The organism is Micromonospora sp. WMMD714, assembly GCF_029581315.1.
Lineage (GTDB): Bacteria > Actinomycetota > Actinomycetes > Mycobacteriales > Micromonosporaceae > Micromonospora > Micromonospora rifamycinica.
In genome coordinates this window covers 4368212-4424265 of sequence record NZ_CP120744.1, presented here as the reverse complement: position 1 = coordinate 4424265, position 56054 = coordinate 4368212, and the positions used below count along the sequence as shown (strand labels likewise).

The 56054-nt window shown below is 73.4% G+C and carries 53 protein-coding genes and 1 riboswitch (2 of these 54 running past the window's edge); of the genes, 28 read left to right on the top strand and 25 right to left on the bottom strand.

Annotated elements, in window-relative coordinates; translation table 11 throughout:
- The 4 genes from O7625_RS19080 to O7625_RS19065 form a co-directional block, all read left to right on the top strand.
- Positions 1-145 carry the final stretch of a response regulator transcription factor gene (locus O7625_RS19080; RefSeq protein WP_282340316.1) on the top strand. The gene continues 545 nt to the left of window position 1, outside the view, so only the last 145 of its 690 coding nucleotides appear in the window; its start codon lies off the left edge, out of view; its stop codon occupies positions 143-145.
- Entirely contained in the window at positions 142-1929 is a 1788-nt protein-coding gene (locus O7625_RS19075; RefSeq protein ID WP_282340315.1) for a HAMP domain-containing sensor histidine kinase, read from the top strand. The genes O7625_RS19080 and O7625_RS19075 overlap by 4 nt, the downstream gene beginning before the upstream one ends.
- A gap of 88 nt (positions 1930-2017) precedes the next feature.
- On the top strand, positions 2018-4459 hold the full coding sequence (locus O7625_RS19070; protein ID WP_282340314.1) for a PEP/pyruvate-binding domain-containing protein: 2442 nt from the start codon (positions 2018-2020) through the stop codon (positions 4457-4459).
- Between the two features lie 7 nt (positions 4460-4466).
- Positions 4467-5060, top strand: a complete 594-nt coding sequence (locus O7625_RS19065) for a TetR/AcrR family transcriptional regulator (protein ID WP_282340313.1) — start codon at positions 4467-4469, stop codon at positions 5058-5060.
- Positions 5061-5105: 45 nt separating this feature from the next.
- Here the strand turns inward: O7625_RS19065 and O7625_RS19060 are convergent, their stop codons facing one another.
- Together O7625_RS19060 and O7625_RS19055 are read right to left on the bottom strand one after the other, a co-directional pair.
- Entirely contained in the window at positions 5106-5825 is a 720-nt protein-coding gene (locus O7625_RS19060; RefSeq protein ID WP_282340312.1) for a hypothetical protein, read from the bottom strand.
- A 55-nt stretch (positions 5826-5880) separates the two neighbouring features.
- Positions 5881-6783, bottom strand: a complete 903-nt coding sequence (locus O7625_RS19055) for an oxidoreductase (protein WP_282340311.1) — start codon at positions 6781-6783, stop codon at positions 5881-5883.
- 127 nt (positions 6784-6910) lie between these two features.
- Between O7625_RS19055 and O7625_RS19050 the strand changes: the two genes are divergently transcribed.
- From O7625_RS19050 to O7625_RS19015, 8 genes are all read left to right on the top strand, one after another.
- Positions 6911-7798, top strand: a complete 888-nt coding sequence (locus O7625_RS19050; protein WP_282340310.1) for a helix-turn-helix transcriptional regulator — start codon at positions 6911-6913, stop codon at positions 7796-7798.
- A gap of 28 nt (positions 7799-7826) precedes the next feature.
- Positions 7827-8044: riboswitch (cobalamin riboswitch) on the top strand.
- A gap of 119 nt (positions 8045-8163) precedes the next feature.
- Positions 8164-10539 (top strand): ribonucleoside-diphosphate reductase subunit alpha, encoded by a 2376-nt coding sequence (locus O7625_RS19045; RefSeq protein WP_282340309.1) that lies wholly within the window; start codon positions 8164-8166, stop codon positions 10537-10539.
- Between the two features lie 53 nt (positions 10540-10592).
- Positions 10593-11570 carry a ribonucleotide-diphosphate reductase subunit beta gene (locus O7625_RS19040; protein WP_282347008.1) on the top strand — a complete coding sequence of 326 codons (978 nt, stop codon included), beginning with the start codon at positions 10593-10595 and terminating at the stop codon, positions 11568-11570.
- A gap of 335 nt (positions 11571-11905) precedes the next feature.
- The gene (locus tag O7625_RS19035; protein ID WP_282340308.1) at positions 11906-13099 is read left to right on the top strand and encodes a hypothetical protein; all 1194 of its coding nucleotides are present in this window, start codon (positions 11906-11908) and stop codon (positions 13097-13099) included.
- The gene (locus O7625_RS19030) at positions 13047-13838 is read left to right on the top strand and encodes an acyltransferase domain-containing protein (RefSeq protein ID WP_282340307.1); all 792 of its coding nucleotides are present in this window, start codon (positions 13047-13049) and stop codon (positions 13836-13838) included. The genes O7625_RS19035 and O7625_RS19030 overlap by 53 nt, the downstream gene beginning before the upstream one ends.
- Positions 13839-13853: 15 nt before the next feature.
- The gene (locus O7625_RS19025; protein ID WP_282340306.1) at positions 13854-17450 is read left to right on the top strand and encodes an SDR family NAD(P)-dependent oxidoreductase; all 3597 of its coding nucleotides are present in this window, start codon (positions 13854-13856) and stop codon (positions 17448-17450) included.
- A gap of 26 nt (positions 17451-17476) precedes the next feature.
- Positions 17477-18835 (top strand): MATE family efflux transporter, encoded by a 1359-nt coding sequence (locus tag O7625_RS19020; RefSeq protein ID WP_282340304.1) that lies wholly within the window; start codon positions 17477-17479, stop codon positions 18833-18835.
- 5 nt (positions 18836-18840) lie between these two features.
- Positions 18841-20235 carry a condensation domain-containing protein gene (locus tag O7625_RS19015; protein ID WP_157746956.1) on the top strand — a complete coding sequence of 465 codons (1395 nt, stop codon included), beginning with the start codon at positions 18841-18843 and terminating at the stop codon, positions 20233-20235.
- 16 nt (positions 20236-20251) lie between these two features.
- On the opposite strand, the gene O7625_RS19010 is transcribed toward O7625_RS19015, so the two are convergent.
- The 3 genes from O7625_RS19010 to O7625_RS19000 form a co-directional block, all read right to left on the bottom strand.
- On the bottom strand, positions 20252-21094 hold the full coding sequence (locus O7625_RS19010) for an AfsR/SARP family transcriptional regulator (protein ID WP_282340301.1): 843 nt from the start codon (positions 21092-21094) through the stop codon (positions 20252-20254).
- Positions 21095-21207: 113 nt separating this feature from the next.
- Positions 21208-22584, bottom strand: a complete 1377-nt coding sequence (locus O7625_RS19005) for an FAD-dependent oxidoreductase (protein WP_282340300.1) — start codon at positions 22582-22584, stop codon at positions 21208-21210.
- Positions 22584-23153, bottom strand: a complete 570-nt coding sequence (locus tag O7625_RS19000; protein WP_282340299.1) for a 4'-phosphopantetheinyl transferase superfamily protein — start codon at positions 23151-23153, stop codon at positions 22584-22586. Before O7625_RS19000 ends, O7625_RS19005 begins: the two co-directional genes overlap by 1 nt.
- 154 nt (positions 23154-23307) lie before the next feature.
- On the opposite strand from O7625_RS19000, the gene O7625_RS18995 reads away from it, so the two are divergent.
- Complete coding sequence (locus O7625_RS18995; RefSeq protein WP_282340298.1) at positions 23308-24408, top strand: methyltransferase; 1101 nt, start codon at positions 23308-23310, stop codon at positions 24406-24408.
- Between the two features lie 9 nt (positions 24409-24417).
- On the opposite strand, the gene O7625_RS18990 is transcribed toward O7625_RS18995, so the two are convergent.
- Positions 24418-25686, bottom strand: coding sequence for a glycosyltransferase (locus O7625_RS18990; protein ID WP_282340297.1), 1269 nt, complete (start codon positions 25684-25686; stop codon positions 24418-24420).
- Between the two features lie 27 nt (positions 25687-25713).
- Positions 25714-26565, bottom strand: coding sequence for an SDR family oxidoreductase (locus O7625_RS18985; RefSeq protein WP_282340296.1), 852 nt, complete (start codon positions 26563-26565; stop codon positions 25714-25716).
- 565 nt (positions 26566-27130) lie between these two features.
- On the opposite strand from O7625_RS18985, the gene O7625_RS18980 reads away from it, so the two are divergent.
- From O7625_RS18980 to O7625_RS18965, 4 genes are all read left to right on the top strand, one after another.
- Positions 27131-27409 carry an acyl carrier protein gene (locus O7625_RS18980; protein ID WP_067303658.1) on the top strand — a complete coding sequence of 93 codons (279 nt, stop codon included), beginning with the start codon at positions 27131-27133 and terminating at the stop codon, positions 27407-27409.
- A gap of 200 nt (positions 27410-27609) precedes the next feature.
- Positions 27610-28488, top strand: coding sequence for an AfsR/SARP family transcriptional regulator (locus O7625_RS18975; RefSeq protein WP_348773957.1), 879 nt, complete (start codon positions 27610-27612; stop codon positions 28486-28488).
- 195 nt (positions 28489-28683) lie between these two features.
- On the top strand, positions 28684-29505 hold the full coding sequence (locus O7625_RS18970; protein WP_282340294.1) for a glycosyltransferase domain-containing protein: 822 nt from the start codon (positions 28684-28686) through the stop codon (positions 29503-29505).
- The gene (locus O7625_RS18965) at positions 29502-30200 is read left to right on the top strand and encodes a class I SAM-dependent methyltransferase (protein WP_282340293.1); all 699 of its coding nucleotides are present in this window, start codon (positions 29502-29504) and stop codon (positions 30198-30200) included. Before O7625_RS18970 ends, O7625_RS18965 begins: the two co-directional genes overlap by 4 nt.
- A 24-nt stretch (positions 30201-30224) precedes the next feature.
- On the opposite strand, the gene O7625_RS18960 is transcribed toward O7625_RS18965, so the two are convergent.
- Positions 30225-30704 (bottom strand): MerR family transcriptional regulator, encoded by a 480-nt coding sequence (locus O7625_RS18960; RefSeq protein WP_282340291.1) that lies wholly within the window; start codon positions 30702-30704, stop codon positions 30225-30227.
- A gap of 72 nt (positions 30705-30776) precedes the next feature.
- On the opposite strand from O7625_RS18960, the gene O7625_RS18955 reads away from it, so the two are divergent.
- Complete coding sequence (locus tag O7625_RS18955) at positions 30777-32240, top strand: DHA2 family efflux MFS transporter permease subunit (RefSeq protein WP_282340290.1); 1464 nt, start codon at positions 30777-30779, stop codon at positions 32238-32240.
- 54 nt (positions 32241-32294) lie between these two features.
- Here the strand turns inward: O7625_RS18955 and O7625_RS18950 are convergent, their stop codons facing one another.
- From O7625_RS18950 to O7625_RS18920, 7 genes are all read right to left on the bottom strand, one after another.
- Positions 32295-32870, bottom strand: coding sequence for a hypothetical protein (locus tag O7625_RS18950; protein WP_282340289.1), 576 nt, complete (start codon positions 32868-32870; stop codon positions 32295-32297).
- Between the two features lie 193 nt (positions 32871-33063).
- Positions 33064-34053, bottom strand: coding sequence for a nitroreductase (locus O7625_RS18945; protein ID WP_282340288.1), 990 nt, complete (start codon positions 34051-34053; stop codon positions 33064-33066).
- Positions 34054-35142 carry a GNAT family N-acetyltransferase gene (locus O7625_RS18940; protein WP_282340287.1) on the bottom strand — a complete coding sequence of 363 codons (1089 nt, stop codon included), beginning with the start codon at positions 35140-35142 and terminating at the stop codon, positions 34054-34056.
- Positions 35139-35579: a DUF4188 domain-containing protein gene (locus O7625_RS18935; RefSeq protein ID WP_282340286.1), complete on the bottom strand. Its 441-nt coding sequence runs from the start codon at positions 35577-35579 to the stop codon at positions 35139-35141. Before O7625_RS18935 ends, O7625_RS18940 begins: the two co-directional genes overlap by 4 nt.
- Positions 35580-35581: 2 nt before the next feature.
- Positions 35582-37162 (bottom strand): phenylacetate--CoA ligase family protein, encoded by a 1581-nt coding sequence (locus O7625_RS18930; protein ID WP_282340284.1) that lies wholly within the window; start codon positions 37160-37162, stop codon positions 35582-35584.
- A 185-nt stretch (positions 37163-37347) separates the two neighbouring features.
- On the bottom strand, positions 37348-38763 hold the full coding sequence (locus tag O7625_RS18925; protein WP_282340283.1) for an FGGY family carbohydrate kinase: 1416 nt from the start codon (positions 38761-38763) through the stop codon (positions 37348-37350).
- A gap of 101 nt (positions 38764-38864) precedes the next feature.
- Positions 38865-39713: a trypsin-like serine protease gene (locus tag O7625_RS18920; protein ID WP_282340282.1), complete on the bottom strand. Its 849-nt coding sequence runs from the start codon at positions 39711-39713 to the stop codon at positions 38865-38867.
- Positions 39714-39900: 187 nt separating this feature from the next.
- Here O7625_RS18920 and O7625_RS18915 point away from each other — a divergent pair, with 187 nt between their 5' ends.
- The gene (locus tag O7625_RS18915; RefSeq protein ID WP_282340281.1) at positions 39901-40560 is read left to right on the top strand and encodes a response regulator transcription factor; all 660 of its coding nucleotides are present in this window, start codon (positions 39901-39903) and stop codon (positions 40558-40560) included.
- Positions 40557-41669 (top strand): ATP-binding protein, encoded by a 1113-nt coding sequence (locus tag O7625_RS18910; protein WP_282340280.1) that lies wholly within the window; start codon positions 40557-40559, stop codon positions 41667-41669. Before O7625_RS18915 ends, O7625_RS18910 begins: the two co-directional genes overlap by 4 nt.
- Before the next feature lie 84 nt (positions 41670-41753).
- On the opposite strand, the gene O7625_RS18905 is transcribed toward O7625_RS18910, so the two are convergent.
- Positions 41754-42230, bottom strand: a complete 477-nt coding sequence (locus O7625_RS18905) for a septum formation initiator (RefSeq protein ID WP_282340279.1) — start codon at positions 42228-42230, stop codon at positions 41754-41756.
- A 133-nt stretch (positions 42231-42363) separates the two neighbouring features.
- On the opposite strand from O7625_RS18905, the gene O7625_RS18900 reads away from it, so the two are divergent.
- Both O7625_RS18900 and O7625_RS18895 read left to right on the top strand, forming a co-directional pair.
- Positions 42364-43653, top strand: coding sequence for a HAMP domain-containing sensor histidine kinase (locus O7625_RS18900; protein WP_282340278.1), 1290 nt, complete (start codon positions 42364-42366; stop codon positions 43651-43653).
- Between the two features lie 86 nt (positions 43654-43739).
- Complete coding sequence (locus tag O7625_RS18895) at positions 43740-44270, top strand: PepSY domain-containing protein (RefSeq protein WP_282340277.1); 531 nt, start codon at positions 43740-43742, stop codon at positions 44268-44270.
- A gap of 173 nt (positions 44271-44443) precedes the next feature.
- On the opposite strand, the gene O7625_RS18890 is transcribed toward O7625_RS18895, so the two are convergent.
- On the bottom strand, positions 44444-45817 hold the full coding sequence (locus tag O7625_RS18890) for a PQQ-binding-like beta-propeller repeat protein (protein ID WP_282340276.1): 1374 nt from the start codon (positions 45815-45817) through the stop codon (positions 44444-44446).
- 113 nt (positions 45818-45930) lie between these two features.
- Between O7625_RS18890 and O7625_RS18885 the strand changes: the two genes are divergently transcribed.
- Complete coding sequence (locus O7625_RS18885) at positions 45931-46440, top strand: O-acetyl-ADP-ribose deacetylase (RefSeq protein ID WP_282340275.1); 510 nt, start codon at positions 45931-45933, stop codon at positions 46438-46440.
- A gap of 94 nt (positions 46441-46534) precedes the next feature.
- Here O7625_RS18885 and O7625_RS18880 read toward each other — a convergent pair whose 3' ends face one another.
- Complete coding sequence (locus tag O7625_RS18880) at positions 46535-46870, bottom strand: DUF952 domain-containing protein (protein WP_282340274.1); 336 nt, start codon at positions 46868-46870, stop codon at positions 46535-46537.
- Positions 46871-46987: 117 nt separating this feature from the next.
- Here O7625_RS18880 and O7625_RS18875 point away from each other — a divergent pair, with 117 nt between their 5' ends.
- The 4 genes from O7625_RS18875 to O7625_RS18860 are packed head-to-tail and all read left to right on the top strand — an operon-like array spanning position 46988 to position 48641.
- On the top strand, positions 46988-47332 hold the full coding sequence (locus O7625_RS18875) for a helix-turn-helix domain-containing protein (RefSeq protein ID WP_282340272.1): 345 nt from the start codon (positions 46988-46990) through the stop codon (positions 47330-47332).
- Positions 47333-47557 carry a hypothetical protein gene (locus O7625_RS18870; RefSeq protein ID WP_282340271.1) on the top strand — a complete coding sequence of 75 codons (225 nt, stop codon included), beginning with the start codon at positions 47333-47335 and terminating at the stop codon, positions 47555-47557.
- Positions 47554-48144 carry a CDP-alcohol phosphatidyltransferase family protein gene (locus O7625_RS18865; protein ID WP_282340270.1) on the top strand — a complete coding sequence of 197 codons (591 nt, stop codon included), beginning with the start codon at positions 47554-47556 and terminating at the stop codon, positions 48142-48144. The genes O7625_RS18870 and O7625_RS18865 overlap by 4 nt, the downstream gene beginning before the upstream one ends.
- Positions 48141-48641, top strand: coding sequence for a hypothetical protein (locus O7625_RS18860; RefSeq protein ID WP_282340269.1), 501 nt, complete (start codon positions 48141-48143; stop codon positions 48639-48641). Before O7625_RS18865 ends, O7625_RS18860 begins: the two co-directional genes overlap by 4 nt.
- A gap of 228 nt (positions 48642-48869) precedes the next feature.
- On the opposite strand, the gene O7625_RS18855 is transcribed toward O7625_RS18860, so the two are convergent.
- Positions 48870-49043: a hypothetical protein gene (locus O7625_RS18855; protein ID WP_282340268.1), complete on the bottom strand. Its 174-nt coding sequence runs from the start codon at positions 49041-49043 to the stop codon at positions 48870-48872.
- Positions 49044-49567: 524 nt separating this feature from the next.
- Positions 49568-50452: a fructosamine kinase family protein gene (locus O7625_RS18850; RefSeq protein ID WP_282340267.1), complete on the bottom strand. Its 885-nt coding sequence runs from the start codon at positions 50450-50452 to the stop codon at positions 49568-49570.
- A gap of 297 nt (positions 50453-50749) precedes the next feature.
- On the opposite strand from O7625_RS18850, the gene O7625_RS18845 reads away from it, so the two are divergent.
- The gene (locus O7625_RS18845; RefSeq protein ID WP_282340266.1) at positions 50750-51640 is read left to right on the top strand and encodes a hypothetical protein; all 891 of its coding nucleotides are present in this window, start codon (positions 50750-50752) and stop codon (positions 51638-51640) included.
- A gap of 85 nt (positions 51641-51725) precedes the next feature.
- Here O7625_RS18845 and O7625_RS18840 read toward each other — a convergent pair whose 3' ends face one another.
- The 5 genes from O7625_RS18840 to O7625_RS18820 form a co-directional block, all read right to left on the bottom strand.
- Positions 51726-52400, bottom strand: coding sequence for a hypothetical protein (locus O7625_RS18840; RefSeq protein WP_282340265.1), 675 nt, complete (start codon positions 52398-52400; stop codon positions 51726-51728).
- A gap of 149 nt (positions 52401-52549) precedes the next feature.
- Positions 52550-53362 (bottom strand): ABC transporter ATP-binding protein, encoded by an 813-nt coding sequence (locus tag O7625_RS18835; RefSeq protein ID WP_282340264.1) that lies wholly within the window; start codon positions 53360-53362, stop codon positions 52550-52552.
- Entirely contained in the window at positions 53359-54393 is a 1035-nt protein-coding gene (locus O7625_RS18830) for an iron chelate uptake ABC transporter family permease subunit (RefSeq protein ID WP_282340263.1), read from the bottom strand. Before O7625_RS18830 ends, O7625_RS18835 begins: the two co-directional genes overlap by 4 nt.
- A complete protein-coding gene (locus O7625_RS18825; protein ID WP_282340262.1) occupies positions 54390-55430 on the bottom strand; it encodes an iron ABC transporter permease in 1041 nt (346 codons plus the stop codon). Before O7625_RS18825 ends, O7625_RS18830 begins: the two co-directional genes overlap by 4 nt.
- Positions 55430-56054: the 3' portion of an iron-siderophore ABC transporter substrate-binding protein gene (locus O7625_RS18820; protein ID WP_282340261.1), read on the bottom strand. The gene runs 410 nt beyond the window's last position; 625 of the gene's 1035 nt are visible here — the last part of the coding sequence; its start codon lies beyond the right edge, outside the window — the gene reads right to left on this strand; the stop codon is at positions 55430-55432. The genes O7625_RS18825 and O7625_RS18820 overlap by 1 nt, the downstream gene beginning before the upstream one ends.

Sequence of the window (56054 nt, the reverse complement as noted above, 5' to 3'; positions counted from 1 at the left end):
GGGCATCGACCGGGAGTCGACCGGGCGCACCATCGACGTGCACGTGATGAACCTGCGCCGCAAGATCGAGGCGAACGCCCGCCGGCCGCAGCAGTTGCTGACCGTCTACGGGGTCGGCTACAAGCTGGTCGCCGGGGCGCCGTGAGACGGCAACGGGTTCCCCTGCACCGCAGCCTGGTGGTGCGGCTGCTGGCCACCTCGCTGCTGGTGGCGGTCTGCGCGATCCTGGCGACGACCTGGCTGGCCGTGCAGTCCACCACCCGGGCGATCCAGCAGGAGCAGGGCCGCTCGCTCGCCGACGACAAGAGCATCTACGACACGCTGCTGGACCACGCGGCGACGCACCGGGACTGGACCGGGGTCGACGCGGTGCTCGCCGAGCGGGCCGACCGGCTCGAACGGCGGATCACCCTGATGACCCCGGACCGGCAGGTGATCGCCGACTCCGCCCCGGACGGCCCGTCGTTGCAGACCGCCCGGCCGTCGGCGACCGTCGACCCGTTGCAGGTCGACCTGGGCCTGACCGGTGGCACCGAGCGGGTCGATCCGCGCGCGGTCGGGCCGTACCGGCTGACCAAGCGGGAGAGCAACAACACCCGGGAGCTGGCCGAGCGGCAGCTCGGCTGCGTACGGGCCGAGTCCAGGGCGGACGCGCGGGTGGTGGTGGATCCCGCCGGCCGGGCCTCGGTGCGGATGAGCGACCCGAAGGACCGGGGCATCGTCGGATTCTGCCTGCCCGACGAGCTGACCCGCCCGCTGCCGAGCGAGGCCGCCGGGATCGCCCAGCTGGAGACCCTGACCAAGAACTGCCTCCGGGAGCTGGGGGAACCGACCCGGGTCGAGATCCGCGCCGACCGGACCGCGGCACCCAGCCGGGACGCCCGCTTCGACCAGCAGGTCGCCGGCTGCCTGGAGAAGGCCCGGACGACCCAGCTCCGGGCGTACGTGGCACCCCCGGCGTTGCTGTTCGTCACCGACGGGACGCAGGGCGGCGAGGAGCCGGTGTTCAACCTGTCCCGGGCGAACGTGGTCCGGATCGCCCAGGTGACCGGGGCGGTGCTGGTGGCCACCGTGCTGATCACCGTGCTGGTCGGCCGGCGGCTGGTCCGCCCGCTGCGGGCGTTGACCGACGCCACCCGGCAGCCGATGGACGAACCGGCCCGGGTGCCGGTGACCACCCGCGACGAGATCGGCCTGCTGGCCACCGCGCTCAACGACCTCGCGGCCCGGCGGGAGCAGACCGAGGCGCTACGCCGCAGCATGGTCAGCGACGTGGCGCACGAGCTGCGGACGCCGCTGACCAACATGCGGAGCTGGCTGGAGGCCGCCCAGGACGGTCTCGCGCAGCTCGACACGCAGCTGCTCACCCTGCTGCTCGACGAGGCGTTGCTGCTGCAGCACATCATCGACGACCTGCGGGACCTGGCCGCGGCCGACGCCGGTGACCTGCGGATCCACCGTGAACCGTACTTCGTGGCCGATCTGTTGGAGCAGGTCGTCGAGGCGCACCGGGGGGCCGCCGAGGCCGCCGGGGTGCGGCTGGGCACCTCGGTGGGCACCGATCTGGAGATGTCGGTCGACGGCGCCCGGCTGCGCCAGATCGTCGGCAACATCGTCGCCAACGCGGTCCGGCACACCCCGGCGGGCGGCTCGGTCGTCGTGCGCCTGGAGGTACGCGACGACCAGCTCACCATCGCCGTGTCCGACACCGGCACCGGCATCGCCCCCGCCGACCAGGCCAGGATTTTCGACCGGTTCTGGCGGGCCGACGACTCCCGGACCCGCAGCACCGGCGGCAGCGGGCTCGGCCTGTCGATCGCCCGCAAGCTCGCCGAGGCGCACGGCGGCACCATCGGCGTCGAGAGCGTTCCCGGCCAGGGCAGCACCTTCACCGTCCGGCTGCCGGTCGTCGTCCCGGCCCGGAGCTGAGCTCCGCCACCCTGCGTCCCACCCGGCGGCGGCCGTCTCCGACTTTTTCACATTGCAGTTGCACTGCGAACCGCGTACCTTCTTTGCAATGCAGTCGTATTGCAAAGAAGAGGCGCAGGTGTCGGTGCTCCCCCTGTCCGAGGCCCATGCCGGCCTGGTCCCGCTGGTCGGCGGCAAGGCGGCCGGTCTCGGCGAGCTGATCCGCGCCGGTGAGCGGGTGCCGGACGGATTCTGCGTGACCACCGAGGCGTACCGGGCCGGGGTGGTGCCGCAGGACGAGGTCCGGGCGGCGTACGCGCGGCTGGGCGGCGGCCCGGTGGCGGTGCGGTCGAGCGCGACCGACGAGGACCTGCCGGACGCCAGCTTCGCGGGTCAGCACGACACCGTGCTGGACGTCGAGGGCGAGGCCGACCTGGTGGCGGCGATCGACACCTGCTGGAAGTCGCTGCACGGCGACCGGGCGGTGGCCTACCGGGAGGCCCACGGGACCGACCCCGCCGACGCGCGGATGGCGGTGGTGGTGCAACGGATGGTCACCCCGGTGCGGGCGGGCGTGCTCTACACGGCGAACCCGGTCACCGGCAATCGCACCGAGATGCTCGTGGACGTCGGGACGGGCCTGGGCACCCGGGTGGTCGACGGCCACACGGACGCCAACCACCTCGTGCTGACCGGTGCCGACCACCCGGAGGACGGTCCGGCCGGAGCAGCCGGTGCGCGGCGGGGAGCGGCACCCGGCCCCGGTTGGCACGACGACCTGTGGACCGCCGGCCGGCGGATCCAGGCGCACTTCGGCGTGCCGCAGGACGTCGAGTGGGCGATCGACCACGACGGGACGCTGTGGCTGCTCCAGTCGCGACCGGTCACGACGCTCTTCCCGCTGCCGCCGCAGACCGACGACCTGCGGGTGTACGTCGAGTTCGGCAACGTGCAGGGGATGCTGCGACCGGTCACCCCGATGGGCATGTCCACGCTCAGCAGGATGATCGCCGCCATGGTCGCCTCGCTCGGGATGAGGGTGGAGATCGTGGACATCGGCGGGCGGCTCTACGGCGACCTGACCGACCTGGTCCGCCGGCCCGCCGCCCGTAAGCGGCTGGTCAGGCTGATGGCCGTCGACTTCGGGCCCCGCGCCCAGGCGGTGATGGAGCACGTCCTGCGGGATCCACGCTTCGCGCCGTCCGGCGACCGGTCCCGCCGCCCGGCGGACGCCTCGCTGGGCACGGCGCTGCGGGCACTGCGGGGCATCCTGCGGGCGCTGGCCCGCCCGGACGCGGCACGGGACCGGCTGCTCGCGGCCGTCGACCGGCTACGCGCGGAGTCGACGGCGCCGCCGCAGGCGCACACGGCCCACGAGCGGCTGCGGTTCGTCCGCGACCACGGCGAGGACACCGACGACGTCGCCGACGACGTCACCTGGCCGATCGTGGCCGGGATGCTCGCCTCGGCGCTGCCCGCCCAGCTGCTCAAGGGGGTCGCCACCGAGGCCGACGTCCACGCCGTGCTGCGCGGCGTCCCGCACAACGTGACCATCGAGATGGACCTCGCGCTCTGGGCGCTGGCCTCGGCCGCCCGGCCGCACCGCGACCTGCTCCTCGACACGCCACCGGCCGAGTTGGCAGCCCGGTACCTGCGGGGCGCGCTGCCCGAGATCGGCCTGGCCGCCTTCCTGTCCCGCTACGGCCACCGGGCCGCCGCCGAGGCCGACGTCGGGGTGCCGCGCTGGGCCGAGGACCCCACCCCGGTCTTCGCGGCGATCGCCAACTACCTGCGGCTCACCGACCCGGCACAGGCCCCCGACCGGCGCTTCGCCGAGGCCGCAGGGGCCGCCGAGGCCGCCCTCAACGAGCTGGCCGCGCGGGCGGTCCGGCAGCGCCCGGTCCGGGGCCGGATCGCGGTCTTCCTGCTGCGCCGGGCCCGGCGGCTGGCGGGGCTGCGGGAGTCCGGGAAGTTCGCCGGGCTGTACCGGCTCCAGGCCGTCCGCGAGCAGTTGCTGCTGATCGGGTCGACGCTGTTCCCGGTGGCGGACGACGTCATGTTCCTCACCCTCGACGAGGTCGAGACGGCCCTCGGCGGCACCGACCTGAGCGGGCTGGTCGCCCGACGCCGGGCGACGCACCGGCGCGAACTGCGCCGCCGGGTGGTGCCGGTGGCGATCCTCTCCGACGGGACCGACGTGGAGAGCACCCTGCCGGCCACCGACGACGGCGAGGGCCTGCTCCGGGGCGTCGGGGCGGCGACGGGTAAGGTGACCGGCCCGGCCCGGGTGGTCACCGACCCGGCCACCGCGTACCTCGAACCCGGGGAGATCCTCGTGACCGCCACCACCGACCCGGGCTGGACGCCGCTGTTCCTGACCGCCGCGGCGCTGGTCACCGAGACCGGCGCGGTCATGGCACACGGCCCCACGGTGGCACGCGAGTACGGGATTCCGGCCGTGATCAGCGTGCCGGGAGCCACCTCGCGGATCGTCACCGGCCAGGTGATCACTGTGGACGGTGCGGCCGGCACCGTGACGACGCGACGGTAGGACCCCGATGCCCAAGAGAGTCGACCCCCGTCAGCGGCGCACCCTGATCGCGGACGCGCTCATGCGGGTCGCCGCCGACCGGGGCCTGGAGGCGGTGAGCCTGCGGCACGTGGCCGCCGAGGCGGGGGTCTCCGCCGGCATGGTGCAGCACTACTTCACCACCAAGGACGAGATGATGGCGTTCGCCCTGTCCGTCGTCCGCGACCGGGGCCGGGGCCGGGTCGAGACGGCGGTCGCGGCGCTCGGCCCGGACCCGGCGCCCCGGCTGCTGCTGCGCACCCTGCTGGCGGCGTTGCTGCCGCTGGACGAGGCGGCCCGCGCGGACGGGCGGGTGGCGCTGGCGTTCCTCTCCTGGACCGCCCTGCACCCGGCGGCGGCCACCGGGCTGCGGCCGGACACCGTACAACTGGTGGACTTCATCGCCGGGCTGCTGCCACGTCCACCGGCGGCGGACGCCGCGGCGGGGCTACTGCCGGCGGACGCCGCGGCGGGGCTGCTGGCGCTGGTGGAGGGGCTGGGGATGTACCTGCTCGGCGGGCAGTACACCCCGGCGCAGGCGACGGCGGTCCTCGACCACCAGTTGGAGCTGCTCTTCGGCTGACCCCCGGCCGGCGCGGGCCGGGGGCGTCGCCGGTCGGTCCGGCCGTCAGGTCAGCAGCGCCGGCCGCAGCTCGCCGCCCACGTTGATCGTGCCGACGACCCGGTCGCCGGTGAGGTCGAAGACGTCGACCGACCGGTTGGTCCGCATCAGCTCCCGGACCGACGGGGGCAGCGGCGGCGGGTCCTTCATCGCCGCCCGGACGTCCCGGGTGGTGGAGATCAGGCGACCGACCAGTGAGGCTCCGTCGTGGTCCACCCGCACCCGGCCGTACTCCCAGCCGCAGGTGGTGAGGTCGAGCACCTCGAACAGGTGGGCGAGCAGCGGATCCGGGTCGGTGGCCCGGACCAGCTGCGCCGCCCGTGCGCCGATGACGGTGGCGGCGGCGGCGACGTGCACGTACGGGTGCAGGCCGCCCGGCAGCGCGAACAGCGGCCAGTGCAGCCGCCCGCCGACCTCCCGCCACAGTGGCCGGTAGTTGCGCCGGTCCACCGGGAACCGGTGACCGGTACGCCGGTACAGCTCCGCGGTCTGTGCCAGCAGGTCCGCGTGGGCCGCGGTGGCGAACTCACCGACGATCGTGGCCGCCACCACCAGGCCGTCGCCGTCGTCGAGCAGGCCGACGATCGCCGCCACCTGGTCGGCCGGTCGGACGGCCAGGTGGGTGCCGAACCGCTGCCGCACCTCGGCCGACAGCGCCGCCTGCCGGACCGGATCCTCCTGGACCTGCCGGTTCCCGCCGCCCAGTACCCGCCCGAGCCATCTCATCTCGCCTCGTCTCCGCCGCCGTCACCGACCGCAGCCATGCTAGTGCGCCCCGGTGTCAGGGGTAGCGGACGCCGGTCAACTCCTCGACCACCGTCCAGAGCCGACGGCCGACGGCGGGGTCGGCGGCCTCCCGGCTGCACCGGACCTCGGTGACCGGACCCCAGGTCTGGAAGAACCGGGCCGGGCCGAAGAACTGGCCACCCCGTACCGCCGGGTCGGTGGCGGCCCGCAGCTGGGGCAGCGCGCCCTGCTCGACGGGCTGGGTGGCCAGCAGGCTGAGCCGGGCCAGCACCCGGCCGCGCCGGCCCTGGTGGGACCAGGCCCGCGGGGTCAGGTTGGTGCGGGTGACGCCGGGGTGGGCCAGCACGCTGAGCACCGGCGACCCGGTGGCGCGCAGCCGGCGGTCCAGCTCGACCCCGAAGACGGTGGTGGCGAGCTTGGACCGGCCGTACGCGGTGGAGCCCGAGTAGCCGCGCTCGATCATCAGGTCGGTGAAGTCCAGGTGTGCCCTGCGGTGGACGATCGAGCTGAGGCTGACCACCCGGGCCGCCCGCGCCGCGGCCAGGTTGCCCAGCAGCAGGCCGGTCAGCGCGAAGTGGCCCAGCAGGTTGGTGGCGAGGTGCAGCTCGTGGCCGTCGGCACTGGTGCGGCGCGGGCCGAGCAGCACCGCGCCGGCGTTGTTCACCAGCAGGTCGATCCTCGGGTGGTCGGCGGCCAGGGCCGCCGCGAACGCCCGCACCGAGGCCAGTGAGGCGAGGTCCAACTCGCGTACCTCGACGTCACCGCCGATCTGCTGGGCGGCCCGCCGGCCGGCAGCGGTGTCACGGACGGCGAGCACCACCCGTGCGCCCCGACGGGCCAGCGCGGTGGCGGTGACCAGGCCGAGGCCGGAGTTCGCGCCGGTCACGACGGCGGTGCGGCCGTGCTGGTCGGGGATGTGGTCGGCGGTCCAGGTCATCTGCTGCTCCCTGACGGTCGGCTGGGGTCACCGACGCTACGGCCGGGCCGGGCGGGACCGGTCGTACCCGGTTGCCTAGGTCCCGCAGACCTACCCGCGCCGGTCCGGGCCGCGTCACACTGGCGACATGACCCATCCGTACGCCCGCGAGCTCGGTGACTTCCTGCGCGCCCGGCGCGGCCGGCTGCACCCCCGCGACGTCGGCCTGGAGCCGGGCGGACGACGCCGGGTCACCGGGCTGCGCCGCGAGGAGCTGGCGCTGCTGGCCGGGTTGAGCACCGACTACTACCAGCGGATGGAGCAGGGCCGCGAGGTTCGCCCCTCCGACGACGTGCTGGACGCGCTCGCCGCCGCGCTCGGCCTCGACGCCGGGGAACGCCGACACCTGTTCACCCTGGCCCGGGCCGCCCGCCGGCCGGTGCCGGCCCGGGTGGACCACGGCCCGGAGCGGGTGCCGGAGAGCACCCGGCGGCTGCTGCGGGTGATGGACACCCCGGCGGTGGTGCTCGGCCGCCACCTGGACCTGCTCGCCTGGAACCCGTGGGCGGTGGCGCTGCTCGGCGACCCGGACGGCTACCCGCCGGACCGGCTCAACATGCTGCTGCTGATGTTCGACGAGGCGGCGACCCGGACCCGGCGGTGCGCGGCCTGGGAGCGGCAGGCGCTGGACTACATCGGCATGTTGCGGGCCGCGGTCGCCACCGACCCCACCCACCCCCGGGCCACCGCGATCGTCGGTGAGCTGAGCATCCGCAGCGCCGAGTTCCGCCGGCTGTGGTCCCGGCACGACGTCCGCGAGTCGGTCAGCGGCACCAAGACCTTCCAGGTCCCCGGGGTCGGCGACATCGTCCTGGACTGGGACACCTATCCGCTGCCCGGCAGCCCCGGCCCGGTCATGCTGGTCTTCACCGCCGAGCCCGGCAGCGCCGACGCGGACGCGCTGCGGTTGCTGGCTTCACTGCGGGCCACCGCGCGGTCGGGTGAGAGTTATCCGACACGCCCCCGCGACATCTAGTGTTGCCTCTCCCCCATCTACGCCATATATGGTGTGCCACGCAGCTGGTTCGGCCGGGCCCGGTGGTCCGGTCGAGGCAACAGGGAACCCGGTGGAAATCCGGGACTGCCCCGCAGCGGTGAGTGGGAACGACCGCCGTCATCGAGCACTGGACCGCGAGGTCTGGGAAGCGACGGCCAGTAGGCGACCGGTGGACCCCGGTCCGGCCCGCGAGTCCGAAGACCTGCCAGCGCGCCGTGCGCTGCCGCGCGCGGCGGCCTGAGGTCGCGCGGGACGACCGACGCCAGGTTCCGGGTCGGCCGTCGCGCCGCGCCCGTTGGCGTTCTCCCGCGTCCGATGGTCATCGGTGACGGCGAGGAGAGGTCATGACGGTCGTACAGGAGAGTCCCCCGCCCGGTGCCGGCGAGGTGGAGCCGCGCCGGCCGGTGATGCGGGTACGCCGGCCCGACGGCGGCACCGAGCCGGTGGACGTCGACCGGATCGTCACGGCCGTCGCCCGGTGGGCCGCCGACCTGGACGAGGTGGATCCGCTGCGGGTGGCCACCGCGACGGTCAACGGTCTCTACGACGGGGCGACCACGGCCGAGGTGGACAGGCTGTCGATCCAGACGGCGGCGGAGCTGATCGGCACGGAGCCGCAGTACTCCCGGCTCGCGGCGCGGCTGCTGGCCGGGTTCGTGGAGAAGGAGGTGCGCGGGCAGTCGGTGACGAGTTTCAGCGAGTCCGTCCGGTACGCCCACGGCCTCGGCCTGATCGCCGACGACACGGCCGCGTTCGTGGCCCGGCACGCACGACAACTCGACGACGCCGTCGACCCGGCCGGTGACCTGCGGTTCGAGTACTTCGGGCTGCGCACGGTGGCCGACCGGTACCTGCTGCGGCACCCCGAGTCGCGGCTGGTGGTGGAGACGCCGCAGTACTGGCTGCTGCGGGTGGCCTGCGGGCTGTCCGGGACGCCGGACGAGGCGGTCGGGTTCTACCGGCTGATGTCGTCGCTGGCCTACCTGCCGAGTTCCCCGACGTTGTTCAACTCGGGCACCCGGCACACCCAGATGTCGTCGTGTTTCCTGGTCGACTCGCCCCGCGACGAGCTGGACTCGATCTACGAGCGGTACCACCAGGTGGCGAAGCTGTCGAAGTTCTCCGGCGGCATCGGCATCTCCTGGTCGCGGGTGCGCGGCCGGGGCGCGTTGATCCGGGGTACCAACGGCCGGTCGAACGGGATCGTGCCGTTCCTGAAGACCCTCGACGCCGGGGTGGCGGCGGTCAACCAGGGCGGCCGGCGCAAGGGCGCCGCCTGCGTCTACCTGGAACCCTGGCACCCGGACGTCGAGGAGTTCCTGGAGCTGCGGGACAACACCGGCGAGGAGGCCCGGCGCACCCACAACCTCAACCTGGCCAACTGGATCCCCGACGAGTTCATGCGCCGGGTCGAGGCCGACGCCGAGTGGTCGCTGATCGACCCGTCGGACGCCCCGGAGCTGCCCGACCTGTACGGCGAGGCGTTCGACGCGGCGTACCGGGTGGCGGAGAAGAAGGCGGTCCGCACGGTGAAGGCCCGGGACCTGTACGGGCGGATGATGCGGACCCTGGCGCAGACCGGCAACGGGTGGATGACGTTCAAGGACCCGGCGAACCGGCTGTCCAACCAGACCGGCGTGCCGGGCAACACGATCCACCTGTCCAACCTGTGCACCGAGATCCTGGAGGTCAACAGCGACACCGAGACGGCGGTCTGCAACCTGGGCTCGGTCAACCTCGGCGCGCACCTGACCGGCGACGGCGTCGACTGGGAGAAGCTGCGCGCCACGGTGCGGACGGCGGTGGTGTTCCTGGACCGGGTGATCGACGTCAACTACTACCCGGCCGAGCAGGCGGCGGCGTCGAATCCGCGCTGGCGGCCGGTCGGGCTGGGGTTGATGGGCCTGCAGGACGCGTTCTTCGCGTTGCGCCTGCCGTTCGACTCGGTGGCCGCCCGGGAGCTGTCCACCCGGGTACAGGAGGAGATCTTCCTGACCGCGCTGGAGACGTCGGCCGACCTCGCCGAACGCCTCGGCGCGCACCCGGCGTACCCGCAGACCCGGGCGGCCCGGGGTGACCTGCACCCGGACCTGTGGGGTGTGGAGCCCACCCAGGCCGGGCGGTGGGCCGCGCTGCGCACCCGGATCGCGGCGCACGGCCTGCGCAACTCGCTGCTGGTCGCGATCGCCCCGACCGCCACCATCGCGTCGATCGCCGGCTGCTACGAGTGCATCGAGCCGCAGGTGTCCAACCTGTTCAAGCGCGAGACGATGTCCGGGGAGTTCCTCCAGATCAACACCTACCTGGTACGCGAGCTGAAGGCCCGCGGCCTGTGGACGCCGGAGATCCGCGACCGGATCAAGCGGGCCGACGGGTCGGTGCAGGGCATCGTCGAGCTGCCCGCCGAGGTGCGGGAGCTGTTCCGCACCGCGTGGGAGCTGCCGCAGCGGGCGCTGATCGACCTGGCCGCCGCGCGGGCGCCGTACATCGACCAGTCGCAGTCGCTGAACCTGTTTCTCAGCGCGCCGACCATCGGCAAGCTGTCCTCGATGTACCTGCACGCCTGGAAGTCCGGGCTGAAGACCACCTACTACCTGCGGTCGCGTCCGGCGACCCGGATCCAGCAGGCCACCGTCACCGTCGCCCCGGCCGTGACGGCCGACGCCGAGGCGCTGGCCTGTTCCCTGGAGAACCCCGAGAGCTGCGAGGCGTGCCAGTGACCACCGTCGACGAACCCCGCACCGCCGGGCGGCAGCTGCTGCTCGACCCCGGCATGGACCTCACCCTGCGACCGATGCGCTACCCGCACTTCTTCGACCGGTTCAAGGACGCCATCCGCAACACCTGGACCGTCGAGGAGGTCGACCTGCACGCCGACCTCGCCGACCTGGAGCGGCTCTCGCCGGCCGAGCGGCACCTGGTGTCCCGGCTGGTGGCGTTCTTCGCCACCGGCGACACGATCGTCGCCAACAACCTGGTACTCAACCTCTACCAGCACGTCAACTCCCCGGAGGGCCGGCTGTACCTGTCCCGGCAGCTGTTCGAGGAGGCCGTGCACGTGCAGTTCTACCTGAACCTGCTCGACACCTACGTCCCCGACGAGCGGGAACGCTTCGCCGCGTTCGCGGCCATCGAGAACATCCCGTCGATCCGGCGCAAGGCCGAGTTCTGCTTCCGCTGGATCGACTCGGTCTTCGCGCTGCGGGAGCTGCGTACCCGGGCCGACCGGCGGGCGTTCCTGCTGAACCTGATCTGCTTCGCCGCCTGCATCGAGGGGCTGTTCTTCTACGGCGCCTTCGCCTACGTCTACTTCCTGCGGTCCCGGGGCCTGCTCAACGGGTTGGCGTCGGGCACCAACTGGGTGTTCCGCGACGAGTCGATGCACATGGCGTTCGCGTTCGACGTGGTGGAGACCGTCCGGCGGGAGGAGCCGGAGCTGTTCGACGCCGAGCTGGAGCGGCAGGTGACCGAGATGCTCGCCGAGGCGGTCGAGTGCGAGGCGCAGTTCGCCGAGGACCTGCTCGACCAGGGCGTCTCCGGGCTGCCGCTGACCGACATGCGGGCGTACCTGGAGCACGTGGCGGACCGTCGGCTCGTCCAGCTCGGCATCGCGCCGCGCTACGGCGCGCAGAACCCGTTCGCCTTCATGGACCTGCAGGACGTGCAGGAGCTGTCGAACTTCTTCGAGCGGCGGGTGTCGGCGTACCAGGTCGGGGTCAGCGGCACGGTCACCTTCGACGACGACTTCTGACCCGGTGGGGCGGCGGCCCGGCCCGGTGGCGTACCCACCGGGCCGGGCCGCCGCGCGGTTCCGCGGTCGTGGGGCGCCCGTCGCCCGGGACCACGCCCGTGCGTCATTCGACCGACATCGGCAGACCGGGGCCGAATTGTCCACGAAAAAGCTCCACAAAAGTTACGCGCCCATAAAAATGACTTAAACGCATTAGACGTCGATCGATGTTGATGAAGCCTGGGCGCGGTGCTAGCATCTTGACTCAGATCTTGAAAGATCGTCGACGTATCCATCATCCGACACTCACACCGTCATCGCCCATTATTCCGAGGCAGAGGCTTCTTGTGCGTACGATGCTGCTATTCGACGGTCTCGGCGGAGCGAACGACGGGCTGTTACCGGCGCTACGCGCGCTCTATACAATTCCAGCGAACGCCACCTACTTCCACGCGACATTCCGCGTGCTCGACGAGGTGGCCGCCCATCTCGCACCGGCCGACCGGGTCCGATTATGCCCGGACGGCACGACGTTACGGCAGTGGCTGACGTCGACCACCGCACCGCCGGGCGGAATACCCCGGGACTCGGTCACCGCCGGCCTGTGCATCCACGTCCACCAGGCCTGCCAGCTCCAGCCGGTCCGGCGCCACCCGGACGACGCCGTCGCGGCGCTCGGCCACAGCATCGGCCTGCTGGCCGCCGTCCTGGCCGGCCTCGGCGTCCGCCGGACGGACGAGTACCTCGAGGTGGCGGCCGTCTGCCTGCGGTTGGCGGCGATCACCCTGGTGCGCGGCCAGCAGTACGCCGGGGGGCCGACGCCCGACCCCGGGGCGGTCGACCAATACCGGACCCGGGTCCGCCGCAGCGCCCCACCGGGGCCGATGGCCGCCCTGACCGGCCTGCGCCGCGAGGAGCTCGACGAACTGCTGACGGGGGCGGACGGCACGATCACGGTGAGCCTGGCGAACGCGGCGCGGGCACACGTACTCAGCGGCCCGACCGTCGAACTCCTCGACTTCTACCTCCGCCACGAGGCGACATTCGCGCGGACCGGCGCGACCTGGGCGTTCCTGAACAACACCATCCCGTTCCACAGCCCGCTGCTGCTGCCGGCGGTGCGCCGGATCGCCGGCGACCGCGACTTCGTCGGTCAGCTGCCGGGCGGCGACCGGCTGCGCCTGCCGGTGTACGCCACCGACGCCCCCCGCGATCTGCGCGACGCACCGGACCTGGTGGACGAGTTCTGCCAGCAGGTGCTGTCGCGCCCGGTCGAATGGGAACAGGTGACCCGGCACGCCGTCACCGACTCCGCCATCGACCGAATAGTCGACCACGGCCCCGGAGCAGGCGCGCGACGTTTCACGAAGGAATGTCTTCGCGACCACCCGCGCCGGGTCGCATTCGAGTCGGCACAACAATTCTCCACACCACCGGTCTCAGGAGGCCAGCGTGCGATGTCTGCTCTTTCCGGGCCAGGGCGTACAACGCCGGGGAATGGGATCGGGGCTGTTCGCCCAGTTCCCGGAGACCACCGCGCTGGCGGATGAGATCCTCGGCTACTCGATCGAGGAACTGTGCACCCGAGATCCGGACCGCAGACTCCGGGACACCCGCTACGCCCAGCCCGCCGTATTCGTGGCCAATGCCCTGCTGGGCCGGCAACGGATCGCCGAGCAACCTGACGGCTACCGGTTCTACGCCGGGCACAGCCTCGGCGAGTACAACGCGCTCTGCGCCGCCGGCATACTCGACTTCGAGACGGCGCTGCGCCTGGTGCGACGGCGCGGTGAGCTGATGGCCGACATCACCGGCGGCGGCATGTCCGCCGTCCAGGGGGTACCGGCGGCCTTCGTCCAGCGGGCGCTGCGCGAGACCGGACTGTCCGGGGTGCACATCGCGAACTTCAACGCCGACACCCAGACGACGATCGCCGGGGACCGGGTGGAGGTGGCCGTCGCCGCCAAGGCCATCGGCGCGCTGCCCGGTGCGCGGGTCGTCCCGATCAACGTGAGCGGCCCGTTCCACACGCCGCTGATGGCGTCGGTCGAGCCGGAGCTGCGGGCGGCGTTGGAGAGCTGCGTGTTCAGCGCCGGCACCGGCACCGTCGTGTCCAGCGTGACCGGTGCGGTCTTCCCCACCGACCGGGGCGCCGAGCTGCTCACCCGCCAGGTGTCCACCCCGGTGGACTGGGTGCGTGCCGTCGCCACGCTGCGCGCCCTGGGCGTCACCCAGTTCGACGAGGTCAACGGAAGCACGCTCGGCGCGCTCGTGAACAGGATTCGGTGAAGGGATGGACGCACGATGAGCATCGCGATCGTTGGCACCTCGGTGGAGCTGCCGGGGGTGGACGGCCTGGACGGGTTCTGGCGCGTCATCAGCACCGGCACCAGCCTCACCAGGCCGTTCCCCCAGCACCGCCGGGAGACCCTCAGCGAGTACATCCACTACGTGCGGGCCACCACCGTCGAGCCGGTGGACGACACCAGCCTGGACTTCCACCACGGCTGCTACCTCGACGCCGTGGACACCTTCGACTACGCCGTCTTCGGGATGACGCCCCGGCAGGCCATGCTGACCGACCCGCACCACCGGATGGCGCTGCGCGCGATGTACCTCGCGTTCGAGGACGCCGGCTACTCCGCGGACCGGCTCCGCGGCAGCCGGACCGGGGTCTTCGTCGGCTTCGCCACCAACCCCGGGTCGACCTACATGGACTACCTCGCCCGGATCGAACCGTCGTCCGGCCAGCAGGCGATCACCGGCAACATCCCGGCCATGCTGGCCAACCGGCTGTCCCACCTGCTCGACCTGCGCGGCCCGAGCCTGGTGGTGGACACCGCCTGCTCGGCCACCCTGGTCGCCCTGCACCAGGCGAAGAACGCCCTGCTGGCGGGGGACTGCGACATGGCGGTGGTCGGCGGCGCGCGGATCGTCTTCGCCCCGGTCAAGCACCCGCACACCAACATCGGCATCGAGTCGTCCGACGGGGTCACCCGCACCTTCGACGAGGCCGCCGACGGCACCGGTTTCGGCGAAGGCGCCGGCGCGGTGGTCCTCAAGCGGACCGAAGAGGCAATCGCCGACGGCGACCAGATCTACGCCGTCATCCGGGGCAGCGCAATCAACCACGACGGCCACACCGACGGCATCACCAGCCCGAGCTCCGAGGCGCAGGCCGAGCTGCTGCTCACCGCCTGGCGCAACGCCGGGATCGACCCGCGGACGCTCGGCTACTTCGAGGCGCACGGCACGGCCACCAGGGTCGGTGACCCGATCGAGCACGAGGGCATCAAGCAGGCCTTCGCCCGGCACACCTCGGACCGGAGCTTCTGCGCCGTGGGGACGGTCAAGGCGAACGTCGGTCACCTCTTCGAGGGCTCCGGCGTGATCGGCCTGTTGAAGGCGGTGGCCGTACTGCGCCACCGGATGCTGCCGCCGCAGGCCAACTTCGTGAACCCCAATCCCAAGCTCGACTTCACCTCCGGCCCGTTGTTCGTGCCGACCGCGCTGCAACCGTGGGAGTCCCCGGACGGGCCGCGCCGCTGCGGGGTGAGCGCTTTCGGCCTCGGCGGCACCAACGCCCACGTGGTGGTGGAGGAGTACGTCGCGCCGCCGGTCGAGCCCGCGCCGCCCGGCGAACACCTGTTCACGCTGAGCGCGGCCACCCCGAGGTCGCTGACCGGCCTGCTGCGCAGCTACCTCCGGTTCATCGACGACGGCGGGCTCGACGGGGTGGACTTCGCCGACGTCTGCCACACCACGCGGGTGTCGCGGTCGTCGCACCGCCACCGCGTCGCACTGGTCGTCACCGGCCCGGACGACCTCCGCCGGGGGCTGGAGGAGCTGCTCGCCGGTGGTGGGCAGCCCGCCCTCGACGGCCCGCTCGGCGAGGTGGCGCAGGACTACCTGCGGGGAGCGGCCGTCGACTGGCAGCGGCTGGCGGCGGGCCGGGCCTACCGCACCGTCCACCTCCCCCGCTACGTCTTCGACGACAGCACCGCCTGGCTGGATTTTCCGCAGAACTGGCGGGAGACGATGTCGTTGGAGCGCGCCACCGAGCAGCACCCGGTGATCCACGACGTGGAGCTGAGGCCGATGCCGGCACCCGCGCGGGTGGCCGACGACGCGCGGATCCTCGCCCTGGTGGATCCGGCCACCGACGCCGAGGCGGTGCTGGCCCCGGTGCTCTCCGACACCGGCCTGGTCGTCCGGCTCGGTGACCGGCTCTCCCCCGGCGACGAGGTCGTCGCCGCCGACAGCCCGGCGTCCTACGACCGTATCGCCCGGCTCGTCGAGGAACACGACATCACCCACCTGGTGTACGCGCTGGCCTTCGAGCAGACCGCGGCGGACGACATCGAGGAGATCGAGCGGCGGACGACGAAGAACCTGTACGGCCTCTTCCACCTGGCCAAGGCGCTGATGGCGGCGGGCACCAAGCTCGACCTGGTGGTGCTGACCCGCAACGCGGTGGCCGCACGCGACGGCGACGCGACGGCGGTCACCGAGAACGCCGCGCTCGTCGGCCTCGGCAAGGTGCTCGTCCGGGAGTACCCGTACATCCGGGTCAAGCACGTCGACGTCGACCCGGCCGTGCCGGCGGCTGCGCTGCGCGCGGAGCTGCTCGCCGACGAGTACGGCCTGTCGGTCCTGCGCGGCGACGAACGGTTGCGTGAGGTCTTCGTCGAGGTCACCGAGATCGAACCGACGGTCGGTGCGCAGGGCACCCGGCCCTACCTCAGGTCCGGGGGCACCTATCTGATCACCGGAGGCACCGGCGCGCTCGGGCTGGCGGTCGCCCGGGACTTCGTCGACGCCCAGCCCGACATCACCGTGGTGCTGCTCAGCCGGTCCGGGCTACCCCCGCGCGACCAGTGGGACGAGCTGTCCACGGCGGGGCCGGACGGCCCGGTGCAGGGCCGGCTGCGGGTAGTGCGGGAGCTGGAGTCGCTGGGCGCGTCGGTGCACGCGGTGGCGGTCGACGCGGGCGACAGCAAGGCCCTCGCCGAGGCGGTCGGCGGGCTCCGGCACCGGTACGGCCGGATCGACGGGATCGTGCACGCCGCCGGGCTGCCCGGCGGCAGCACCGTCATGTTCCGCCAGCTCGACGACTTCGACGCGGTGGTGCGGGCCAAGCTGCACGCGGCGTTCGTGCTCGACACGGTGACCCGGGACGACCCGCCGGACTTCATCGTCCACTTCTCCTCGGTCGCCGCGGTGTTCCCCGCCCCCGGGCAGGCCGACTACGCCGCCGCCAACTACTACCTCGACAACCTGGCCAGGGCGCAGGCGGGCCGGGACTGCCACGTGATCGCGCTGGACTGGGTCGCGTGGAAGGAGATCGGCATGGCGGTGGACTTCGGCACCAACGGCGACACCATGTTCAAGGCCATCCCGACCGGCGTGGGGCTGGCCGTCCTCGACGCCGGCCTGCGGTCGCGCCGGTCCCGGCTGTTCGGCGGGGAGCTGAACTACGGCGGGGAACTCGTCCACCTGCTGCGCTCCTACGACGTGGGGCTGTCCACCGACATCGAGGCCACCGTGGAGCGGCACATGCACGCGCTAGAGGCCCGGTTGGCCAAGGCCACCGAGAAGATCCGGGCCACCGTGTCGGCGGTGACGGTCGAGCTGGAGGGCCGGCCGGACGGCAACTACTCCGACACCGAGCGGTCGGTCGGGCAGTGTCTGGCGCTCGCGTTCGGCTACGACCGGCTCGACGTGGAGGCGGACTTCTTCGACCTGGGCGGTGACTCCCTGATGGCCGCCACCGTGGCCAGCAACATCTCGGTCTGCCACGGCGTGCCGTACGACGTGGCCGACCTGCTCGCCGACCGCACCGCCGCCGAGATCGCCTACCACGTCGAGGAGCTCGGCGAGTTCGGCGCCACCAGCAGCTGACCACGATCGGGGACGTCATGACCGACATGACCACTGGACCACCGGTTCGCCAGATCGTCGGCTTCGCCGTGCCGCTGACCGTCGCCAGCCTGTTCCAGCAGGTGTACCTGCTGGTCGACAGCATCGTCGTCGGGCGCTACGTCGGCATCGACGGGCTCGCCGCGGTCGGCGCGAGCGGACCACTGTTCTACCTGCTGAACGCGATGTTCATCGGGTTGGGGACCGCGTTCACCATCCGGCTGGCGCACCTGCGCGGCGCGCGGCAGGACCGGGAGCGACGCGACGTCGTGGTGGCCCTGGCCACGGTCACGGTCTGCTGGGCGCTGGGCTGCATGCTGCTGGTCACCGTGCTGGCCGGGCCGGTCCTGGCGCTGATGGGCATCACGGGTGACCTGGCGGAGCAGTGCGCCCACTTCATCGGGGTGCTGTCCGTCGGGTTCCCCGGCATCTTCGGATCCGCCGCGGTCAGCGCCTACCTGCGCGGGTTGGGCAACTCGCGGGCGGCGATGTGGGTGCAGGCGTCCGGGAACCTGATCAACATCGCGCTGGCGTTGTTCTTCGTCGGCGGGCTCGGGCTCGGCATCGGCGGCGCCGCGATGGCGACCGCGACGGCGACCACGGTGGCGATGGTGGTGGGTGTCGTCGCGGCGGGACGGCTCTATCCGCTGCCCCGGGGCCGGCCCAGCCGTAGGGCGGTGACCGGTGAGCTGTCCGACGCCACCCGGCTCGGCTTTCCGCTGGCCACCCAGCACATCATCCTCGCCGCCGGGATCATGGTGCTGGTCTGGATCATCGAGGCGTACGGCGAGGTGGTGATGGCGGCGTTCACCATCGTCTCGCGGATCGAGGCGTTCACCGCCCTGCCCTTCCTGTCGCTGTCCGGCGCGATGGTGACGTTCGCGGCGCAGAACCTCGGCGCCGGCCACACCGAGCGGGCGCGGTACGGCCTGCTGCGGGCGCTCGGGCTGACCGTCGGCCTGACGGTGCTGGTCTCCATCGTGGTCGTCGTGGCGCACCGCCCCATCGCCGCGCTGTTCACCGACGACGAGGCGACCCGCCGGGTCACCGGGCAGTACCTCGTGATCATCTTTCCGTTCCTGGCGCTCTACACCGTCATGGTCGTGCTGCACGGCTACCTCAACGGCGCCCGGCGGACGACCGCACCGCTGATCTGCACCATCGTCGCCTTCGTCATGGTGCAGCTCCCCTTCGCCTACCTGCTCAACGGGCCGCTGGGCATCCAGGCCGTGATGTGGGCCGTGGTCGCGAGCTGGACCACCGGGCTGACGTACACGGTCTTCTGCCTGCGTCGCGTCCTGGCGCCGCCGCGTGCCCCGCTCGCCGACACTCCGTCCCGCTCCGTGGAGGTGCCCAGCTCACCATGATCACCATGCGTACGACCGAGGTGGAGTTCCACGGTGGCCGTGTCCGCACCGCCCCGCTGACCTGGGGACAGGAGGTCATCTGGGACCTCATGCGCGACTGGGAGAACGCCCGGACCTTCGCCGTGCTCACCCGCTGGATGCCGGTCCCCCTGGTGCTGGGCCTCGACGCCGTGCGGGAGGGCATCGGCGACCTGATGCGGCGGCACGAGGCGCTCCGGACGCGGTACCACCGCACGCCCACCGGCGACGGCACCCAGGAGGTGCTCGCCGCCGGGTCGCTGCCGGTCGAACTCGTCGACCGGTCGATCGAGGACCCCACGGACTGGACGGACATCGTCACCGAGTGCCTGGCCCGCAACGCCGCGGGCGGCTTCGACCACGAGACCGACCTGCCGGTCCGCTTCTCGGTGATCCTCCAGGACGGCATCCCGATCCTGCTCACCTTCGCCGTCTCCCACCTGTCCGCGGACTTCATCAGCGCCGACCTGCTCGTCGCCGACCTGACCGCGCTGCTGCGCGCCCGGGTGGACGGCAGGCCGGTACCCCCGGCCCGGCCGGCGCTCCAGCCGGCCGACCTGGCGGCCCGCGAGGAGCGGCCGGAGGGGCAGCTGCTGGACATCGAGGCGACGAGGTTCATCCAGCGGCAGCTCAGCCGCACCCACCCGGACATGCTGCCGCCGCGGGCGACGCCCGTCACGCCACGGTTCCACCGGGGGCAACTGGAGTCCGACGCCGTCGCGATGGCGGTGGGACCGGCGGCCCGCCGGTACCGGACGACCCCCTCCACGATCCTGCTGTCCGTCTTCACGGCGCTGATGCGCAGTGTCCTCCCGGGGCCGGTCTGTCCGGTCGACATCATGCTGAGCAACCGCATGGAGCCTGAGCTGGCCACCATGGTGTGCAGTCTCAGCCAGGGCATCATGACGGTGGTCGAGCTGGGCGGCGACTCGTTCGCCGAGCTGGTCGCGCAGTGCACGGCCGTGCTGACCGAGGCGCGCAGCCACGGTCGGCACCGCCAACGCACCACCCTGGGACTGATCAGCAGGGCGGCCGCCCGACGCGGGTGCCAGTTCAACGACATCTGGTCGCAGCTTCCCGGACGCCCCCGCCCACCCGCCACCCTCGCGGAGCTGTCGGCGGTCACCGCCAGCAGCAGCTTCTCCTGGGTCGAGCGGGTAGCGGAAAAGAACAAGGATCTCTTCATGGGCATCCGGGGCACCGCGGAGCGCATCCACCTGTCCCTCTTCGTCGACACGGCCCTGCTGCCCCCCGGCGACATCCGGGCCTTCCTCGACACCTTCGAACGGACCGTCGTGACCCTCGCCTTCGAGGACGTCCCGCTGGACCAGGTCGCGCGCTGGTTCACCGAGAGCTGTGCCCGGTACGCCCGGGACCGGTGACGAACGGTCCGGGCGGCTAACGGGCGCGGGCCCGCGGCAGGACGAGGTGGTCGAGCAGCTGGGTCAACCCGTCCTCGCGCGGCGCCACCTCCAGCGCCCGGTCGTCGGTGAGGATCGCCTGCTGGAGCAGGTGCAGCCGCTTGGACGGCTCCAACCCCAGCTCCTGCACCATCGACGCCCGCAGCCGGTGGAACACCGCCAGCGCCTCGCGGCGCTGGCCGCTGCGGTGCAGCGCCACCATCAGCTGCGCGCACAGGTTCTCGTTCAGCCGGTGCTCGGCGATCAGCAGGGTGAGGTCGGCCAGCACGTCCTGGTGGTGACCGAGTCGCAGGCGCGCCTCGATGCACTGCTCGACGGTGGCGAGCCGGGTCTCCTCCAGCGCCTTGAGCCGGGGCCCGGCCACCACGCCGGTACGCACGTCGGCCAGCGCCGGCCCGCGCCAGAGGGCACAGGCGCGTACCAGCAGGGCCGCCGCGTCGACGTGGTCACCGGCCGCCAGCGCACGCCGGCCGGCCGAGGCCAACTGCTCGAACCGGCGCAGGTCGAACTCGTCCGGGCCGACCCGTAGCAGGTAGCCGCCGGGGACGGTGACCAGCACCCGCCGGGCCACCTCGGCGACCGGCACGTCGAGCAGGGCGGCGAAGCACTTGCGGAGCTGGAGCACGTACGTCTGGAGGGTGGTCGGCGCGCTGACCGGTGGGGACGTCCCCCACAGCTCCCTGGTCAACGCGGTGGCCGGCACGGTCTGGTCAGCGTGGAGCAACAGCAGGCCCAGCACGCTACGAGGCTTCGGGGCGGTCGGCGTGGCGGTGCGACCGGAGCGGGCGAGCACGAGCGGTCCCAGGATCTGGATCTCCATGGCCTCTCCCCCGGAAAGCGATCTGCATTCTGCGCGACGTGCTGCGGGGACACCCGAAAAAATGCGACAGCCCTACCCATCAGCATAGATGGACGTCAGGTTCGACTGCGATGCTAGCGGGTTTTCGGGCCGCCGTCGTCGATTGTTCGAGCCGTCTTCGAGGACGGCCCGGCGCGGCGCAGCGCGGCGACCCCGGTGCGCCACAGGATGTCCGGGCGACGCAGCCGGTCGGGACCGGCCGTCAGGTTGACGACCTCCAGGAAGGCCCGGTGCACCACCTCGTCGGTCACCGTCGCGTTCTGCACCGCCTCGGCCAGGCCACGGCGCAGCCGCCAGCCGAACGGTCGGGCGGTGGTCACGTGCGGGAGGTAGCAGTCCTGTGCGGCGGAGAAGTCCCAGGCGTCGTCCACCACCGCACGCACCCGCCGGAAGTACCCGTGCGCCGGCCCGTCCGGCGCGCCGGGCTCGGCCAGCCACTCGGCCAACGCGAGGGCCTGCATCGCCGCCACCGAGATGCCCTGCCCATAGGTCGGGTTGAACGAGGCGACCGCGTCGCCGATCGCGACCAGGCCGGCCGGGAACCGGTCCAGCCGGTCGAACTCGCGGCGGACGCTGTCCGGGAAACGGTGCACGCGCACCTCGTCGGCCGGCTCGCACGCCGCCGGCAGCGCCTGGAGCGCAGGGGCCGGATCCGCGCGGCAGCGGGCCAGGAACTCGCCCAGGTCACGGCCCGGCCGCCGGTCGCCGTAGCCGCTGACCAGCGTCAGCCAACGGTTCCCCTCGACCGGGGTCATCGAGCTGGGTCCGGTCAGCGCCCTGCTCGGCGTGTAGACCGAGTACACCGCCACGTGCCCGGCCAGCCGCTGGCCGGGCTCCCGGTGGAACAGGCAGGTGGCGTAGCCGAGGTCCAGGGCCATCCGGCGCTTGTCCGGCGCCGGGTAACCGATCCGGCCCAACCAGTCGGCCAGCCGGCTGGACCGCCCGGTCGCGTCCACCACCAGGGTCGCGCCGTGGCGCTGGGCACCGGTGGCGCCCGGCGGGCGGACCAGCGCCCCGTCCACCCGGCCGGCGGTCGCGGTGAGCCCGACGGCGGTGCCCCCGACCAGGGCGACGTTCGGCAGCGCGAGGACCCGCCGACGGATGTGCCACTCCAGGAACGGGCGCGACACGCTGACCACGCTGCCGCCGCGCACCGGGACCTTGGCCCGGCCGTTGAGGAACCACTGCGCCCCGCCGGGACCGCTGGTGACCAGCTGGCCGCCCTCGCGCACCAGTTGCCGGACGATGCCGGGCAGCAGCCGGTCGATGACGGTCCGACCCCGGCCGAGCAGGGTGTGCGCCTGGCTGCCGTGCGGCGTGCCGCGGCGGAGCACCGGCGCGTCCTCCAGCAGGTCGGGTTCGACGATCCACACCTGCTCGGCGTGGTCGGCCAGGACCCGCGCGGCGACCAGGCCGGCGATGCTGCCGCCGAGGACGAGGGCGGTCTCCATCAGCGGCGCACCCGGCGGTGGGCGATCGCCAGCACGTGACCGGGCAGCTCCCGGTGGGTGACCAGGACGTCGGGGTCGTCGACGGTGGAGCGCCAGGCCGGCGGCTGCGGCGGGGCGGTGCGCAACCGCAGCAGCCGGCCCCCGCGCAGCCCGGTGCCGTACAGCTTGGCCACCGCCTCCTTACCGGTCCACAGGGACAGGAAGCCGACGTCGAGACGCTCGACCGGCTGCCCCCGGAGCCAGTCGGTGTCCTCGGCGGCGAACCACCGTCGGCTCAGCGCGAGCGCGGGCAGCTGTCGCACCGCCTCCACGTCGACGCCGACCGGTCCGAGCCGGGACACCGCCACCGCGACCAGTCCACCGGTGTGGCTGACGCTGGCGTGCCACCCGGCGGCGACGCCGCGCAGCAGCGGCGCACCCCGGGCCGCCCGGTCGACCACGACCGCGTCCACCGGGGCACCGGCCATCGCCGCGGCCGTCCCGGCCAGCAGGGCCCGGGCCGTCACCCGTCCGTCGCCCGCGCGGCGGTCCAGCCGCACCACCAGATCCGGTGGCACCGCGGTCAGCACCACACCCACCCGGCCCCCACAGGTCCGTTCCGAGAATTGTCAGCACACCCCGGCCGATGCGAGGATCCGTCGGACCGGTGTCGACGATACCGAGGTGGCACGCCTTTCCGACCCGCGCTTCTCTGGACATTCACTAGAGCCTCAGTGGAGAACGATGACGCCGTCGCAGCACGAGGTCCCGGAACCCCTTTCCGACCGGTCCCGGAATCCGGTTCCGCCACGGCACGGGCCACGGCCGGGGCGGGACGGCGACTATTTCCGCAAGCGGCTGCTCAACGTCCTCTGTGCCACCTGGACGGCGCAGGCCTGCTCGGTGTTCGCCCTGCTCGGCCTGCCCGACCGGATCGCCGGGGGCACCACGGGCGGGGCCGAGCTGGCCGCCGCCGCCGGACTGGACCCGGTCGCGCTCCGCCGGCTGCTCGCCGCGCTCGCCGACGCCGGTGTGCTGCGCCAGACCGGCCCCGACCACGTCGAGCTGACCGGCATGGGCGAGTATCTGCGCTCCGACGTGCCCGGCTCGGTCCGGGACACCGCCGTGCTCTACGGCCAGGAGGTCTTCACCTCGTTCGCCGGGCTGCTGGAGACCGTCCGCACCGGCCGGCCCGCCTTCACCGAGCGCTTCGGCGAGCCCTTCTACCAGTACCTCGATGGTCATCCGGCGGTGGCCGCGACCTTCCTCGGCGCGATGTCCGCCGTCCCCGAACCACCACCGCCCCCGCCCGGCCTGTTCGACGGCGTCCGCACGGTGGTGGACGTCGGTGGCGGTGACGGGGGCCTGCTCGTCAGCGTCCTCGCCGACCGCCCGCACGTGCGCGGGGTTCTCGTGGAGCTGCCGGAGGCCGCCGCCCGGGGGCGCGAGCGGCTCGCCGACGCCGGTGTGCTCGACCGGGTGGACGTCGTCGTCGGCAGCTTCTTCGACCACGTGCCCCCGGGGGGCGACCTCTACGTGCTGCGCCGGGTGCTGCACAACTGGGACGACGGCAACGCCGCCCGGGTGCTGGCCCGGGTCCGCGCGGCGATGCCGGCCGACGCCCGGCTGCTGGTGCTGGAGGAGCTGCTGCCCGCACGACCCGAGCAGTCCGGTGCCGGCGCGGGCGCCTGGGCAGCGCCCCGCAACCGGATCGTGGATCTGCTGATGCTGGTCCTCATGGAGGGCCGGGACCGCACCGCCGAGGAGTACGGGCGGCTACTCGCGGACGCCGGCTTCACGGTCACCGGCGTGACCGGGGGTGCGATCGAGGCGGTCCCCGCCTGAGCCGGCCGGCTACCCGCCGCACGCCGCGAGATAGCCGCCGACCGCGTCGGCGGCGACGAGCGTGCCGTGCGGCTCGGCGCGCATCCGCTCGCCGAGTTCGGCCGCGCGCCGCCGGAGCGGCTCAGCGGTCAGCCGGGTCATCCCCGCCCGCAGCACCTGCTCGGACAGCTCGGTGAACCGCACGTGCACACCGGCACCGAGCCGCTCCAGCTGGCGGCCCCAGAACGGCTGGTCGGCGAAGGACGAGCAGACCATCGTCGGGATGCCGGCGCGCACCCCGGCGGCGGTGATGGTGGCGCTGCCGTGGTGCACCACCATGGCGCAGCGCGGCAGCACCAGGTCGTAGTCCACGTAGGGCAGCACCCGCAGCTCCGGCGTGGCGGCCGGGTCGACGCCGGCCAGGCCCCAGCCGGTGACGACCAGCCCCCGCACGCCCAGACCGCGACAGACCCGTCCGATGCCGGCCAGCATCCCGGCCGGATCCGGCATGTGGGTGCTGCCGAACGTGACCAGTGCCGGCGGCTCGCCCGCGTCCAGCCAGCGCACCAGGTCGGGGTCCAGGGTCGACATGCCGACGCGGTGCAGGTCGGCCGGCGTCAGCCGCAGGTCGCCGACGATCGGCCGGTAGGCGTCCCAGGTCACCCCGGGCACCAGGGTGGGGCTGTAGCCCTGGAGTTCCAACGGCCGGCGCAGCGTGGCCGGGCGCGGCGGCATCGGTGCGAGCCCGAGCCGGCGGCGGAACCGGAACACCTGGTCGCGCCGGTACCGCCAGGCCCGTCGGGCGTAGTGCACGTAGGTCGCCCGGTTCGCGGCGGCGTCCGCCAGCGGGTCGGGGGTCACCAGCGGATGCGGCACCACGTCGTTCGGCCGGGCCGGGGTGAGGTCGTACGCGACGAGCGGCACGTCGCGCGCCTCGGCCAGCGCGGTGGCCCACTGCTCGCTGACCACGGCGCAGACGATCGCCGCACAGCCCTCGCTGAGCGCGACCGCCTCCTCGCCGAACCGGTCGCCGTGCTCCTGGTACGACTCGTGCGAGCGGCGGAGGAACAGGTCGAGGTCGGTCGTGGTGACCCACTCCCGGCCCTGCTCGGACTGCATCATCCGCTGCTGGTCCCAGCCGACCGGCACCACGTCGAGCCCGAGCCGCCGGGGCAGGTCCACCAGGTTGGGCGACGCGCCCATGCGGATCCGGTGGCCACGGCGGGCCAGCTCGGCGGCGAGCGCCGCCAATGGATAGACGTCACCGCGGCTGCCGAGCGCCAGGACGGCGATGTGCATCCTCGTTCCCCTCCGGTCGCGGCGTCGTCAGGCGGACCCGTCGGTCAGGTCGGTGGAGAACGCGACCTCCCGCTGGGCCTCCAGGTCGGCCAGGCGGGCCGTCAGTCCCCGGCGGATCGACCCGTACGCGTCGCTGCCGAGGACGACGCGCAGCGGGGCGGTCGGGCGGAGGGCGACGTCGACGACGGCGCGGGCCATCTTCGCCAGGTCACCCCGGCAGGGCAGCCGGCCGTCCTCGGCCCGGCGGCGCAGGATCGCGGCCGGGGTGTCGGCGTACGCGGGCAGCGCGGCGGTCAGCTCCTTGCCCCGGCCGAAGAAGCCGGTGTGCACCGTGCCCGGTTCGACGATGGTCACCCCGATCCCGAAGGTCTTCACCTCGGCGGCCAGCGACTCGAAGAAGCCCTCCACACCCCACTTGCTGGCGCAGTAGACCGCCGTGCCCGCAGAGCCGCGCTGCCCGGCCATGCTGGAGATCTGGACGATCCGGCCGTGGCCCTGCGCCCGCAGGTACGGCAGCACCGCCCGGGCCAGGAGGATGGGTCCGGTCAGGTTCGTCCGGAGCTGCCGCTCGATCTGGTCGGGACTGGCCTCCTCGGCCGCGCCGACCAGCGCGTACCCGGCGTTGCTGAGCACCACGTCGATGCGGCCGAGCGCGTGGACGGCCTCACCGACGACGCGCCGGATCCGTTCCGGGTCGGTGACGTCGAGTCGCGCCGTCCACAGGGTGCCCGCCACGGCGGGCCGCAGGTCGGACAGCGCCTGCGGATCCCGCGCGGTCGCCGCCACCGTCTCGCCCCGGGCGAGCAGCTCGGTCACCAGTGCCCGGCCGAGTCCCGCCGAGCTTCCGGTGACCAGCCAGGTGCGGGTGGGCACGGTCATGCCCGCGCCCGCGCCGGGACGACGCCGGGCCGGGCGGTCCGAGCGGGGTCGGTCACGGCCGGCGGAAAGACGCCCGACGGGGACCGGCAAACGCCTGTGACATTCAACCGCGTCTCTCCGCTCGATCGGCCGGGGTTTCCGGAGGAACCTTAGTGGAGCCCTCGCGGGAGGCGGTACCCACGGCCTCGACGGCGGGCTGAGAAATGCTTGAATCCGGCCGTCGCCCCGGCTGCAGCACGCGTGGAGACCACATTGTCCCGCATTGACCGGCCCGATGGTCCGCTGATAACGTCGAACGACGCATTTCGGAAATGCGTGCTCGGTAGGCGTGGCAATCCTGGGGGCCGCCGGTGGCAGAAATCGACTCTACCGCCTGAATCCGCCATGTTCGGTGGGATCGCGGTCGATCCCGGACGGGTCGACGCCCGCCCGGCCAGCCGACCGCACCCCCGGTCCGGCGTCGCCGCCGGGCGTCAGGTCGGTGGCCGGCTCCATCCCGGGGACGTCGGCACCGCCCGCCGGCCTGCCGCCCCGCACCATCCCGCGAAAGGAAGGCAGCTGAACCATGTCAGCCGACGACGTCATGGCGTTCACCGTCCAGGCGCTCCAGGAGATGAACTACTACACCGACGACACCGGTCCGGACTCCCTGCTCGGACCGGCCGGCGTGGACCTCGACTCGCTCGCCGTGTCCGAACTCGCGATGCGTATCGAGGACGAGTACGGCGTGACGTTCGACGATGACGACATCGAGACGCTGGCCATCATGACCCTCGGCGAGTTCGCCGCGGAGGTGGCCAAGCGGGCGGCGCTGGTCGCGCAGGCCGACGGGGTGCGGGGCTGACGGCGACCGACGACCCGGGTCCGAGGACCCGCTGACCGTACGCACGATGGCGGTGACCGGAATGACCGGTCACCGCCATCGTGCGTGTCGGCGCGTCACGGGACCGCTCCGGCCCGGACCTCGCGACGATCGACGGAAATGGCTTGAGAAACTGCGGACAGGGATGCCGGGACACGCTAGCCTCTCGATCGGGAACCTCGATGAGGGTCCTATTTTTCCTTCTTTTGAGGGTGGATATGGAAATTTGTATCCTCGGCCCACTTGTCCTTAGCCACACCGATCGCACGATCGCCCTGACCGCACCCAAACCGCGCAGCGTGCTGGCATTGCTGCTGCTCAATGCGGATCAGGCGGTACAGGCATCGACGCTGATCCAGGACCTCTGGGGCCGGAACCCACCGGCCAGCGCACAGACGACGCTCCAGACGTACATCCTCCAGGTCCGCAAGTGCCTCGGCCAGCTCCTGGGTGCTGCGGTGGCCGAGATCGCCAAGCGGATGCTGGTCACCGTGCCCGGCGGATACCAGCTCCGGCTCGACGCCACCGAATTCGACCTACGGACCTTCGAGCAGCTCGCCACCGCCGGGCGGCAGGCCCTCGCGGCCGGCGAGAACGTCGAGGCGGCGGCGCTGCTGACCCGCGCCCGCGACCTGTGGCGAGGGCCGGCGCTGGTCGACATCCGCGCCGGTGCGGTCATCGGGCCACGGCTGCGGGCGCTGGAACAGATCCGACTGCACACCCTGGAACAGTGCATCGAGGCGCGCATGCGGCTCGGTCACCACCAGGACGTACTCGCCGAACTCACCATGCTGACGGCCGAGCACGAGCTGAACGAGAACCTGTGCGCCCAGCTGATGGTGGCCCTGCACCGCAGCGGACGGCGGCAGGAGGCGTTGCAGGCCTTCCACCGGCTGCGGGTTTCGCTCGTCGACGAGCTGGGTCTGGAACCGTCCCACCGGCTGCGCCTGCTGCAGCGGGCGATCCTGGCCGAGGATCCGGTGCTGGAGGTGGCGCCGCGCGACGACGGGCTGACCCAGATCCTCGACCACCTCGTCCTCGCACAGGCCCGGGGACGGTGACGCCGGGATGCCGACCACAACCGGGCTCGAGAACGGCTCGACGACCGGCATGGCCCGGGGCGGTGACGCTCGACAGCGACCACCGTTGATCGATAGCTTGGCGTCCGGTCGGCACTCGCCACGGAACCGGCGGCCGCCCCTGCGCAACCGGCGCGGTCCAGCGGCGCGGGCCACCAGCACGATGGGACGCCGAACATGAAGGTCATCACCATTGCGACCGACCCCGAGCATCCCTTCCTACGACGGCTGCTGGCGCCGTCCTGCGAGGCGGTGGGGCTCGAACTGGTCGTCCTGACGGCCGACCAGAAGGGGTTCCGCCCCCGGGACAAACGGGCGTGCCTGACCGACCACCTCACCCGCCACGTCGCGCCGGACGAACTCGTGGTGTTCACCGACGCGTACGACACGATGTTCCTGCGGGGTGAGGAGTACCTCCGCTCGGCCTACGCGGCCTTCTCCCAGCCGGTCGTGTTCAGCGCCGAGTCGAACAGCTGGCCGCTCGGCAGCGTCGGCCTCGCCCTGCACCGGGATCCGCCCGTACGCCCCTACCCCTACCTCAACAGCGGTGGCTTCATCGGCCCCGCCGGTGACATCCTGGCCCTCTGCGCCAGGTACCCCACGCCGCCCAGCGAGCGGTTCCCGCTCCTCGACCAGCTCCGCACCCACGGTTTCGACGCCGACCGGTTGTACGGCCCCAGCGACCAGTACTACTGGACCCTCGTCCGCCTCCTCGAACCGGACACCGTCGGGCTCGACAACGGCGCGGTCCTGTTCGAGAACTTCGCGCCGGCCGTCACCAACTTCTGCGAGCTGTCCCGCTGGTCGAGCGACTTCCGCGCCCGGGGCAGACAGGCGCCCAGCTACCGGCGGGAGTACGCCCGGCTCCGGACGCGGCTCCAGACACCCAGCGGTGCCGCCCAGGTCCACTTCGCCTCCTTGTTGACGAAGGCCGTCGTGCTGGACCTGCTCGACGAGGGGCAGCTGCCCTCCTGGCTGACGGAGGTGTTACCGCGGTGAGTGAACTGCCGTCCTTCGAGGAGCGTCGTCGCCCGACGCTGCAACGCAACGAACTCCAGCGCAACGACCTGCTGGCCATGCAGGCGCTGGCCCCGCTCTCCCCGACCTACCTGCCATGGAGCGAGAGCGCGATGCGGCCGAGCGGGGTCGTCGCGGTGCTCAACGAGGTCTTCGTCAACCGCCGTCGCTGCGTCGTCGAACTGGGCAGCGGCGTCTCCACCTTCTACCTCGGTCGCCTGCTGCGGCAGCGCGGCGGGCACCTCTGGACCGTCGAGCACGACCGGCGCTGGGCGGAGCTGATCGGTCGTGAGCTGGCCGACGAGGGCCTGGCCGACGTGGTCACCGTGGTGCACGCGCCGCTGACGCCCGTCCAGTCCCCCTGGCCCCACGAGGAGGCGACCTGGTACGACCAGAGCGTCCTCAAGGAGATGACCGCGGGCCGGCCCGTCGACCTGCTCGTCGTGGACGGGCCGCCCGCCTACCGGGTCGAGACCGCGCACGCCCGGTACCCGGCTGGCCCCTTCTTCGCCCCGCTGCTCGCCGAGGAGCACGCCGTCGTGCTCGACGACATCGACCGGCCCGGTGAGCAGGACATCATGGCGCGGTGGGAACAGGAACTCGGCGTCACGTTCGAGCGCCGCCTCACCAGCGGTCGGATCGGCATCGGCCGCCCCGGCCCGGCGTTCACGGTCTGACCGGGGAGGATCTCGCCGCCGCGATCAGCCAGTCGGCGTCCCGGTGGCGGGCGCCCACAGCCGGTCGGCGCTGCCCGCGTCGAGCCGCCCGCGGTAGACGCCGATCTTGTGGTCAATGAGTTCCAGGTTCTCCCGGAGCTCGGTGATCCGGGCGAGGACGTCGGCCCGGTGGGCCTGCATCAGCGCCAGCCGCTCCTCCTCGTTGCCGTGCCCCGCGGCGACGAGTCGGGCGTAGCGGCGGATCGTCCTGATCGGCATCCCGGTCGCCCGCAGCCGGGTGCAGACCCGGATCCAGTCCAGGTCGATCTGGTGGTACCGCCGTCGGCCGCCGCGCGTACGGCCGACGTCGGTGATCACCAGGCCGGCCCGTTCGTAGTAGCGCAGCGTGTGGGTGCTGACGCCGGTCCGCCGAGCCGCCTCGGCGATCGCGATGCCCGGCTCACCCTCCGGGTGGACCGGTCGGAACCGCCGGCCCGGTCCTGAGTCCGGCTTGACTTCGAGCACGCTCTAAATCCTAGCATCACGCTGTCACGAAAAGGCAGTTCACAACTACCGTACGTATCCGATTGGACCTCGATGACCGATCTCAGCCCACGGCACCGGTCGCTCGTGCTGGCAATCTGCTGCGCCAGCCTGGTCGTGGTGGTGATGGACATCTCGATCGTCAACACCGCCCTGCCGCGCATCCACCAGGAGCTGGGCGCCTCGGTGACCGGCCTGCAGTGGACCATCGACGCCTACACGCTGGTGCTGGCCGCCTTTCTCCTACTGGCCGGGTCCACGGCCGACCGGGTGGGCCGCAAACGGGTTTTCCAGATCGGTCTCCTCGCGTTCGGTCTCGGCTCGATGCTGTGCGGAACGGCGTCGGGCACCGGCTGGCTGATCGCGGCCCGCGCGGTGCAGGCCGTCGGCGCGACCATGCTGAACCCGGTGGCCATGGCGATCATCGCCAACACGTACACCGTCCCGGTCGAGCGGGCCAAGGCCATCGGCGTCTTCGGCTCGATGTCCGGCCTGTCCCTCGCGCTGGGGCCCATCCTCGGCGGCGCGCTCGTCGACAGTCTGGGCTGGCGTTCCATCTTCTGGATCAACGTGCCGATCGTGGTGGTCGCGTTCGCCCTCGCCGCGAGGTACGTGCCGGAGTCGCACGCACCCCGGGCCCGGCGGTTCGACCCGGTCGGCCAGCTCCTGGTGATCCTGGTACTCGGCAGCGTCGTCTACGCGGTCATCGAGTCCAACCGGAGGGGCTGGACCTCACCGGTCATCGTGGGGCTGCTCGTCGTCGCGGCGGTGGCCGCGGTACTCCTGGTCGGCTACGAGACCCGCCGCACCGATCCGCTGCTCGAGTTGCGCCTGTTCCGCAGCGTGCCGTTCAGTTCGGCGATCCTGATGGCCCTGTTCGCCCTCTGTGCCTTCGGGGCCTTCCTGTTCGTGACCACGCTCTACCTCCAGCACGTACGCGGCATGTCGGCACTGGCCGCCGGGCTCAGCCTGCTCCCGGTCGGTGCGCTGATCGCCCTGCTCTCGCCGTACACCGGAAAGGTGGTCGGCACCCGCGGTCCGCGCCTACCGCTGCTCGTGTCGGGCACCGCACTCGCGCTCGGCGGCCTGCTGTCCCTGACGATCGGGCCGACCACCGCCCTCGTCGCCGTGCTCGCGATCTATCTGCTCTTCGGTGTCTTCCAGGGCACCATCAACCCGCCGATCACCAACACCGCGGTGTCCGGCATGCCACGCTCGATGGCCGGGGTGGCGACCTCGCTCGCCTCGGCGGGCCGGCAGACCGGCACCACCCTGGGCGTCGCGATCGCCGGCACGATGCTCGGCTCGGTCAGCGACGGCACCTCGTTCACCGACTCCGCCCGCGCGGTCTGGTGGCTGGTGCTCGGTCTCGGCGTGGGCATCACCGCCCTGGGTCTGCTCAGCACCACGCCGTGGGCGAAGGGCACCGCCGAGCGGGCCGCCGCGCTGTTCGCGGAGATCGAGGGTGCGGTGCCGGCCGGCGGCGGGCGCACCGGGACGGTCACCGGCCGGCGCTGAACCCGACAGACCCCGGGCCGGCGGCGCTTCCCGCCGGTCGGGCCGGCGGTAAGGTCATCCGCCGGAGCCCTCCTCGGCCCCGTCGTGGTGGTCCCCCTCCAGGTAGACGTGCTGGTGGCCCTGACCGCCATCCACGTTGACCTGGTCGAGCTGGGTCGCGGCGACGGACCAGGCGGCGGCGGCCTGGTCGGCCTGCCGTTTCGCCAGCTCCGTCAGTGCGGCGCGCTGGCCGGGCGGCCCGGTGACCGCCAGCAGGTACGACTCGACGGCGAGGGACGTCTGCTCCACGGCGCTGCGCAGCCCGCCGCGCGCCACGTTGGTGGCGGTCGCGCCCGACGGCGGGTCGGCGAACACCTCCACCGCCTTCCGCAGCGTCTCGCGCCACTGGCGGGCCTGCTCCGGGCCGGGTCGCCGGTCGGCGGGCGGGTCCGCCCGCAGCGCGCCGAGGACGGGCGAGATCTCCTCCCGCAGCCGGCGGGCGGTCGCGGTCAGCTCGACGATCTGCGCGCTGTCCCGCTGTGCCTCGGCCCGCCGGATGTCGGCGACGGTCGACTCGACCTCGTCCGGGCGACCGGCCGCGTATCCCACGGCACCGCCCAGCACAGCGATGACGAGCCCGACCGCCACCATGACGGCGAGCCGCCGACGCCGACCCGAGTCGGGCGTGGACAGCTGGTAAGACGGCCTACCGGTACGGCGTGACACGCTGTCCCCCTGCCTGGCTGGAGCCTGCCCGCAGCCTAGCCGCTCCCGTCGGGACCGGTCGATACCCGGCGGCCACGGCCACCTGCCCACCGGACCGGGCCCGCGCCGGTGGGCGTCGTCAGGGCACCGGGGCCGGTCCCGCGCGGTCGGTGGTCCGGCGGGCCGACCGGGGCGCGGGGAACAGGGGCCGGCCCACCCGGATGACGTGCAGCAGCCGGTGCGGCGCGACGTCGAGCAACGCGCCGAGTGCGGTCCGGGTGGCGGGGACGTCGATGAGCTGGCTGAGCGGATGGGCGGCCAGCCCCGCCGTGTGCAGGAGCAGCCAGTTGCGCAGCAGCACCCGGCCGAACTCCACCTCGCCGGGCCGGTCGAGGTGTTCCGGGGCGAGCAGGACGAGGACGGTGCCGCCGTGGGCGAGCGGGTCGCCGGCGGCGACGGCGAGCAGCCGCGGCAGTCCCAGCGGACGCAGCACCGGGTACCCGGCCAGCGCCACCCGCAGCCCGGTGGCGGCGGGCCGCGACAGCCCCAGGCACCGGTCGGTGAGCCCGTCGGCGTGGTAGTCCGGGTGTGCGGGGTCCAGCCGCAGCCAGCGGCGCAGCTCGGCGACGACCGTCGGGTCCGCGTAGAGCCGCCGGTCGGCGGCGCGCAGCAGGGCGCCGAGCCGGCCGGCGGGCGGCACGGTCCGGACGGCTCCGCCGGCCTGCCGGGCCATCGCGTCCATCGCGGCGAGGGTGTCCCGCTCCACGCCCCCGGCGAGACCGCCCCGGTGGGTCCGGCGTTCCCACACGTCAGTGGTGCGGAAGGGGGTCGGGTAGCGGTCGACGGCGGGCCGCAGCCACCCCACCCACCCGTGCCGTTCGTCGTGGTCGGCCGCGTACTCCAGCCGCAGGCCGGCATCGGCCGCGACTACCAGGCAGGTCTCGACGAACGCGCCGAGGGACAGCCGCAGGTCCCGGCCGGTGGGGTCGGCGGCGGGCAGGGTGTGGGCGGGATCCCAGCCGATCCGGATCGCGTCGGCGTCGTAGCGCAGCCGCCAGGGCTGGGTGTTGTGGGCGCTCGGCGCCCGCCAGCACCACGGTTCGAGCGCCCGGAACGCGTCGAGGTCCACCTACCGCTCCTTGGCGTAGAAGGTGTAGCCGTGCAGCGGGCGACCGCCGAGCCGGCGGTACTGGGCGGCCGAGGCGGGGTTGTCCCGCCCGACGTACGTGCTGCGCAGCGTGGTGTAGCCGGCGGTGTGCAGGTTGCGGTGCAGGTGCGCGGCGAGCAGCCGTTGGTAGCCCCGGCCCTGATGCTGCGGGAGCACCCCCTTGACGATCAGCACCGCCTCCCGGCGGTAGCGGCGGCGGGCGGCCAGCAGCCGGGCCTGGTTGACCAGGTGCAGGTCGCCCCGGACGGCGATCAGGAACTCGCTGATGTCGGGTACGCAGAGCACGAAGGCCACCGGGCGGTCGTCCCGGGTCAGGTAGAGCAGCAACGACTCGTCCAGCAGGTACGCCAGCCCGTCGGTCTGTCGCCGCAACTGCGCGGCGGAGATCGGCGTGTAGTACCCGAGCTGGGCGAAGGAGGCGTTCAGCATCCCGCGCAGCAGGTCGAGCTGCTCGTCGAGCCGCCGGACGTCGCCGTGGTGCAGCGCGATCCGCGCGCCGTCCCGGTCGACCTGCACCGGCGGGGCCGGCTCCGCCGGGGCGGGCACCGGGCAGATCCAGGTGTCGGACTCGAACCGGCGGCCGAACCCGTACGCCTCGTAGGCGGTGGCGTACCACGGCGGGTTCCAGGCGCTGTCGACGAAGCCCCGCTCGGCGTGCCCGGAGGTGATCACCCCGCCGGCCTGGTTGGGCAGCAGGGCCACCGGGCCGAACAGCAGTTCCCGGTCGGTGCCGGCGTGTTCGGAGATCGCGTCGAACAGTGGTCCCGCGGCCGGCTCGGTGAACTCGGTGAGCCCGAAGAGCTGGCACCGGCGGCCGAGCTTGGCGTCGAAGGCGGCGTCGGTGTGCAGGGTGGTCCGGCCGACCACCGTGCCGGCGGCGTCGCGCAGCAGGTACAGCGACACGCCGTCGCGCCACCAGCGGCGGATCTGCTGCCGGGGCACCGGCACGTGGCGGGGTTCGCCGGCGTACAGCCGGTCCCCGAAGGCCAGGAAGCGACGCAGGTCGCGGCGGTCGGTGACCCGCTCGAAGCGGTGCCGGGCGGGGCTCATCGGCGCACCGCCGGCCCGGTCGTCTCCGCGCCCAACGGGGTGAAGGTGTCGATGTGCCCCATCTCGGTGCCCTCGGCCCGCCAGGCGCCGTTGGAGTAGCCGTCGGGGCTGGCGGTGTAGAGCCGGATGAAGCCGGCGGTGGCGTTGCGGGTGCCGTCGGTCAGCCAGACCATCAGCCGGCGGTGGTGCCGGGTGCGGGCGAAGCGCAGCATCGCGTCCCGGTCGGTGAAGAACGCGATGGTGCCGAGGGTCAGCGGGAACTGCCAGTAGACGGTGTGCCAGCAGTAGCCGTTCATCCGGCGCATGTCGCGCAGCATCCGGAACCAGGACGGGGCCAGCCGCAGCAGCACCAGCGGGTTGGTGTAGCGGGTGCCGCCGATGAACATGGCGCCGGCGCGGGCCTGCGCGGGGGCTCGGGAGAAGTCACGGGTACGCATGGTCACCTCACCAGGTAGCTGTTCTTGATCTTCTGTTGCCCGGCGAACGGGCCGGTGCCGGGTTCGTGCAGCTCGATCCGCAGGTCCCCGGCGGTGGAGTCCTCCACCAGGGACTGGGCGAAGTCCCGCGACACGGTGGCCAGGTGCCGGCGTACCCCCTGGCGGCAGGCGTCGGCGAGGGCGGCGCGTTGCGGGGCGGTCAGCGGGCGGCGCAGTTCGAGGTGGATCACCGGCCGGGTCTCCAGCGTCGCGTCCTCGACCAGGGCCAGGCAGAACCGGCTGATCTCGGCGGCCGACGGGTTGCCGGCGTAGAGGCCGTACTCGACGTCCTGCGGGTAGAGGTTCGCGCCGAGGTAGGAGACCGTGGAGTCGCTGCGGCCGAAGAGCATCAGCAGCGGCAGGGTCATCCGCTCGGCGGCGAGCGCGGTGCGCAGTTCGGCCCGGCGTACCGGGTCGGCCTCCACCAGCTCGACGACCCGCCGGTACGACACGAGCAGCGCCTCGTCCCCGACGTTGTACCGCAGCCGGGGCTGGAGCACGTCACCGCCGGTGACCGTGCAGAGCAGCTCCCGCCGCTCGTTGGTCTCCAGGAAGGTGGCGAACGGGTTGTACTGGAACACCATCGGCAGCCGTTGCTCGTCCGCGCCGAGCAGGGCGTCGCGCAGCCCCCGGTCGGTCTGCAGGCGGCGACGCAGCCACACCGTGAACCGGGTCTCCGCGCCGATGCCGATGCTCAGGTCGGACGCCCCGTACGCCGACCGGACCAGGTCGAAGCGTTGCTCCAGGTAGTCGCGCAGCGCCTCGGTCATCCCCTCGCCGCCGCAGCTGGCCGAGATCCGGTAGCGGGACCAGGGGAAGTCCTCGGCGTCGAGCCGGTCGCGCAGGTGCTTGAGGAACGGCGGGTAGGCGGTCACCAGGTAGTCGAAGTCGGGGCCGAACTCCCGCAGCGTGTCGATGACCTTCCCGAGGTCGGGGCCGGTGTTCTTCACCACCGCGATCCGGGCCATCGCCGCGCCGGTCGTCGTCCCGGTCGCCCAGGCCCCCATCGAGTAGGCGTTGATGACGAACGGCCGGCGCATCGGGAAGACCAGTCCGGTGTAGCCGGCGATGTCCCGGTGCACGGCGCGGAGTTCCCGCTCGCTGCGGGGCCAGTTGAACGGCCGCCCGGCCGAGCCGGCCGACTCGTCGACGACCACACCCCGGGTGGGCAGCCGTCCGTGCCGGCAGCGGGCGGCGGCGTCGTGGGCCACCACGTAGCTGTGCTTGTCGGTCTCCGGGAAGTCGGTGAGCCGGCGGCGGGCGGCGGCCGGGCGGGCGCGCAGGAAGTCCCGGTAGGCGGGGACCTGCCGGGCGGCGCGGGCGCAGACCGCCCGGGCGTGCGCTTCGGCCAGCCCGTCCAGCGCCGGGTGGTGCCGCCGGGCCACCCAGCGCCAGCCGGCCGGGTGTCGACCGACGAGCCGGCTCAGCCCGGCGACCGTCCGACCCAGGATCCCCGTCCCGGCCGACCGGCCGTGCGCCACCACGGCCGGCAACGGCGATTCGACGGTACGCAGGGCGACGGGGCGGTGCGGTAGCTCGGCCATGACAAGCATCCTGTCCGGGCCGTCGCGCCGGATCCTGAGGCCGGATACGGTGCGGTACTGAGTACCCCTACTCGGTCGGGTGGCGACGCGGGGCCGGGCGCGGCCCGGCTGCGGTGCCGGGGCGCGGCCCCGGCGGAGACACAGGGGCCGGGGCGCGGCCCGGCGGCGGGGCCGGTGTTCCCGGGTCAGCCGGCGCGGTCGAGGATGCTCGTCCGGGCCGCGGCGTACCGGTCGCGGACCGTCGGCACCGCGTCCGCCTCGTGGGTCCGCACCGCGCCGGCCGTCCACGGTGGGGGTTGCCGCCGGCCCGACAGCATCCAGGCCGCCTGACGGGCGGCGCCGTCGGCGACGTACTCCCCCGGCGGGGGGACGAGCACGGGGCGGCCGAAGACGGTGGGCGCGATCCGGCGCACCGCCCCGGAGCGGGCACCGCCGCCGACCAGGATCACCCGGTCGACCGTCGTGCCCTGCGCGACCATGGCGTCCAGCCCGTCCGCGAGCGCGCACAGCATGCCCTCCACCGCCGCGCGGGCCAGGTGCGCGGGGGTGGCGGTACGCGCGGTCAGGCCGTGCACCGCGCCGGTGGCGTACGGACGGTCCGGGGTGCGCTCCCCCTCCAGGTAGGGCACCATGACCAGCCCGTCCGCGCCCGGCGGGGCGGACAGCGCCAGGGCCGACAGCCCGGCGTGGTCGACCCGCAGCACGGCGGCGGTCGCGTCCAGCACCCGGGCGGCGTTGAGGGTGCACACCAGCGGCAGGAACCGGCCGGTCGCGTCGGCGAAGCCGGCCACGATGCCGCTCGGATCGGCGGCCGGCACGTCGGACACCGTGGACACGATCCCCGAGGTGCCGATCGAGACGATCATGTCGCCCGGTTCCGCGCCGACGCCGAGGGCCGCCGCCGCGCAGTCGCCGGCCCCGGCTCCCAGCGCCGCGCCGGTGAGCGACTGCCCGGCCCGGTCGGTCGGCCCGAGCACCTGCGGCAGCAGCACGTCCTCCCGGCCGAGGGCCAACCGGACCAGGTCTCGGCGGTACGCGCCGGCCGCCGCCGACCAGTAGCCGGTCCCGCTGGCCTCGCTGCGGTCGGTGCGCAGCGCGGCGAGCCCCGGTGCGCCGGCCAGCCGCCAGGTCAGCCAGTCGTGCGGCAGGCACACGGCGGCGGTCCGGCGCGCGTTGTCCGGTTCGACGCGAGCGAGCCAGCGCAGCTTGCTGACGGTGAAGCTGGCCACCGGTACCAGACCGACCGCCGTCGCCCAGGCCCGCCGCCCGGTGTCACCGCCGCCGAGATCCGCGATCAGCTCGGTGGCGGCGGCGGCCGAGCGGGTGTCGTTCCACAGCAGGGCGTCCCGGACCACCGCGCCGTCGGCGTCCAGGCACACCATGCCCTGCTGCTGGCCGGCGACCGACAGGGCCGCCACGTCGTCCAGTCCGCCGGCCCGGGTCACCGCCTCGGCCAGGGCGGCCTCCCATGCGGCGGGCGGCACGGCGGTGCCGGTGGGGTGCGGGGCGCGGCCTTCGCGCACCAGCGTCCCGGTCTCGGCGTCCCGGATCACGACCTTGCACGACTGGGTCGACGAGTCGACGCCGGCGACGAGGGGCACCGGTCCTCCCTGGGGATCGGTGGGATGGGCGGCGGATGGGCCGGAATCCGTCGACCCCTATTTGTTCAATGGATGAATTATTTGGTCGGGTCGGTGCGCTGTCAAGGCCCGGCCCGCCGGCGGCGTACCGCCAGGACCACCGGCAGCAGCACCAGCAGTACCCCCGCGCCCACCCCGGCCGACAGCCAGCGGATCCGGCCGTCGGCCGGACCGGTGGTGTCGGCGATCCAGTCGGCGAGGACGTCGGTACGGGCGCTGAAGTCGGGACCGGGGTGCGGGCAGCCCGGGCCGGTGCTGACGACCGCGACCAGCACGGCCGTGCCGTCCGGCTGCTCCCGGAAGTAGGGGCCGCCGGAGTCGTGCGGGCACGGGCTGGTGTCCGCGCGGGGCCGCCAGCCGGTCGTCTCGACGACGTCGGCACCGACCCGGCCGACGGTGAACCGGCCGGTCTGGAGCCGGTCCGTCGGCGCGGGCCCGTCGGCGGTGGTCAGGCCGTACCCGGTCAGCCGGAGGACCTCCCCCACCACTGGCGGCCCGTCGGCGAGCCGCACCGGCGGCACGCCGGTGATCGCGGTGTCGAGTTCGACCAGGGCCACGTCGACGGCGTCCGCCTGGTGGACCGCGACGGCCCCGGCCTCGTACCCGGCCCGGCCGCCCAGGTCGGTGCGGCCGACCGTGACCCTGGTCCGGTCGGCCACCAGCCGGCCGACCCGCCGGCCGTCGGGGGTACGGAAGCAGTGGCCGGCGGTGATCACCCAGCGCGGGGCGATCAGCGCGCCCGAGCACCAACTGTCCCGGCTGCCGCCACCCGGCACGGGCAGGCCGGTCATGGTCAGCCGGGCCGAGAACCCGTACGCCCCGTCGGCCGCGTCCTCCCCGTGGGCGATCGCCGAGGCCGGCCGGGCCGCGACGGGGGCGACGGCAACCGCCAGGGCCGTCAGGGCGACCATGACACACTGTGTGGCGAGTCGGAGCACGGGTTTCACCAGCCTGTACGCGCGGAGGACGGAAACGCACCGATGCTGCGGCCCCGGTCGTCCACGGAGCGTCAGGGGCGCCCTTATCGGTTCTTTATCCGACTGATGCCAGCCTTGCGGGCGGTCCCGGGCAGAGGGAAAACGACGGAAAGGGGACGCGGTGCGGGTGCTGATGGCCGACGACGAGCGGGTGCTGGCCGACATGGTGGCCCAAGGGCTGCGCCGGTTGTCCATGGCCGTCGACGTGGTCTACGACGGTGACAGCGCCCTGGACCGGCTCGCGGTCAACCGCTACGACGTGGCCGTCCTCGACCGGGACATGCCCGGCCGGACCGGCGACGAGGTGTGCCGGTGGATCGCCGACTCCGACACCGGCACCCGGGTGCTGCTGCTGACCGCCGCGGCCGGCATCCGGCAACGCGTCGAGGGTCTCGGCCTGGGCGCGGACGACTACCTGACCAAACCGTTCGCCTTCGCCGAGCTGGTCGCCCGGTTGCAGGCGCTGTCCCGGCGCTCCACCCCGGCGCTGCCCCCGGTGCTGGAGCAGGACGGCATCGTGCTGGACGTCACCCGGCACACGGCCTCCCGCGACGGGCTGGCCCTGTCGTTGTCACCGAAGGAGTACGCCGTGCTGCACGTGCTGATGCGCGCCGGGGGCCGGGTGGTGAGCGCCGAGGACCTCCTGGAACAGGCCTGGGACGAACACACCGACCCGTTCACCAACACGGTACGGACCACCGTGATGACCCTGCGCCGTAAGCTCGGCGACCCGCCGGTGATCCACACCGTGCCCCGCGTCGGCTACCGGCTCGGGGCATGAGCCTCCCCTCACCGGCCCGGCGGATGCTCCTGGTGCTCGGGGCGCTCCTGCTCGTCTCCCCGTTCGTGACGACGGCCGCCGAGCTGCTGCTCGCGCTGTGGCGGGAGTTCGGCCCGTCCTGGTGCGCCACGCCCGAGTTGCGGGCGCCGGGCGAGGACTCCTCCTTCGTCTGCGTCCAGGTGTTCCGGCGGCCGCGCATCCCGCTGGCCGTCGCCGTGACGGTCGTGCTGCTGGCGCTGCTGGCCGTCGGCTACCCGGCCGTCCGCTGGTGCCTGCGTCCGCTGCGGGACCTCGTCCCGGTGATCGCCAACGTCGGGCCGCAGAACCTCGGCCACCGGCTCAGGCCCGGCCCCGGCCGCGACGAACTGGCCGTCCTGGGCCGCACCATCGACGAGATGATGGACCGGATAGCGGTGGGCTACGAGGCCCAGCGCCGGTTCGCCGCGGACGCCTCCCACGAGCTGCGCACCCCGCTCGCCGTCCAACGCACCCTGATCGAGGTGGGCCTGGCCCGGACCCTCGACGACGCCCAGCTCGCCCTGCTCGCCGCCCAGCTGTTGGAGACCAACGAGCGCAACGAGCGCCTGATCGAGGGGCTGCTGGTGCTCAGCGAGAGCGACCGTGGCCTGCTCACCCGCACCCCGCTGCGGCTCGACCGGATCGTCGAGACGGTGCTCGACGCCCACCGCGCCCGGGCCGAGGAGGCCGGCGTCACGATCGTCAGCCGGCTGGCGCCCCGGCTGGTCGCCGGGGAGCAGGTGCTGCTGGAACGGCTGGTGGTCAACCTGGTGCAGAACGGCCTGAAGTACAACCGCCCCGGGGGCACCCTGGAGGTGCGGGTCGGTGCGGATCCGGCGCTGGTCGTCGGGAACACCGGCGACGACATCCCCCCGGACGAGGTCGCCGCCCTGTTCGAGCCGTTCCGCCGCCGGTCCGGCAGGCGCATCGACCACAGCGGTGGCGCGGGCCTCGGACTGGCCATCGCCCGGTCGATCACCCGGGCGCACGAGGGCGTCATCGCCGCCTCCTCCACCGGCCGGGACGGGCTGCGGGTCCAGGTCACCTTCCCCCCGGTGGCCGACGCCCCCGCCACCGGGGCCGACGGCTGATCCGCCGCACAGCCCACGCCACCGTCGTCACCGCCGCCGACCGGCGACGGCAGGCGACCGGCGACGGCATCCGGCCAGCGGGGCTCAGTCGCCGTCACCGGGGCGGGCCACCGGCTCGCCGCCGATGCAGCCGACCTTCACCTCGAACTCCCCCGCCGGGCCGGCGAAGGTCACCTCCGCGTCGTCGTCCGGCCCCCGGTCCACGTCCTTCACCCGGTAGTCCTGCGCCGGCGCCCAGGAGACCAGCCGGACGTCGGCCCCCACGCACTCGGCCACCGCCGTACCGCCGACGGTGGAAAAGCTGCGGCGCAGGCCCGGCGACGCGGAGGGGACGGCCGGCGGGGACGAGGACGCGGAGAGCCCCGGGCCGGCCGGTGCCGACGTCGCCGACGTCGGCTCGGGGGCCGCCAGCGCCCGCTCGACCTCGGCCTGGCTGCGGACCCCGCCGGGCGTGCCGGTGATGCTCTCCCCGACCAGCCCGATCGCGGCCACCCCGATCAGGGTGGCGAGCACGGCGGCGGCCAGCCAGCCGGCGGTGACGAGGAGCGTACGGCGTCCCATGCTTTGACTATGCCCGACCGGCCGCCGGATCCGGCAGCGGACGACGGGCGGGGTCGCGCGGTGGCCCGGCGGCCGGCCCGACCGGTTAACCTGCCAGCTGGGCAAGCACCCTGCTCCTGATCGGGGACGACGGATGAGACGGCGGTTGGCGCTGCTGGTCGTGGCGACCACCTGCCTGACCCTGGTCGCCTTCCTGGTGCCGCTGGCCCTGCTGGTGCGGACGGTCGCCGAGGACCGGGCCACCGTCCGGGCGACCGCCGACGTGCAGGGCCTGGTGCCGGTGGTGGGCACCGCCGACACCACGACGATCCGGCTGACCGTGGAGCAGCTCACCGCCGAGTCGGGCCGGCCGGTCAGCGTCTTCCTGCCCGACGGCACGGTGCTCGGCGCGCAGCAGCCGCGTACCGCCGCGGTGGCCCTCGCCGCCCGGGGCCAGAGCCTCACCGCGGAGCTGGACGGCGGTCGGGAGATCGTGATCGCCGTGCAGGGCCGGCCCGACGGCACCGGCGTGATCCGCACCGTGGTACCCCGGGCCGACGTCACCGCCGGGGTGGCCCGCTCCTGGCTGGTGCTGGCCGCGCTCGGCCTCGTGCTCGTGCTGCTCAGCCTCGCCGTCGCCGACCGGCTGGCCCGCACCCTGGTCCGGCCGATCACCGAGCTCTCCTCGGTCTCGCACCGGCTGGCCAACGCCGAGCTGACCGCCCGCGCCGAGCCGGCCGGCCCACCCGAACTCCGCGAGGTCGCCGCCGCGCTCAACCACCTGGCCGCCCGGATCCAGGTGCTGCTGCGCGAGGAACGCGAACAGGTGGCGGACCTGTCCCACCGGCTGCGTACGCCGCTGACCGCGTTACGGCTGGAGGCGGAGTCGCTGCCCGATCCGGACGACGCGACCCGGGTGGCGTCGGCCGTGGACGCGCTGGAACGGGCGGTCACCGGCCTGATCCGGCAGGCGCGCTGGCGCAGTGACCCGCCCGACGCCGACCCCGGTGGGGCCACCGCCGACGCCGCCGCGATCGTGGGCGAACGGGTCGCCTTCTGGTCGGTGCTCGCCGAGGACACCGGCCGCACGGTCACCCTCGACCTGGCCACCGGGCCGCTGCCGGTCGGGGTGCCCGCCGACGAACTGGCCGCGGCGGTGGACGCCCTGCTGGGCAACGTCTTCGCACACACCCCGGAGGGCACCCCCTTCACCGTCCGGCTGACCCGGGAGGCGGCCGGGGTCGCGGTGACCGTCCACGACGCGGGGCCGGGGATACCGGCCGGTCTGATCGAACGGGGGGCCAGCCGGGCCGGTTCGACCGGGCTCGGTCTGGACATCGCCCGCCGCGCCGCGCAGGCCAGCGGCGGCCGGCTCGACCTGGCCGCCGACGTCGAGGGCGGCGCGGTGGTGACCCTCCGGCTCGGGCCGCCCGGTCGACCTTAACCGCGCCTTAGCGTCCGCACAGCGCGCCGCTATCCCCCACCGGGGCACTCTCGGGACAACAACCGAGAACTCCGGAGGTACGCATCATGAAGCGCACATCCCTGCTGCTGGCGGCTGCCGGCGGTGCCGCCGTCCTCGCCGTCACCGGCACGGCGCTCGGCGTGTCCGCCGCGGAACGGGCGCCGGCCCCCACCCCGGTCGCCGAGACGACCGCGCCCACGCCGGTCGACCCGGGTACCGCCGCCCCGTCGTCCGGCACGCCGAGCGACGCGCCGACGACCGGTGCGCCGGCCCCCGGTGCCAGCACCGCCCCGGCCACCGCCGACGCCGTCAGCCAGCAGCGGGCCGGTGAGATCGCCCTGGCCAAGGTCGGTGGTGGCCAGATCACCGAGATCGAGCGGGAGCGGGAGGCGGGCCGCCCGGTCTGGAGCGTGGAGATCGTCGACGGGGACACCGAGCACGAGGTCGACGTCGACCGGGACAGTGGCGCGGTGGTCAAGTCCGAGCAGGAGAAGGCGGACGCCGACGACAGGTCCGGCCGGGACGACGACGCCGACGACCGGGACGACGACCAGGATGACGACCGGGACGACTCCGACGACGGGGACGACGACTGACGGTCCCCCGACCGCGCGGGCCGCGACCCCGCGGTGTGGTGACAGGTGCCCCGGCGGAATCCGCCGGGGCACGTCACCGTCCGACCTCGAAGCGGGCGGACCGCTCAGCTCGACGCGGGCGGACCGCTCAGCTCGACACGGGCCGACCGCTCAGCTCAACACGGGCGGACCGCTCAGAAGGTGTGCAGCTCCACCGCGACGCCGCCGGCACCGGACCGGCTGACCGCCACCCAGTCCCGCCCGGCTCCGGCGAGCCAACCCGGGTAGCGGCCGAGCTGACGACCGGTGGGCACGTCGTAGACGAGCACCTGCGGCCGGTCGTCCTCGGCCCCGCTGACCGCCACCAGGCCCTCGGTCACCGTCGACCGCCAGCTCGCCGACGACCCGGCCAGCCCCGGATCCGGCGCGGTCCACCGGGGTACGCCGGTGGCCAGGTCGAGTAGTGCCAGCTCCCCCGCGTCGGCCGTGCCGCGCACCAGCACCGACCGGTCGTCCCCGTCGACCGGCACGCCCGCGGCGGACCCCCGCCAGACCGTCCCGCCGGTACGCAGGTCGACCAGCTGCGGTCGCTCGTCGGCGGTGACCGCGACGAGCCGGGTGCCGCTGCCGATCAGGGTCTGCCCGCTGCGCTGGTGGGCCAACCGCTTGGCGCACTCGCCGTTCTCCCGACGCCCGCTGTAGACCGCGCCGGACCAGCCCTTGCCGCCGGTGGCCGCGTCGACGCTGGTGACGCTCACCGTGCAGCGCCGGTCCCCCTCCGGCGGATCGTTGTCGGTGCTCACCAGCAGGTCACCGGCGAGGAAGCCGTACCAGGCCCGGTTCGGCAACCGACCTGCGCCGGTCCGCCCGGTGGTCGGGGCGACCGGGGCGTAGGTGGCCGGTCGGCCGGCCGCGCTGAGCCGCACCACGACGTACCGGCCGGGGGCCGCCGCGTACGGCGTGCGCGCACCGAGGCTCACGTCGCTCACCCGGGCGAACCGGTCGGTGGGGATCTTCCACAGGCGGCGACCGCTCTGCACGTCCCGCCCGACGATCGCGCAGGTCGCCGCGTCGCCGTCCCCCGCGCACTCCCTGGCGTAGACGCCCTGCAGGTCGACGACGACGTCCTGACTGCCGGCCGCCCGCCACCGGGTGGCTCCGGTGGCGGTGTCGAGCACCTCCACGACGCCGTCCTCGCCGGCCGCCACGATCGACCCGCCGGCGATCACGTACCGGTAGCCCGTGGTGAACGGGTGACGCCACCGGTCCTGCCCCGTGGCGCGGTCCACCGCCCGCAGTTCCCGCTCGTCGGGCAGGATGATGAGCGGACCGGACTCGCCGACCTCCTGGTCGAGCCGGCCGACCGGCGTCGACCAGGCCGGGCGCGGGCCTTGCGGGCTGGCCGGCGCGGTGCCGTCGCGCAGGTTCTCCTGGGTCGGCTCGACCGGCGCGGGCGGCGGTCGCTCCGCCCGTTCCGCGCGGGGCACGGCGCAGCCGCACAGCCCGAGCAGCAGACTCAGGGCGACGGCGACGGTACGCCCACGGGCGGGTCGGTGCGACGGCGACAACGGTCTCTCCCTCGATCGGCGGTCGGCACCGCCACCCTAGGGTCCGCGCGCACGTCCGGCCGGTCGGTTCCCACGCCCGGCACGGCCCCGCCCGGTGTGTCAGGATGCTGGGCGTGCCAGCGATCGAGGTCGTCACGGGTGACATCACCCGGGAGAACGTGGACGCCATCGTCAACGCCGCGAACGAGTCCCTGCTCGGCGGCGGCGGTGTCGACGGTGCGATCCACCGCGCGGCCGGGCCGCGGTTGGCCCGGGCCGGCGGTGCGATCGGTCCCTGTGCGCCGGGCGACGCGATGCCGACCCCGGCGTTCGACCTCGACCCGCCCGTGCGGCACGTCATCCACACCGTCGGACCGGTCTGGGAGGGTGGCGGCCACGGGGAGGCCGAGGTGCTCGCGTCCTGCTACCGCCGCAGCCTGGAGGTCGCCGACGCCCTCGGCGCCCGCACCGTCGCCTTCCCCGCCATCGCCACCGGCGTGTACGGCTACCCGCCCGGGCAGGCCGCCACGATCGCCGTCGCGACGATCAGGTCGACCCCGACGAACGTCCACCGGGTACGGCTCGTCGCCTTCGACGAGGAGACCCGCGCGCACCTGGCCGCCGCGCTGGCAGCGGCCGGCTGACCGACCCGGGGCGGGTCCGCCACCGTGACGCCGACGTGGTCGAAACGCCGTACCCGCGCCGTGAACACTGCTCCCGTCGGCCGACGGTGCCGGCTCAGCCCTGCGGTAGCGCGTCGTCCACCGACGACGCCCCGGAGACCCGGTGCACCGCGACGACGGCGTCGAGCGGCAGCGCCGCGTAGACGTGCGGGAAGGAACCGCCGTCGGTGGCGTCCTCCCAGCGCACCGCCGCGCCGAGAAGCCGGGGGTCGAGGGCGGCGACCACGAGCGCCGGCTCCTGAGCGAAGTACCGCAGGGCGGTCGCACCGACCTGCTCGCGGGAGGAGCAGTGGACGAAACCACTGCTGTGGTCGAAGGGCGAGCCGTCGAAGCGGCCGGCGGCCTCGAACTCGGCCCACTCGGCGGGCAGGAGGATCTTGTAGATGAGCACGCCCCAGCGTGGCAGACGGCCGACCGGTCCGCAGCCACCCGCACCCGCCGGCGCCACCCGAAGTTGACAGCCACCTTGGCTCATGCAAATAATAGTTGGCATGAGCCAAGGTGAGCTATGGGCGGGATGAGCGGCGACCGGCTGGTCGAGGTTCTCGCCACGTTGGCCAGCCCGCACCGACTCCGCGTGCTCGCCGCGTTGACCGGCGGACGCGCCTACGTCTCACAGCTCGCCCGCGACCTGGGCATCAGCCGTGCGCTGTTGCAGGTGCACCTCAAGAAGTTGGAACGCGCCGGCCTGGTCACCGCCCAGCTGGAGTTGTCCGCAGACGGCAAGGCGCTCAAGTACTACGAGGTCGCACCGTTCTCGCTACAGCTCACGCCCGACGTGGTGGCGGCTGCCGCCGCGACCCTGAGCCCCGCCGGAGACGGCGACGCCCCACCGAAGAAGGGAACCAGTTAGATGGACGCCGCCTCGGTCTTCCTGATCGTCGTCGCCGCCGTGCTCATCTCGGTCGTCTGGTATGCGGGGGTCCGCAAGCGCACCGAGGTGTCGGGCGACCTGCAACGGCAGTACGCCGAACAGGCCGCCGAGACGTCTCGGCTGCTCACCCAGATGAGTGCGCAGCTGGCCGAGGTGCAGCGGCGTACCGCCGACATGCACCGCATCCTCAAAGACGCCGAATGACCGCGCTCGGGCTCTCCCCACCGGTCACGCGCCTCAACGTCCCCAACACCATCACCGCCGTACGCACGGCCGGCTCCTTCGCGCTCGCGGTGGCGGCGCTGACCCACCGCGACGCCCACCTGCTCGTCGCCGCGTACCTGGTCTACTGGATCGGTGACATCCTCGACGGTGCCGCCGCCCGTGCCCTGGGCCAGGAGACACGCACCGGCGCGGTCTTCGACATCGTCGCCGACCGGGCCTGCACCTCGGCCTGCGCCGCGGCACTCGTCGTCCTCCGACCCGGGACCGCGCTGCCGATCGCGGTGTTCCTCGTCCAGTTCATGGTCGTCGACCAGCTGTTGAGCCTGATGTTCCTGCGCTGGCCACTGCTGAGCCCGAACCACTTCGCCCGCGTCGACCGCCGCATCTACCGGTGGAACTGGTCTCCGCCGGCGAAGGCCCTGAACACCGCGGCGGTGGTGCTCCTGGCGATCGTCGCGCCGACCGCCGCCGCCGTCACCTTCGCCCTCGGGGTCGCCGCGGTGAAGGTCGTCTCGCTGGTGTCCGCCGCCAGGTTGCCGACCGACCCGCCACCCGCCCGGCCGTGATCGCCGTACTGACGGCTGCGGTCGTCGGGCTCCTGTCGGCGTTCCTGCCGTTCACCCCCGCCGAGCCCTATCTGCTGGCGGCCGTGGCGACCGCCGGCACACCACCCGTGGCGCTGGGCGTCGCCGCTGCCGCCGGTCAGACCGCCGGCAAGACCCTGATCTTCCTCGGCACCCGCGGCGCGATCCGCTCACCCTGGCTGCGACGCCGGCTCACCAGGCACACTCCGACCGGGCCGACACCAGCGGGCCGGTGGGGGACGGCCCTCGCGCGCCCGAGGGCGGCCGGCACACGACTCGTGGCGGTGCTGGAACGTCCCCGCCAGACGACCGGTGTGCTACTGGTCAGCGCGGTCACCGGATTCCCACCCCTGCTGGCCACCAGCGTCTACCTGGCGCGCACGCCCCTGCGCCCGGTCGCGTTCGCGGCGACGTGCCTGCTGGGCCGTACGATCCGCTTCGTCGCGATCGCCCTGACGCCCCGACTCGTCGGCTACTGAACACCGACGATCTCCCGGCCGGCACCGGATCCCGTCGATCGACGTCCGCCCGCTCCCGACCCCGGCCGCCCCCGGGTGGCGGCGACAACGGCTACGACGTCGCCCACCGCCCGCCGGTCAGGTCCAACCGCTCGACACCGCCAGGATGTCCACGGGATCCCCGGTCTCTGGTTCCGCCTGGTCGCCGAACCAGTCACCGGAGACCCCGCCTCCGATCCGCGGAGATCGTCACATCCCAGCTAACCCCCGGGCGACGACCTCAGCACCGGCGTTCACCACGGTCTTGGCTGCGGGAACGGGTACGGCCTGGGCCGCGCCGGCCGTCGTGCCCACCCCACCGGCCACCAGGGTGACCACCACCATCGTCCCGGCCATCCGCTGCCGCAGCGCTCGTTTGCCCATCAAGGTTCCCCTTCCACGTGCCCGGACCCGAGGTCCGGGCCGTGGGCATCCGTCGATGAATATTGCGCCAGATGCTAAGCCGGGGAACAGCCGGCGATCCCCGTCCGCAATCCGACTGCGGGGCGCATGCGCCGATGACCGCGCCTATGGGTGCGTCTCAAGGTGAGGGCAGTTCCGGGGGCGGCCGGTGGGACGGTGCCTGCCGAGCCGGCGGAATGCATGATGGACGATGCTGAGTTCCCATCGCTGGCCGGAGCCCATCGACGGCAATCCTGATATACGCAATTCCCATAGGGATCGACTCCGTTGTCGGCGGACCGCCGTGACCCGGGTCGGCGACAGCGACGGGCGACCGGCGCGCCGACACCGACACGGCCGGCCGGACCGTTGTCGTCAATCGGACCCACCGGTGCCCCGGCCCGCGCGCCCGCCTGGTGACGTACCGAACACCGGCCCCCACCTCCGGTCACGCCGGGACGGCTCGCGCCCCGGCCGACCACCCGGTCGTCCCGTCGACCGCCCGGTCAGCCGTGCACCCGGAACGGCGTCAGCGTGGCCCGGATCGTCTCGGCGGCACCCCAGTCGTCGTCGAACTGGGCCACCACCGCCAGGTGCTGTCGCAGTTGGACGATCGGCATGCGGGCCGGCCACCCGTCGTCGAGACCGGTCAACTCGGCATAGACCGCGAAGAAGCGGCGGGACTCCGGCGGCGGCGCGGTGGTCCACAGGTGCGCCAGGTCGACCTCGGCCCACAGGTACGACACCGCCGGGTCGATCAGCGCCGGCTGACCGTCCCGGGTGGCCAGCACGTTCTGCGCCCACAGATCGCCATGGGTCAGACAGGCCGGTCGCTGCGGCAACAGTTCGGGCAGCCGGGCGCACAACCGCTCCAGCGCGATCCGGTCGGCGCGGGTGAGCGCCGCCTCGACGCGGGGCTCGGACAGCCAGCGGAGCAACCGGTGCTCGGCGAAGAAGGTGAAGCCGTCGTCGGCCCAGGTGTTGACCTGCTGGCGCCGCCCCAACCAGTTGTCGCGGTGCCAGCCGAACCGGTGCCAGCCGGTGCTCGTGTGCAGGTGCGCGAGCCGGTGGGCGAACCGCTCCCAGAAGACCTCGTCGGGTGGCCGCGGCCGCAGCAGCGACAACACCAGCACCTCGTGGTTCGCCGCGATCACCTCGGGGGTCACCATTCCGCCCAGGTCCCGCAGGGCCGCCAACCCCTCGGCCTCGGTGACGAAGACGTCGTCGCCACCGTCACCCGCTCCGACGAGCGTCTTGACGAACACCGGCGGCGCATCCACACGGTCGGCCACCCCGGCGAACGCGGCGAGCCCACCGTCGACCGGCGTCACGGCCACCACGTCCCGGATCCCGGCCCGCGCCAACCGCTCCCTCAGCAGGACCGACGACATCGACATCCTCCAGCCCGGACACGGACCCGACAGCCCGGTCGGCCACCGGCGATCCTAGCCGGGCAGCCGGTCGCGGTGATCCGGCCGTCCTCGCCGGGCGGCGGGTCGTGGTGGGCGGGCGCGGTCGCGCACACTCCCTAAACCATCCTAGGACAAAGCTCCGACCCACTCGTCCGACCCACTCGTCCGACCCACTCGTCCGACCCACTCGTCCGCCCGGCGGGTGGCCGGCAGGTCGACCGTTCCGGGCCGGCGGCGGGCGTCGGCGGCTTGTCCGGTCACCTAACATCGGCACACGTGATCCTGTCCGCGCTGGTCGCCTCCCCACCCGCCGACGAGCCGCCGGTGCTGTTCAGCATCGCCGTGTGGTCGGTCCTGCTGATGGCCGCGGTCTTCGTCAGCAACCTGCTGGCCTACCTGTTCCGGCAGCGGCTCGAGCAGGCCAGCGCGCTGGTCCAGGGGATGCGCGAGCACGAGTACGTCAGGAGCGTCCAGCAGCCGGTCGCGGCCGTTCTCATCGCCGCGGTGGGCGGCTACGGCATCAACACCGCCACCCAGGAGGTCGGCTGGCCGGGATACCTGGGCTGGCTGCTCGGCATGCCGATCCCGGCCGGCATGGTCACCTGGGCCGCGATCCGCAGCGTCCGGCAGCGCCGGTTCGACGAGCAGTGGCCACCCGACCAGGTCCCGGTGGACGACCCGGTCAAGATCCGCAGCACCCTCCGCCGCGTCGTCCACCAGGGCGCCGACGCGGAACAGGCGGAGTCGCCCGCGCTCGAACGCGCCCTGGCGCTCCTGCTGGACCAGATCCTGCCGGCCCTGCGGGAGCGCCGCGACCGTGGCCCGCGCCGCTGGCTGGGGGCGCACCGGGTGACCGCCGTCCTCGTGTTCGGCTGGGCGGTGGCGACCCTGGCCGCCACGGTGACCGCGGTGGCCCCGTCACTGTGGGACCGGCGACGGGGCGCATGGATCATGCTGGCCGTGGCGGTGCTGGTGATCGTGTGCCTCGCCGGTGGGCTGCTGACCGTCCGCTACCGGTACAGCCGCTACCGGTACACGGTCCTCGCCGACGAGGTGCAACGGTCGGCCGGGGCGGTCCGCCGGCGGATCGTCGAACGCCGGCTCGGCATCTCCGGCACGGTCGACGCGCCACGACGCCGACGACGGCCGATCCCGCAGGACGGCTGAGCCGCCGTCCGGGGGGTCACCCGTCCCTGACCCGGACGGCCGGCACCGTCGCACGGCATCGCGGTCCGGCCGCCCGGGTCCGCCGTCAGCAGGCCGAGCGTTGGCCGGAGTAGTGGGTGCCGACCCGGCCGACCACGGTCTCGTCGGTCAGCGTCGTCCCGGCGGCGCGCTTCACGTAGCAGGAGTAGCGGTGCTGGTTGATCACTTCGAGGTGGATGTGCGCGCCGCTGTCCCCGTTGACCTGGTAGCAGCTCGAGTAGCGGAACCGACCCGTCTCGCCGAGCTTGGTCCACGGGCCGACCGAGGCGCCGACGACGACGCCGCCGGGCTTGTTGTTCACGTGCATCACGTCCGCCCGGGCGATGACCTCGCCGGTCGTGGTGTCCCGGGCCTCGAGCCCGATCCGGTAGCCGCCGTCGGCGAGGTTACCGGTCGCGCAGCCGGCCCGGACCGTCACCACGGTCACCGCGACCGGGTGCCCGGCCGCCGTCTTGCTGCCGAAGGGGGACACGACCGTGGCCCCCGGGTTGCGGTAGATGTCGACCGCCCAGTCGTTGGTGTAGCCCCAGTTCCCGAACACGATGTGATGGCTCGCCGGAGGGGTGCTACCGAACTTGTCCCAGATGGACGATCCCTCGATCGGCGGGTAGATCCCGATCGGGTCGGCCGTCGCGTGGGCGGCGGCCGGGGTCGCCGGTACGGCGAGTGCGCCCAGGACCAGCGCGAGCGCGCCGAGCGTGCGGGCGAAGCGGGACCTCATGGTGCCTCCGGAGGGTGTGGGGGCGGTACGGGACCAACCCGTCGATCGACAGGAGTTGATCAGAGTATCGCCTCCGACCGCCCGGCGCGGGGCGGTGGCGACTCCCCCGGCGAGCGACTCCTCCGACGGGCGACTCCTTCGGCGGGCGGCTACCGGCGGGCGGCCGAGACGTGGTGGCGGCCGATCGGCAGCATCAGCGGCCGGCCGGAGACCGGATCGACGATGACCTGGCTGTCCAGGCCGAAGACCGCGCGTACGCAGTCCTCGGTCAGCACCTCGGTCGGCGGTCCGGCCGCGTGCACACCACCGTCGGCCAGCGCGATGAGGTGGGCCGCGTAACGGGCCGCCATGTTCAGGTCGTGCAACACCATCACGATCGTGGTGCCGCGCGTGGTGTTCAGGTCGGTCAGCAGATCCAGCACCTCGACCTGGTGGCTGACGTCGAGGAAGGTGGTCGGCTCGTCGAGCAGCAGCAGGTCGGTCTGCTGGGCCAGGGCCATCGCGATCCACACCCGTTGCCGCTGCCCGCCGGAGAGCTCGTCGACCGACCGGTCGGCCAGGTCGGCGGTGTGGGTGGCGTCGAGGGCGGCGGCCACCGCACGGTCGTCGTCCCTGCTCCACCGGGACAGCAGGCGCTGGTGCGGGTTGCGGCCCCGGCCGACCAGGTCGGCCACGGTGATGCCCTCCGGCGCGATCGGCGACTGGGGCAGCAGACCGAGGGTGCGGGCCAGCTCCTTGGCCGGCATCCGGTGCACCGCCCGGCCGTCCAGCAGGACGTGGCCGGCGCGCGGGGCGAGCAGCCGCGACATCGACCGCAGCAGGGTCGACTTTCCGCACGCGTTGGCCCCGACGATCGCGGTGATCCGGCCGGGCGGGACGAGCAGGTCGAGCGAGTCGATGACGGTCCGGTCGCCGTAGCCGACGGTGAGCTTCTCGGTCGTCAGGGCGTGGTCGACGGTCACAGCGAGCCTCCGGCGCGGTTCGTGCGGACGAGCAGGTAGATGAGGTACGGAGCGCCGAGCACCCCGGTGATCACCCCCACCGGGAAGCGGACGTCGAAGGCGAACTGGCCGAGGAAGTCGGCGACCAGCACCAGCAGCGCGCCGACCAGCGCGGACGGCACCAGCGGCGAACCGCCGGAGCCGACCAGCCGGGCGGCGATCGGCCCGGCCAGGAAGGCCACGAACGCGATCGGCCCGGTCGCCGAGGTGGCGAACGCGATCAGGCCGACGGCGGCGACGATCGAGACCAGCCGGGTGCGTTCCCGCCGGGTGCCGAGCGCGGCGGCGGTGTCGTCACCGAGTTGCAGCATGGTCAGGCTCCGGGCCTGGCTCAGCAGCAGCGGACCGCACACGGCCAGCGCGACCAGCACCGGAACGGCCTCGTCCCAGGTGGAGCCGTTGAGGCTGCCGTTGAGCCAGCGGGTCGCCGCCTGCAGGTCCCACTGGCCGGCCTGGTCGAGGACGTACGCCGTGGCGCTGTTGAGCATGGCGGCGATGCCGATGCCGATCAGCACGAGCCGGGTGCCGGCCACCCCGTCTTTGAACGACAGCAGGTAGATGAGGACGGCGACGCCGAGCGCGGCGACGATGGCGAAGATCGAGACGCCCGTCTCGCCGAGGCCGAGCACGATGATGCCGAAGGCCGCGGCGGCGCTCGCCGCCGAGCTGATGCCGATGATGTCGGGGCTGGCCAGCGGGTTGCGCAGCATGGTCTGGAAGGTGACGCCGCCCATGCCGAAGCAGAGCCCGGCCGCCAGCGCCAGGACGGTCCGGGGCAGCCGGAGTTCACCGACGGTGAACGAGGCGCCGGGCACGGTCTCGCCGAGGATCACCCGCAGCACGTCGCCGGCCGGGTAGACGGTCTGCCCGACCATCAGTGAGACGACGATCATGCCGGCCACCGCCCCGGCGAGGGCGGCCAGCACGGCGTGCCGTCGGCGGCGGCGCCGGACCCGGCCCCGGGTGACCGCGTCGAGGGTCGTGGTGCTCACAGTTCGCGTACCTTCTGCCGCCGGACGATGTAGATGAAGAAGGGGGCACCGATCAGGGCGGTGACGATGCCGGCCGCGATCTCGTCGGGGCGGTTCACCACCCGGCCGGCGACGTCCGCGACGGTCAGCAGTACCGCGCCGACCAGGGTCGCGAACGGCAGCAGCCAGCGGTGGTCGAGGCCGACGAGCAGCCGGCACAGGTGCGGGACGATCAGGCCGACGAAGGCGATCGGCCCGGCGACCGCGGTGGCCGCGCCGCAGAGCACCACCGCGCCGGCGGCGGCGACCCCCCGGACCAGGGCGACGCGTTCGCCGAGGCCGGCGGCGAGGTCGTCGCCGAGCGCGAGGGAGTTCAGCGCCCGGGCGCAGAGCAGGCAGACGGTCAGCCCGGTGAGCAGGAACGGCAGGACCTGGCCGATGCTGTCCCAGCTCGCCCCGCCGACCCCGCCGACCTGCCAGGACTGGAAGTTCTCGGCGACGTCGCCGCGCGGCAGCACGACCGCGACCACCAGCGACGCGAGGGCGGCGGAGGTGGCCGCCCCGGCCAGGGCGATCTTGAGCGGGGTGGCGCCGCCGCGACCGAGCGAGCCGACCGCGTAGACGAACAGCGCGGACACCGCCGCTCCGGCGATGGCGACCCAGATGTACATGGTGGCGGTGTACAGGCCGACGGTGGTCATGGCGACGGCGATCGCCAGCATCGCGCCCATGTTCACCCCGAGGATGCCCGGGTCGGCGAGCGGATTGCGGGTGACGCCCTGCATCACGGTGCCGGACAGGGCCAGTGCCGCGCCGACCAGGGCCGCGAGCACCGTGCGGGGCAGGCGTTTGACCACGGCCGCCTGGTCGAGGGTGTCGTCGGTGCCGCCGAGGGCGGCGGTGATGTCGGCCCAGCCCACGGTCCGGGAGCCGAAGGCGACCGACGCGACCAGGGCCAGCGCCAGGGCGGCGAGGACGGCCAGCAGCCAGGCCAGCCGGATCCGGGCCGGGCGTCGCCGCAGGGCGACGTCCGACCCGGATGTCGTGAGAGCGGTCATCAGAGCTTGTCGGCGGCTTTGCCGAGCAGGTCGACGTAGTCCTTGAGGACGAACGAGACACCGAGCGGCGTCGGGTTGGCGGCGGTGGCCACCGGGGTGCTGCCGGGCAGCGAGACGAAGGAGCCGCGCTTGATCGCCGGGATCTTGGAGAGCAGCGGGTCCTTCTGCAGGGTGGCCAGGGTGGTGCCCTCGGCGTCACCGTAGGTCACGATGATGTCCACGTCGCTGAGGTTCTGCACCTGCTCGGCGCTCTGGGTGAGGCTGAACTCCTTGGTCGTCGCGGAGGCCTTGGCGATGCTCTCCGGGTGGGTCATGCCGAGGTCGGTGAAGAACTGCGCCCGGGTGTCGTGCGTGGTGTAGAAGCTGATCTTGCTGAGGTCCGTCGGGTCGAGGTGGGTCAGGAACATCGCCGACCGGCCGGCAAGCTTCGGGTAGCGGGCCGCCTCGTTCTTCATCTGCTTCTCGATCTTCGCGATCAGCGCGTCGCCCTCGGCGGCCAGACCGAGGGCCTTGCTCTCCAGCGTGATGCTGTCGCGCCACGAGGTGGCCCAGGGCGCCTGCGGGTACGCCACGACCGGCGCGATCTTGGTCAGGGTGTCGTAGTCCTGCTTGGTCAGCCCGGAG

What these genes read in the sequence shown, in the direction of transcription:
- O7625_RS19040 (WP_282347008.1), top strand. Translation starts at nt 10,593, where the DNA reads ATGGACCTCACCCTGCGACCGATGCGCTACCCGCACTTCTTCGACCGG.
- O7625_RS18970 (WP_282340294.1), top strand. Translation starts at nt 28,684, where the DNA reads ATGAAGGTCATCACCATTGCGACCGACCCCGAGCATCCCTTCCTACGA.
- O7625_RS19045 (WP_282340309.1), top strand. Translation starts at nt 8,164, where the DNA reads ATGACGGTCGTACAGGAGAGTCCCCCGCCCGGTGCCGGCGAGGTGGAG.
- O7625_RS18935 (WP_282340286.1), bottom strand. Translation starts at nt 35,579, where the DNA reads ATGCGTACCCGTGACTTCTCCCGAGCCCCCGCGCAGGCCCGCGCCGGC.
- O7625_RS18895 (WP_282340277.1), top strand. Translation starts at nt 43,740, where the DNA reads ATGAAGCGCACATCCCTGCTGCTGGCGGCTGCCGGCGGTGCCGCCGTC.
- O7625_RS18870 (WP_282340271.1), top strand. Translation starts at nt 47,333, where the DNA reads ATGGACGCCGCCTCGGTCTTCCTGATCGTCGTCGCCGCCGTGCTCATC.
- O7625_RS18905 (WP_282340279.1), bottom strand. Translation starts at nt 42,230, where the DNA reads ATGGGACGCCGTACGCTCCTCGTCACCGCCGGCTGGCTGGCCGCCGCC.
- O7625_RS19065 (WP_282340313.1), top strand. Translation starts at nt 4,467, where the DNA reads ATGCCCAAGAGAGTCGACCCCCGTCAGCGGCGCACCCTGATCGCGGAC.
- O7625_RS18840 (WP_282340265.1), bottom strand. Translation starts at nt 52,400, where the DNA reads ATGAGGTCCCGCTTCGCCCGCACGCTCGGCGCGCTCGCGCTGGTCCTG.
- O7625_RS18825 (WP_282340262.1), bottom strand. Translation starts at nt 55,430, where the DNA reads ATGACCGCTCTCACGACATCCGGGTCGGACGTCGCCCTGCGGCGACGC.
- O7625_RS19015 (WP_157746956.1), top strand. Translation starts at nt 18,841, where the DNA reads ATGCGTACGACCGAGGTGGAGTTCCACGGTGGCCGTGTCCGCACCGCC.
- O7625_RS18865 (WP_282340270.1), top strand. Translation starts at nt 47,554, where the DNA reads ATGACCGCGCTCGGGCTCTCCCCACCGGTCACGCGCCTCAACGTCCCC.
- O7625_RS18930 (WP_282340284.1), bottom strand. Translation starts at nt 37,162, where the DNA reads ATGGCCGAGCTACCGCACCGCCCCGTCGCCCTGCGTACCGTCGAATCG.
- O7625_RS19035 (WP_282340308.1), top strand. Translation starts at nt 11,906, where the DNA reads ATGCTGCTATTCGACGGTCTCGGCGGAGCGAACGACGGGCTGTTACCG.
- O7625_RS19025 (WP_282340306.1), top strand. Translation starts at nt 13,854, where the DNA reads ATGAGCATCGCGATCGTTGGCACCTCGGTGGAGCTGCCGGGGGTGGAC.
- O7625_RS18910 (WP_282340280.1), top strand. Translation starts at nt 40,557, where the DNA reads ATGAGCCTCCCCTCACCGGCCCGGCGGATGCTCCTGGTGCTCGGGGCG.
- O7625_RS18975 (WP_348773957.1), top strand. Translation starts at nt 27,610, where the DNA reads ATGAGGGTCCTATTTTTCCTTCTTTTGAGGGTGGATATGGAAATTTGT.
- O7625_RS18850 (WP_282340267.1), bottom strand. Translation starts at nt 50,452, where the DNA reads ATGTCGTCGGTCCTGCTGAGGGAGCGGTTGGCGCGGGCCGGGATCCGG.
- O7625_RS18995 (WP_282340298.1), top strand. Translation starts at nt 23,308, where the DNA reads ATGACGCCGTCGCAGCACGAGGTCCCGGAACCCCTTTCCGACCGGTCC.
- O7625_RS18980 (WP_067303658.1), top strand. Translation starts at nt 27,131, where the DNA reads ATGTCAGCCGACGACGTCATGGCGTTCACCGTCCAGGCGCTCCAGGAG.
- O7625_RS19070 (WP_282340314.1), top strand. Translation starts at nt 2,018, where the DNA reads ATGCAGTCGTATTGCAAAGAAGAGGCGCAGGTGTCGGTGCTCCCCCTG.
- O7625_RS18950 (WP_282340289.1), bottom strand. Translation starts at nt 32,870, where the DNA reads ATGGTGGCGGTCGGGCTCGTCATCGCTGTGCTGGGCGGTGCCGTGGGA.
- O7625_RS19010 (WP_282340301.1), bottom strand. Translation starts at nt 21,094, where the DNA reads ATGGAGATCCAGATCCTGGGACCGCTCGTGCTCGCCCGCTCCGGTCGC.
- O7625_RS18940 (WP_282340287.1), bottom strand. Translation starts at nt 35,142, where the DNA reads ATGAGCCCCGCCCGGCACCGCTTCGAGCGGGTCACCGACCGCCGCGAC.
- O7625_RS18855 (WP_282340268.1), bottom strand. Translation starts at nt 49,043, where the DNA reads ATGGGCAAACGAGCGCTGCGGCAGCGGATGGCCGGGACGATGGTGGTG.
- O7625_RS19050 (WP_282340310.1), top strand. Translation starts at nt 6,911, where the DNA reads ATGACCCATCCGTACGCCCGCGAGCTCGGTGACTTCCTGCGCGCCCGG.
- O7625_RS19030 (WP_282340307.1), top strand. Translation starts at nt 13,047, where the DNA reads ATGGGATCGGGGCTGTTCGCCCAGTTCCCGGAGACCACCGCGCTGGCG.
- O7625_RS18875 (WP_282340272.1), top strand. Translation starts at nt 46,988, where the DNA reads ATGGGCGGGATGAGCGGCGACCGGCTGGTCGAGGTTCTCGCCACGTTG.
- O7625_RS18920 (WP_282340282.1), bottom strand. Translation starts at nt 39,713, where the DNA reads ATGGTCGCCCTGACGGCCCTGGCGGTTGCCGTCGCCCCCGTCGCGGCC.
- O7625_RS18900 (WP_282340278.1), top strand. Translation starts at nt 42,364, where the DNA reads ATGAGACGGCGGTTGGCGCTGCTGGTCGTGGCGACCACCTGCCTGACC.
- O7625_RS19055 (WP_282340311.1), bottom strand. Translation starts at nt 6,783, where the DNA reads ATGACCTGGACCGCCGACCACATCCCCGACCAGCACGGCCGCACCGCC.
- O7625_RS19005 (WP_282340300.1), bottom strand. Translation starts at nt 22,584, where the DNA reads ATGGAGACCGCCCTCGTCCTCGGCGGCAGCATCGCCGGCCTGGTCGCC.
- O7625_RS18985 (WP_282340296.1), bottom strand. Translation starts at nt 26,565, where the DNA reads ATGACCGTGCCCACCCGCACCTGGCTGGTCACCGGAAGCTCGGCGGGA.
- O7625_RS18990 (WP_282340297.1), bottom strand. Translation starts at nt 25,686, where the DNA reads ATGCACATCGCCGTCCTGGCGCTCGGCAGCCGCGGTGACGTCTATCCA.
- O7625_RS19060 (WP_282340312.1), bottom strand. Translation starts at nt 5,825, where the DNA reads ATGAGATGGCTCGGGCGGGTACTGGGCGGCGGGAACCGGCAGGTCCAG.
- O7625_RS18955 (WP_282340290.1), top strand. Translation starts at nt 30,777, where the DNA reads ATGACCGATCTCAGCCCACGGCACCGGTCGCTCGTGCTGGCAATCTGC.
- O7625_RS19020 (WP_282340304.1), top strand. Translation starts at nt 17,477, where the DNA reads ATGACCACTGGACCACCGGTTCGCCAGATCGTCGGCTTCGCCGTGCCG.